The sequence below is a fragment of the Bradyrhizobium sp. LA2.1 genome (assembly GCF_040547725.1).
GTDB classification, from domain to species: Bacteria; Pseudomonadota; Alphaproteobacteria; order Rhizobiales; family Xanthobacteraceae; genus Bradyrhizobium; species Bradyrhizobium barranii.
The window spans coordinates 632,742-678,189 of the sequence record NZ_JBEPQI010000001.1 but is presented as its reverse complement, the minus strand read 5'-3'; the positions used below and the strand labels follow the sequence as shown (position 1 = coordinate 678,189).

Annotated in this window: 44 protein-coding genes (1 of these 44 running past the window's edge); 19 read left to right on the top strand and 25 right to left on the bottom strand. The window is 63.9% G+C overall.

The window, feature by feature from the left end; genetic code table 11:
• Positions 1-91: 91 nt before the first annotated feature.
• From ABIB95_RS02885 to ABIB95_RS02820, 14 genes are all read right to left on the bottom strand, one after another.
• A complete protein-coding gene (locus tag ABIB95_RS02885) occupies positions 92-2,422 on the bottom strand; it encodes a PAS domain-containing sensor histidine kinase (protein WP_354237836.1) in 2,331 nt (776 codons plus the stop codon).
• Between the two features lie 228 nt (positions 2,423-2,650).
• Positions 2,651-4,024, bottom strand: a complete 1,374-nt coding sequence (locus ABIB95_RS02880; RefSeq protein WP_354237835.1) for a cation-efflux pump — start codon at positions 4,022-4,024, stop codon at positions 2,651-2,653.
• A 256-nt stretch (positions 4,025-4,280) separates the two neighbouring features.
• Positions 4,281-5,249 (bottom strand): quinone oxidoreductase family protein, encoded by a 969-nt coding sequence (locus tag ABIB95_RS02875; protein WP_354237834.1) that lies wholly within the window; start codon positions 5,247-5,249, stop codon positions 4,281-4,283.
• A gap of 25 nt (positions 5,250-5,274) precedes the next feature.
• Complete coding sequence (locus tag ABIB95_RS02870) at positions 5,275-6,270, bottom strand: NAD(P)H-dependent flavin oxidoreductase (RefSeq protein WP_354237833.1); 996 nt, start codon at positions 6,268-6,270, stop codon at positions 5,275-5,277.
• Positions 6,271-6,540: 270 nt separating this feature from the next.
• Positions 6,541-7,101: a hypothetical protein gene (locus ABIB95_RS02865; protein WP_166098330.1), complete on the bottom strand. Its 561-nt coding sequence runs from the start codon at positions 7,099-7,101 to the stop codon at positions 6,541-6,543.
• 184 nt (positions 7,102-7,285) lie between these two features.
• A complete protein-coding gene (locus ABIB95_RS02860) occupies positions 7,286-7,936 on the bottom strand; it encodes a hypothetical protein (RefSeq protein WP_354237832.1) in 651 nt (216 codons plus the stop codon).
• A 60-nt stretch (positions 7,937-7,996) separates the two neighbouring features.
• Positions 7,997-8,200, bottom strand: coding sequence for a hypothetical protein (locus ABIB95_RS02855; protein ID WP_063984531.1), 204 nt, complete (start codon positions 8,198-8,200; stop codon positions 7,997-7,999).
• Between the two features lie 222 nt (positions 8,201-8,422).
• Positions 8,423-9,829 carry a coiled-coil domain-containing protein gene (locus ABIB95_RS02850; protein ID WP_354237831.1) on the bottom strand — a complete coding sequence of 469 codons (1,407 nt, stop codon included), beginning with the start codon at positions 9,827-9,829 and terminating at the stop codon, positions 8,423-8,425.
• Positions 9,830-10,444: 615 nt separating this feature from the next.
• Positions 10,445-11,218 carry a fumarylacetoacetate hydrolase family protein gene (locus tag ABIB95_RS02845; protein ID WP_354237830.1) on the bottom strand — a complete coding sequence of 258 codons (774 nt, stop codon included), beginning with the start codon at positions 11,216-11,218 and terminating at the stop codon, positions 10,445-10,447.
• A gap of 11 nt (positions 11,219-11,229) precedes the next feature.
• Positions 11,230-12,249 carry a 2-dehydropantoate 2-reductase gene (locus ABIB95_RS02840; protein WP_063984530.1) on the bottom strand — a complete coding sequence of 340 codons (1,020 nt, stop codon included), beginning with the start codon at positions 12,247-12,249 and terminating at the stop codon, positions 11,230-11,232.
• A gap of 98 nt (positions 12,250-12,347) precedes the next feature.
• The gene (locus tag ABIB95_RS02835; RefSeq protein WP_063984529.1) at positions 12,348-12,776 is read right to left on the bottom strand and encodes a CBS domain-containing protein; all 429 of its coding nucleotides are present in this window, start codon (positions 12,774-12,776) and stop codon (positions 12,348-12,350) included.
• 179 nt (positions 12,777-12,955) lie between these two features.
• The gene (gene oxlT / locus ABIB95_RS02830) at positions 12,956-14,278 is read right to left on the bottom strand and encodes an oxalate/formate MFS antiporter (protein WP_354237829.1); all 1,323 of its coding nucleotides are present in this window, start codon (positions 14,276-14,278) and stop codon (positions 12,956-12,958) included.
• Between the two features lie 263 nt (positions 14,279-14,541).
• Entirely contained in the window at positions 14,542-15,834 is a 1,293-nt protein-coding gene (oxlT, locus tag ABIB95_RS02825; RefSeq protein WP_071915554.1) for an oxalate/formate MFS antiporter, read from the bottom strand.
• Positions 15,835-16,079: 245 nt separating this feature from the next.
• Positions 16,080-16,217, bottom strand: coding sequence for a hypothetical protein (locus ABIB95_RS02820; RefSeq protein WP_166098301.1), 138 nt, complete (start codon positions 16,215-16,217; stop codon positions 16,080-16,082).
• Positions 16,218-16,563: 346 nt separating this feature from the next.
• Here ABIB95_RS02820 and ABIB95_RS02815 point away from each other — a divergent pair, with 346 nt between their 5' ends.
• Positions 16,564-17,895, top strand: coding sequence for an Hsp70 family protein (locus ABIB95_RS02815; RefSeq protein ID WP_354237828.1), 1,332 nt, complete (start codon positions 16,564-16,566; stop codon positions 17,893-17,895).
• Between the two features lie 169 nt (positions 17,896-18,064).
• Here ABIB95_RS02815 and ABIB95_RS02810 read toward each other — a convergent pair whose 3' ends face one another.
• Positions 18,065-18,508: an SRPBCC family protein gene (locus ABIB95_RS02810; RefSeq protein ID WP_071915552.1), complete on the bottom strand. Its 444-nt coding sequence runs from the start codon at positions 18,506-18,508 to the stop codon at positions 18,065-18,067.
• 182 nt (positions 18,509-18,690) lie between these two features.
• Positions 18,691-19,128, bottom strand: coding sequence for a DUF2147 domain-containing protein (locus ABIB95_RS02805; protein WP_071915551.1), 438 nt, complete (start codon positions 19,126-19,128; stop codon positions 18,691-18,693).
• Positions 19,129-19,266: 138 nt separating this feature from the next.
• Between ABIB95_RS02805 and ABIB95_RS02800 the strand changes: the two genes are divergently transcribed.
• Positions 19,267-19,833 carry a DUF2975 domain-containing protein gene (locus ABIB95_RS02800; protein ID WP_354237827.1) on the top strand — a complete coding sequence of 189 codons (567 nt, stop codon included), beginning with the start codon at positions 19,267-19,269 and terminating at the stop codon, positions 19,831-19,833.
• An 11-nt stretch (positions 19,834-19,844) separates the two neighbouring features.
• Complete coding sequence (locus tag ABIB95_RS02795; protein ID WP_063986544.1) at positions 19,845-20,087, top strand: helix-turn-helix domain-containing protein; 243 nt, start codon at positions 19,845-19,847, stop codon at positions 20,085-20,087.
• Positions 20,088-20,239: 152 nt separating this feature from the next.
• Here ABIB95_RS02795 and ABIB95_RS02790 read toward each other — a convergent pair whose 3' ends face one another.
• Complete coding sequence (locus tag ABIB95_RS02790; RefSeq protein WP_354237826.1) at positions 20,240-20,929, bottom strand: hypothetical protein; 690 nt, start codon at positions 20,927-20,929, stop codon at positions 20,240-20,242.
• Between the two features lie 554 nt (positions 20,930-21,483).
• Here ABIB95_RS02790 and ABIB95_RS02785 point away from each other — a divergent pair.
• The 3 genes from ABIB95_RS02785 to ABIB95_RS02775 all read left to right on the top strand — a co-directional run bounded on the left by ABIB95_RS02785 (position 21,484) and on the right by ABIB95_RS02775 (position 22,312).
• Complete coding sequence (locus ABIB95_RS02785) at positions 21,484-21,693, top strand: cold-shock protein (RefSeq protein WP_028151479.1); 210 nt, start codon at positions 21,484-21,486, stop codon at positions 21,691-21,693.
• A gap of 97 nt (positions 21,694-21,790) precedes the next feature.
• Positions 21,791-22,033: a hypothetical protein gene (locus ABIB95_RS02780; RefSeq protein ID WP_063984523.1), complete on the top strand. Its 243-nt coding sequence runs from the start codon at positions 21,791-21,793 to the stop codon at positions 22,031-22,033.
• Positions 22,034-22,087: 54 nt separating this feature from the next.
• Positions 22,088-22,312: a hypothetical protein gene (locus ABIB95_RS02775; protein WP_028151477.1), complete on the top strand. Its 225-nt coding sequence runs from the start codon at positions 22,088-22,090 to the stop codon at positions 22,310-22,312.
• 206 nt (positions 22,313-22,518) lie between these two features.
• On the opposite strand, the gene ABIB95_RS02770 is transcribed toward ABIB95_RS02775, so the two are convergent.
• Positions 22,519-22,701, bottom strand: a complete 183-nt coding sequence (locus ABIB95_RS02770) for a hypothetical protein (RefSeq protein ID WP_063984522.1) — start codon at positions 22,699-22,701, stop codon at positions 22,519-22,521.
• Positions 22,702-23,006: 305 nt separating this feature from the next.
• Between ABIB95_RS02770 and bioB the strand changes: the two genes are divergently transcribed.
• Positions 23,007-23,993 carry a biotin synthase BioB gene (gene bioB / locus ABIB95_RS02765; protein WP_085400626.1) on the top strand — a complete coding sequence of 329 codons (987 nt, stop codon included), beginning with the start codon at positions 23,007-23,009 and terminating at the stop codon, positions 23,991-23,993.
• Between the two features lie 314 nt (positions 23,994-24,307).
• Here bioB and frc read toward each other — a convergent pair whose 3' ends face one another.
• From frc to ABIB95_RS02750, 3 genes are all read right to left on the bottom strand, one after another.
• Positions 24,308-25,585 (bottom strand): formyl-CoA transferase, encoded by a 1,278-nt coding sequence (frc, locus tag ABIB95_RS02760; protein WP_063984521.1) that lies wholly within the window; start codon positions 25,583-25,585, stop codon positions 24,308-24,310.
• Positions 25,586-25,651: 66 nt separating this feature from the next.
• On the bottom strand, positions 25,652-27,385 hold the full coding sequence (gene oxc, locus ABIB95_RS02755) for an oxalyl-CoA decarboxylase (protein ID WP_354237825.1): 1,734 nt from the start codon (positions 27,383-27,385) through the stop codon (positions 25,652-25,654).
• Positions 27,386-27,459: 74 nt separating this feature from the next.
• Positions 27,460-28,155, bottom strand: coding sequence for a GntR family transcriptional regulator (locus ABIB95_RS02750; protein ID WP_166105920.1), 696 nt, complete (start codon positions 28,153-28,155; stop codon positions 27,460-27,462).
• A gap of 347 nt (positions 28,156-28,502) precedes the next feature.
• On the opposite strand from ABIB95_RS02750, the gene ABIB95_RS02745 reads away from it, so the two are divergent.
• From ABIB95_RS02745 to ABIB95_RS02715, 7 genes are all read left to right on the top strand, one after another.
• Positions 28,503-30,632: an acetate--CoA ligase family protein gene (locus ABIB95_RS02745; protein ID WP_071915547.1), complete on the top strand. Its 2,130-nt coding sequence runs from the start codon at positions 28,503-28,505 to the stop codon at positions 30,630-30,632.
• 216 nt (positions 30,633-30,848) lie between these two features.
• Complete coding sequence (locus ABIB95_RS02740; RefSeq protein ID WP_354237824.1) at positions 30,849-31,691, top strand: IclR family transcriptional regulator; 843 nt, start codon at positions 30,849-30,851, stop codon at positions 31,689-31,691.
• Between the two features lie 113 nt (positions 31,692-31,804).
• A complete protein-coding gene (locus ABIB95_RS02735) occupies positions 31,805-32,773 on the top strand; it encodes a Bug family tripartite tricarboxylate transporter substrate binding protein (RefSeq protein WP_208085818.1) in 969 nt (322 codons plus the stop codon).
• Positions 32,770-33,252 (top strand): tripartite tricarboxylate transporter TctB family protein, encoded by a 483-nt coding sequence (locus ABIB95_RS02730; RefSeq protein WP_071915546.1) that lies wholly within the window; start codon positions 32,770-32,772, stop codon positions 33,250-33,252. The genes ABIB95_RS02735 and ABIB95_RS02730 overlap by 4 nt, the downstream gene beginning before the upstream one ends.
• Positions 33,252-34,751 (top strand): tripartite tricarboxylate transporter permease, encoded by a 1,500-nt coding sequence (locus tag ABIB95_RS02725; protein ID WP_028150271.1) that lies wholly within the window; start codon positions 33,252-33,254, stop codon positions 34,749-34,751. Before ABIB95_RS02730 ends, ABIB95_RS02725 begins: the two co-directional genes overlap by 1 nt.
• A 54-nt stretch (positions 34,752-34,805) precedes the next feature.
• On the top strand, positions 34,806-35,606 hold the full coding sequence (locus ABIB95_RS02720) for an NYN domain-containing protein (RefSeq protein ID WP_166351507.1): 801 nt from the start codon (positions 34,806-34,808) through the stop codon (positions 35,604-35,606).
• Between the two features lie 85 nt (positions 35,607-35,691).
• Positions 35,692-37,494, top strand: coding sequence for an adenine deaminase C-terminal domain-containing protein (locus ABIB95_RS02715; RefSeq protein ID WP_354237823.1), 1,803 nt, complete (start codon positions 35,692-35,694; stop codon positions 37,492-37,494).
• A 57-nt stretch (positions 37,495-37,551) separates the two neighbouring features.
• On the opposite strand, the gene ABIB95_RS02710 is transcribed toward ABIB95_RS02715, so the two are convergent.
• Positions 37,552-38,655, bottom strand: coding sequence for a tetratricopeptide repeat protein (locus ABIB95_RS02710; protein ID WP_354237822.1), 1,104 nt, complete (start codon positions 38,653-38,655; stop codon positions 37,552-37,554).
• 364 nt (positions 38,656-39,019) lie between these two features.
• Here ABIB95_RS02710 and gcl point away from each other — a divergent pair, with 364 nt between their 5' ends.
• The 4 genes from gcl to ABIB95_RS02690 all read left to right on the top strand — a co-directional run bounded on the left by gcl (position 39,020) and on the right by ABIB95_RS02690 (position 42,993).
• Positions 39,020-40,810 carry a glyoxylate carboligase gene (gene gcl / locus ABIB95_RS02705; protein ID WP_354237821.1) on the top strand — a complete coding sequence of 597 codons (1,791 nt, stop codon included), beginning with the start codon at positions 39,020-39,022 and terminating at the stop codon, positions 40,808-40,810.
• Between the two features lie 11 nt (positions 40,811-40,821).
• Entirely contained in the window at positions 40,822-41,607 is a 786-nt protein-coding gene (gene hyi, locus ABIB95_RS02700) for a hydroxypyruvate isomerase (protein WP_354237820.1), read from the top strand.
• A gap of 12 nt (positions 41,608-41,619) precedes the next feature.
• On the top strand, positions 41,620-42,507 hold the full coding sequence (locus ABIB95_RS02695; protein ID WP_354237819.1) for a 2-hydroxy-3-oxopropionate reductase: 888 nt from the start codon (positions 41,620-41,622) through the stop codon (positions 42,505-42,507).
• 114 nt (positions 42,508-42,621) lie between these two features.
• Positions 42,622-42,993: a DUF1236 domain-containing protein gene (locus ABIB95_RS02690; RefSeq protein ID WP_354237818.1), complete on the top strand. Its 372-nt coding sequence runs from the start codon at positions 42,622-42,624 to the stop codon at positions 42,991-42,993.
• Positions 42,994-43,053: 60 nt separating this feature from the next.
• Here the strand turns inward: ABIB95_RS02690 and ABIB95_RS02685 are convergent, their stop codons facing one another.
• From ABIB95_RS02685 to ABIB95_RS02675, 3 genes are all read right to left on the bottom strand, one after another.
• Positions 43,054-43,416 carry a VanZ family protein gene (locus ABIB95_RS02685; RefSeq protein WP_354237817.1) on the bottom strand — a complete coding sequence of 121 codons (363 nt, stop codon included), beginning with the start codon at positions 43,414-43,416 and terminating at the stop codon, positions 43,054-43,056.
• Positions 43,417-43,493: 77 nt separating this feature from the next.
• Positions 43,494-44,090, bottom strand: coding sequence for a thiamine pyrophosphate-dependent enzyme (locus ABIB95_RS02680; protein ID WP_354237816.1), 597 nt, complete (start codon positions 44,088-44,090; stop codon positions 43,494-43,496).
• Between the two features lie 8 nt (positions 44,091-44,098).
• Positions 44,099-44,665 (bottom strand): decarboxylase, encoded by a 567-nt coding sequence (locus tag ABIB95_RS02675; RefSeq protein ID WP_354117008.1) that lies wholly within the window; start codon positions 44,663-44,665, stop codon positions 44,099-44,101.
• Between the two features lie 244 nt (positions 44,666-44,909).
• Here ABIB95_RS02675 and ABIB95_RS02670 point away from each other — a divergent pair, with 244 nt between their 5' ends.
• Positions 44,910-45,448, top strand: partial view of a hydroxyacid dehydrogenase gene (locus ABIB95_RS02670; RefSeq protein ID WP_354237814.1) — the 5' portion only. 511 nt of this gene lie beyond the right edge of the window; only the first 539 of its 1,050 coding nucleotides appear in the window; it begins with the start codon at positions 44,910-44,912; its stop codon lies beyond the right edge, outside the window.

Sequence of the window (45,448 nt, the reverse complement as noted above, 5' to 3'; positions counted from 1 at the left end):
GCGCCTCTCGAATCATCTCAAAGTCGTTCTCGCAAAACAACTTTCGCTGATTCGGCGCCTCGATGCGCTCGATCCGTGTGAGATATCCGGGCTAGGCCGCAGCCGACATCCCGGACGCCGCCTTGATCGCATCGCGCGGCAGGGTCACGCGGACGACGGTGCCCACCTCGATCTTCGAGCGCAGCCGCATCGAGCCGCCGTGGAGCTGCGCCAGCGAGCGCGCGATCGCAAGTCCAAGTCCGGAGCCGTGATAGGTCTTGGTGAGCTGGCTCTCGACCTGCTCGAACGGGCGGCCGAGCCGTGCCAGCGAATGCGGCGCGATCCCGATGCCGGTGTCGGCGATCAACAGCACGATCTTGTCGTCGAGCTGCCGACTGCGCACCACGATGCGTCCGCCGTCGGGCGTGAACTTCACCGCATTGGAGAGCAGGTTGACGATGATCTGCTTGGTCGCGCGGCGGTCGGCAACGACCGAGATCGATTTCTCGATCCCGGCGTCGAGCGTCAGATGCTTGTCTTGTGCGCGGCCGGAGACGACACGGAGGGACTCCGCGAGCGTCTGTCCGAGGTCGAGCTCTTCCATGTCGAGCTTCATGCGGCCGGCTTCGATCTTGGACATGTCGAGGATGTCGTTGATGACTTCGAGCAGGTAATGGCCGCTGGTCAGGATGTCCTGGCAGTATTCCTGGTACTTCTCCGAGCCGAGCTCGCCGAACATGCCCGAGCCCATGATCTCGGAGAAGCCGATGATGGCGTTCAGCGGCGTGCGCAGCTCGTGGCTCATATTGGCGAGGAATTTCGATTTGGTCTGGTTGGCTTCCTCGGCGCGGGTCTTCTCGCGCTGGTACTTCTCGGCGAGGTCGGCGAGCTCGTTGGTCTGGCGCTCGAGGGCGGCCTGGGAGCGCTTCAGGTCGATGACGGTGGCGCGCAGGCGCAGATCGTTGTCGACCAGCTTCTGCTCGTGCTCCTTGATGCGGGTGATGTCGGTGCCGACCGAGACGTAGCCGCCGTCCTTGGTGCGGCGCTCGCTGATGTGCAGCCAGCTGCCGTCGTCGAGCTGCGCCTCGAAGGTGCGTGCGCCCGGACCCTGGCTGGCCGTCTCGTTGTGGCGGGTGCGTACCTCCGGCATGCGGCCGACCTCGAGCACGGTCTCGTAGGAGGTGCCGGGGATGACGGCGCTGTCGGGCAGCTTGTGCAGGCGCTGGAAGTGCGAGTTGCAGAGCACGAGGCGGTCGCTCGCGTCCCACAGCACGAAGGCCTCCGGAATGGTCTCGATGGCGTCGCGCAGGCGGAGGTCGGCTTCGACGGTGCGTTCAGCGAGGCTCTTCTGCTCGGTGATGTCGACGGCGATCCCGATCAGGTGCACGCTGGAATCGGTCGCCCCGTGCGTCTTCTCGCAGCGGACGCGGAGCCAGATCCAGTGACCGTCGACGTGCTGCATGCGGAAGGTCTGGTCGATATGGTCGATCTTCCCGGAGATGAGCTGGTCGGCGATCTCGAACAGGTCGATGTCGTCGGACTTCACCAGCGCGTTGACCTCGCCGAAGGTGAGGAGCTCGTTACGACCGTCGAGGCCGAGCATCGAAAACATCGACTGCGACCAGAAGATACGGCCGCGCGACAGATCCCAGTCCCACAGGCCGCAGCGGCCGCGGTTGAGCGCGGTGTCGATGCGGCCGCGCACGGCGTCGTTGATGAGGTCGCCCTCGCGGGCGCGGGTGGACTGCCAGTGGAAGGCGAAGCCGAGGATCAGGACGACGAAGCCGGTGGTCGCCGACAGCGTCACCGAGAGCGCGGCGTCCGAGCCCCAGATCGGCTCGTTGCGCTCCTGGATCACGGTGACGAGGCCCGGCAGCGACTTGATCTGCCGCGAGGTCGCCATCGCGGCGTTGCCGCTCGGCAGCGTCATGTCGGAGACGTTGCTGTCGCGCGGCGGCGCCGCGACCAGTTGCGCCGTGGTGATCGCATCGAGCAGGCGGTCGTTGCCTGAGGGGTCGCGGTCGATCGGAATGCGGGCGAGGATGCGGCGATCGACGCCGGCCGAGGTGACGACGACGTGGCGGCCGGAGGCCGTGCCCCAGGACGGGATGAGATCGGGCAGCAGCGTCGGCAGGTTCTCGATGTTCTTGAGCCGCTCCTGCCGCGACGAGGTCAGGCGATCGATCCGCTCAGCGAGCAGGTCGGCCAGCGCCGAGATGTCGTGGCGGAGCACCTGCCGCTTCTGGCGCGTCTGATCGACGACCTGCACGAACGCGCCGAGACAGATCGTGACCAGGAACGCGATGATCAGCGTCGGCACGGCGCGGCGCAGCGCCGGCTCCGCGATCAGGAGCCGATGGTAGGCAGGTTTCGCGATCGATTGCGCCAATCCCTTGATCGAATCGGATTGGACGCGCACGTTCGCGGCGTCTGCACGCGACATGCCTTCTGCCCCCTGGAAAACCTGCTTGCAACTTGAGTTCGGAAGCAGCCCCACATCGCTTCCGAATCAAGCCTGATTTGAATCCAGTTTTCGCAGGCTGTCGAGAGTCAACGAATCGTTAACGCGAATTTATTCTTATCCAACGCGCAGTTCGCGCGTTTTGCGTCCGCAAACTTACGTGCGTGGCGAGTCCGAAACGAGAACGTGTGACTCCCCGCACATTTCGCGTCACGCCCGCGGCGGCTCGGCGTGGCTGATCACGCGCTTCACGCTCGGGAACGCGCGGCGCAGCGCGCGCTCGATCGCGTCGACATGCTCGTGCACCTTGATCACGCTCATCGAGGGCGTGGCACGGCAGTGGAAGTTGACGATCTCGCCGGCGTCGGTGTTGCGGACACGCACATTGTGGATGTCGTAGATCTCGCCGCCGGCGGCATATTCCGTCAGGGCGGAGGCGATGGCCCGCACCCGTTCCGGCACGGCATCGACCCCGAACGGCAGTTCCGGTTCCAATGGTTCGATATGGACGTCCACCTCGACGTCGGCGCCGAACTCCTCCTGGATGCTGCGCTCCAGCGTGTTGGCGATGTCATGGGCGGCGTCGAGCTGCATCCCGGCGTCGACCTCGAGGTCGATGCCGACGATCAGCTTGGCGCCTAGGTCGTGCACCGTGACGTGGTGGATGGCGAGGCCGGAATTGTGTGCGATGACCATGATCCGGTCGCGCACGGTCTCGTTGTCGCGCGCGACGGGGACGGCGGTGAAGGTAAGGTCGGCGTCGCCGAATGCCTTGTCGACCGCCGCCTGCGCCTTGCGCTTGATCTCCTCGACGCGGTCGATCGGATAGGTTCGCGGCACCTTCGCGATGGTGTCGATGAACGTGGTCGCCCCCACCATGCGCAGCCGCAGCCGCTCGACGTCGATCACGCCGGGCACGCCAAGGATCGCGGCCGTGGCCTTCTCCTGCGCGCCCTCGGGGGCGCGATCGACCAGCGTCTGCACGGTCGAGCCGGCCATGCGCAGGCCGAGCAGGGCGATCATCACGGCGACGGCGGCGGCCGCCGCGGCGTCGCCCCACCAGAAGCCGAGGGCGGCCAGGATCAGGCCGATGATCACGGCGAACGAGCCGAGTACGTCGGAGGCGAAATGCAGCGCGTCCGCCGCGAGCGCCTGGCTGCGCGTTTCCCGTGCAGCGCGGTGCAGGGCGCGGGCACGCCACAAGTTCACGACGATGTCGATCACAAGCACCACGAACGGTACGGCCGAGATGGTCGGCGGCGGGGTTCCCTCGCGCAGGCGGCTGTAGGATTCGACCAGGATGCCTCCGGCCAGCACGTAGAGCAGGGCGGTGACACCGAGCGCGGAGATGCTCTCCAGCTTGCCGTGGCCGTAATGGTGCTCTTCGTCGGCCGGCTTGTCGGACACCCGCACCACCGCCCAGGTGATGATGGTCGCGACCAGGTCGATCGAGGAATGCAGGGCCTCGGAAATCAGCGCCAGCGAGCCGATCGCGATCCCGACCGCGAACTTGGCCGCCGCCATGCCGCCGCTGGCGAAGATCGAGATTGCGGCGACCGAGGTCTTGTTGTGCTGTGCGCTCATGGCCGGGGATTTAGCAGCCTAGGGCTGAACATCAAGCGACGATCCACAGCTGTAGTCGCGAGTGAGTTGCAGGAGCGAAACTATTGCGAATGCTTCCGAATTGAATGCTCGCTTATGCCACCGGCTCAGTCTCGTAGGGTGGGCAAAGGCGCGTAGCGCCGTGCCCACCAACAAGTGTCTCCTGATCAACCGCTGTGGTGGGCACGCTTCGCTTTGCCCACCCTACGAGACCGCGCGCTCGTCGCCCGGCCAGGGATCACAGCGTCACGACGATCTTCCCCAGATGCTTGTTCGCCTCCATGTGCTCGAACGCCTTGTCGATGTCGGCGAAGGCATAGACCTTGTCGATCGGCAGCTGCAGCTTGCGTGACTCGACCGCGCCCCAGATGTCCTTGCGGACCTCGTCGAAGATCTCGCGGACCTCCTCGATGGTGCGGGTGCGGAAGGTGACGCCGACATAGTCGATCCGGCGTGCGGCATGCAGGTCGAAATTGAAGTCGGCATGGGTGCCGCCGAGCCGGCCGACATTGACGATGCGGCCCTTGACCTTGGTGGCGGCGAGGTTCTGGCTCGCGACCTTGCCCGAGACCTGGTCGACGATGAGGTCGACGCCTTCGCCGTTCGTCGCCTTCAGCACCTCGTCCACCCATTTGGGGTCGGAGGAGTCGACGGCGAGGTCGGCGCCATACTCCCTAAGCCGGCCGCGGCGATAGGGATCGGTCGATGAGCCGATCACGAGCTTGGCGCCCTTGAGCCGCGCGATCTGCATCGCCATCAGGCCGACGCCGGAGCTCGCCCCCTGGATCAGCACGGCTTGCCCAGGCTGTACGCCGCCGACGGTGACGACCGCGTTGTGCATGGTCGCGAGCGCGACGGGCAGGGTGGCGGCTTCCTCGAAGTTCATGTTCGAGGGCGCGCGGAACAGCCGGCCGTGATCGGCCAGGGTGTATTCGGCAAACGCCGCGCCGCCCGAGCCCATGATGCGGTCGCCGACCTTCACGTCCTTGGCATCCGGTCCGAGCTCGGCGACCTCGCCGGCCCATTCCATGCCGAGCACGGTGCCGGCACCGCCGGCGGCGCCATGGGCGTGGCCCTTGCGCATGCCGGTGTCGGCGCGGTTCAGCCCGCAGGCGCGGACGCGGACCAGCACCTCCGTGCCCTTAGGCGTTGGTTGAGCGACGTCGGAAATCTGAGCGCCGTCAGGGCCGTAGACATAAGCCTTCATGAATTACTCTCGCTTCTTGCAGTGATTATTCAGCGGCTTGTGCGCTCGGATGAGCGATCATGCCTTCGAGCCGGCTGCGAATGATGGCTTCGGCCTCGCGCACGATGCGCGAGACGAGCTCGGCGCAGCTCGGGATGTCCTGGATCAGGCCCTGCACCTGGCCCGCCGACCAGATGCCTTCGTCCGAATTGCCGGTCGCATAGACCATCTTACCACGGGCGCCCGCAACCAGCTCGCGGATGTCCTCGAACTTCGCGCCTTCCTTCTCCATGGCGACGACCTTGGTCGAGATGTCGTTTTTGGCAACGCGCGAGGTGTTGCGCATGGTGCGGAAGATCAGCTCGGTCTCGCGCTCGTCATTGGCGACGATCTTCTCCTTGATGAGCTGGTGGATCGGGCTTTCCTTGGTGGCCATGAAGCGGGTGCCCATGTTGATGCCCTCGGCGCCGAGCGCCAGGGCGGCGACGAGGCCGCGGGCATCGGCAAAGCCGCCCGAGGCGATCATCGGGATCTTGATCTTGTTGGCGGCGGCCGGGATCAGGATCAGGCCGGGGGTGTCGTCCTCGCCGGGGTGGCCGGCGCATTCGAACCCGTCGATCGAGATGGCGTCGACGCCCATGCGCTCGGCCGAGAGCGCGTGGCGGACGCTGGTGCATTTGTGCACGACCTTGACGCCGTGCCTCCTGAACTCGTCGACATGCTCCTGCGGCTTGTTGCCGGCGGTCTCGACCACGGTGATGCCGGCCTCGATGATGGCGGCGCGGTATTCGGCGTAGGGCGGCGGCTTGATCGCGGGCAGGATGGTGAGGTTGACGCCAAAGGGCTTGTCGGTGAGGTCGCGGCAGCGCGCGATCTCCTTGGTCAGGTCTTCCGGGGTCGGCTGGGTCAGCGCCGTGATGAAGCCGAGCGCGCCCGCGTTCGCGACCGCGGCGACCAGCTCGGCGCGTCCGACCCATTGCATGCCGCCCTGGACGATCGGGTGCTCGACGCCGACGAGCTTTGTGAACCGTGTCTGCAGCATGATCTGTTTCCCCCGCCTCGCGTGGCACTCTGTTATCGGTTGATGGCGGCAGGATGCCGCCGGGGTCGGGAAATGTCTATTGCGCCGCCGTGCGGTGGGGGCGGGGCGATCATGCGAGGCGTGAGGGGATTCCGTGGGGGGATAATTTTGGTGCGGGGCGCTTGGCGTATTCTCCCGCCGTCGTCCTGGCCAAAAGGGGCGACGGCGGAGAGGTAGCAAGGGTGCTGCTCTAAGGGGGCCGGGAAGGCCGAGCGCCAACTGGGTCCCGCGTCAACCTTGGCCACGAAGCCGCAGGAGTCGCGATGGAATATACTCGACGTCGATGCTGATGCCGTCTCCGCTCAGAGGGTTCGCGGTGTAGACGACGGAGACAGACAGTTCGAATTGGCTGACAATCGTCAAGATAGCGATGGTGAGCGCGGTGTCTCCGCTCGGGGCCGCGCCCAGCAGCATCTCTGCGATACGGCAGCAATCATCCATCGTCGCCCCCAACGGAGGAAGCTTGATGACCTCTACCTGACGTGCAGCGAACGTGGTCGGGTCGGCGACGTCGGGTTCACGCGCAACAACAGCGCCCGAGTTGATCAAGGGCACGACGAACTTCAGAACCGGTGCCGTCACCAGGTTGAGATTTTGAATGTTGACCTCGGTCGCATACACGCCCGGCCGCGCGCCGGCGACACAACAGCAGCTTGCCTCGGATTGCTTGCCGCATACGATCTTCGCGCTGTATGCGAAGAGGCCCTCGGCTGCGGCCGGTATCGCGCCGAGCTTTTCGAGAAATGGATGCTTCAACCGGTCAGCACTTGAGCCCGTCTGATTGTTAGCCATCTCGACCTCCGTGAAGGTTTGTGGAACGGATGAGCGGCACCTGGGCGCGTTGCTTATAGTCCTCGGTCTTGCCTCGGTTGAGTTTTGATTACGCTACGCCAGACGCTTTCCCGCAGCGCCTGCTCACCACCTACAATAGCACTGTCGAGGAATGCTCGCCAATCATGTCAAAGGCGAATAACGGCTACTCCGCCGACAGCCGCACCATCTGGCGGCCGCCGTTCATTTCCTTGAGGCTGTTGACGAATTTTTCCGGGCGCTGCCAGCGGTAGGGGACCTGCAGGCCCATGAACTCGGCGATGTCGCCGATGAAGCCGGTGCAGTTGGTGGTCTCAGCGTTCCAGACCGGCGAGCTCGCCTGCAATTTCTTGATATAGGCGAAGACGCGCTTGGCGTCGGCTTCGCTCAGATAGACGCGGTAGTTCGCGGTCAGATAGTCCGGATCGAGATCGCCGTAGCTCGCGCCGGTTTCGGCTGGCACCCAGGTGAGGTGACCGAGCACATAGGCCCAAGTGTCGCCGGCGGGCGTGAGGCCCGCGACTTCGACGGCGCGCTCGCTGGTCTTGCCGTACCAGACGAACGCATGGCCCCAGCTCGCCGCCGTCCGCGCGCGGAAGTCGACGTAGTAGGGACCTTTCTCTGCGCGTGCGACGGAGCGCCGCGTCGATTGCGGCGCCGGTCGTGATGCGGCGTCGGCCGTAGCAAGCGCATTGGCGTCGGCAACGCGCTTGTTCGCTTCGTGGGCCGAGGCCGAGGGGGTGGTGCAGGCGAGCATCGCCGCGAGAGCGAATCCCGCGAGGATGCAGGATCCCGATCGATCAGATGTGTTCGTCACGTTGTGCCCCTCGACTACCGGCCGCTTACGCAGATGTCTTGCGCGTATTTCCGTTACGCGTCAGTAGCGCGCAGCGACCGGGCCGGGCGCCTTGCCGATCGGGGCCTTTCCAATCGGGCTCTTGCCAATCGGCATCTTGCCGATCGGCGCCTGCTCCGCAGGATAGACGGGAACGGGCTGGCGACGCGGCAGATCCGCAGCGTTCGCAGCCGTCACCAGAGCAAGCGTCGCACCCAGAGCAATTACAATTTTCTTCACAGTCATACCCCTAGAAGGTTTGGTCCAAACACGGCACGGCCGTGCCCCCAGACACGCCTCATAGAAGGCGGCCGAATGCGTCCAAGTTGCGGCACCCGCGGGACATGTTGGCGGCATTGATCGGGTGTACAGGGATGTGATGTGTCTGGATGTTTCGGAGTGCGCGGCCTGGTCGGTAGGATGGGTTTCGCTGCGCTCTACCCATCCTACGCAGCTGCTACGCGTCTCTCACCCGATCCTGTTCAAGCTGTTCCGGATCGTCGAGAAGATGCCGCCGATGTCCTTGCGCAGGGCATCAAGCGCGTTGAAATTGTCGAAGATGCGGGCGAGGCGGTCTTCGACCTCGCGCTTGCTCCTGGCGAGGGCATCGACGCGCGAGGCGAGGGTGACGTCGCCGTTCGCCTCGATCTCGCCGACGGTGTTCGCAAGAAGATCGCGGGTGGCGCCGACCTCGGCGATCATGGCCTCGATGCCGAACACCGGCGCCTTCAGCGGAACGAGGTCGGCCTGCGACTTCGACAGCTCCATCTTGAAGGCGTTCAGCGTCGCCAGCGTCTCCTGCAACACGCCGAGGCGCTGGCGCGACTGGAGGACGAAATCATTCAGCGCGTTCTGACGGTCGACGAGGGTCTTGCCGTCGGGGTCGGTTTCGACGTCGGCGAGCGAGCGTTCGAGCTGGGCCTGGCGCTGGCCGAGCTCCTCGAAATCGAGCCGGATCGCTTTCAGGATGTTGAAGCTGTCGTCGATGCGGGCGAGGCGCTGCGCGATCTCGATCTTGTTCTTCGAGAGCGTCTCGACGCGAGTGTCGAGCGGCGCCTCGCCGCCGGTCTCGAGCTCGTCGATGCTCTTGGCCAGGCGGTCATGGCTGAGGCCGAGCTCGCCGATCAGGGCATTGATGCCGGCGTCCGACGAGCGCAGCGGGATCAGCTCGGCATGGGATTTCGCCAGATCTTCCTTGTACTGGCTGAGGGTCACGAAAGTGTCCTGGACCGCGTTCACCCGTGACAGCAGCGCCGATACGTCGCGCGCAACATCTTTCAGGCGGTCGGCGAGGTTGTTCTTGCGGTCGTCGGTCTCGAGGTCGAGCAGGGAGCGTTCGAGCTGGTTCTGGCGGTCGCGGATCTCGGTGAAAACAGGCTCGACCGCGCGCCGCTGATCGGCGACCTTGCCCACCATCTCTCGCACCCCCTGCTGGCGTCGGCGGATCTCGGCGAGCTGGTCGTGCATGTCGGTGGATTCGTTGCGGCCCTGCTGGAGCAGGGCGCGCTGCTCAGTCTCGCCCAGCTTGTCATGGAGGGCGGAGACGGCCTCGCGGGGATCGCTTTCGATCAGGTGCTGGACGGTGGCGTCGAGGTGGTTTTGCAGGGCGTGGGCGACGACGACATCCTCGCGGGTCTTCTTGAGGCGGTCGCGCAGGGTATTGAGGCGGCGATCCTGACGCGAGAGCCGCCAGGCGGGGGCGCCGATCAGCGCCAGCCCGAGCGTCACGATCGCGCCGGTTGCGATACGCTGCGGCATAGGCAGGTCCGCAAACAGGGCAGACAAGTGCGCGACGTCATAACCAAACGCCTGTTGGGCGAGGATAGCGATGGCGGCTAGCAGGACAAACCAGGCAACCACGAAAAACAGCCACATCGTGACTTCCCCACCCGGGACACATTCTCGCCATAGTTGCTATTGGAGAGCGGAACCGAGATCAAGGGGCGGGCGGGGTTGCCAGATGTTTCCGGTCGCGCGATCCACTGCTGGTTGCGTCAGTCGATTGGCGGAGAGCAGGGTGCCAGGTTTTCCCGGGGAGCGGGGCAAGGCCTGTAAGCCCGGATGGAGCAAAGCGCAATCCGGGGTCTGCGCGCGCAGAAACGCCCGTCCCGGATTAGGCTTCGCTCCATCCGGGCTACGGCACTGCGTGGGCCCCTTTCGGGGAGGCTAGCAGCAGGCGTCGGCGCGAGCCGGCGAGCCTCGGGCTATCATTTCCCGAGGAAGTTCGTGCGCATCTTGTCGGCGAACCAGACCACGAAGATCGCAGCGAACGAAAGAGCGAAGTACAGAGCCGCCCAGAGAAGTGCATTACTGGCGTTCGACATGACATCCTCCCTTGCATCAGAAATCGATCTGTTGCCGGGAAGGATAGCGGCAGCCGCGACCGCCGATTTGCGCAGGATCAATTTTTGCCGGGCTGCGGCGCAAATGGCCGGCGAGCCTTCATTCCGGGCCCACGATGGATTTGCGGCCTAGGAATGACGCTGCGAGTTACAGCCGAAACTCGTTCGTGAGCTCGCCGATGCCGTCGATCGCGACGGTCACGGAATTCACCGGCTCCTTCATCACCCCGACGCCGACCGAGGTGCCGACGGCGATGAGGTCGCCGGGAAGCAGGGTCATGTCGTGGGAGATTTTGCTGACCAGCTCCTGCGCGGTGAAGATCATGTCCGAGATCGGATAGTTCTGCCGCTCCGCCCCGTTGAGGATGGTGCGCACGGTGAGCTTGGCCGGATCGAGGCCGGTTGCGATGACGGGGCCGAACGGGCCGTAATCATCGATGCCCTTGGCGCGGGCCCATTGCGGGAAGGTGGGATCGCTGGTCAGGATGTCGTTGGCGGTGATGTCGTTGACGCAGGTGTAGCCGAAGATGAAGCTGTCCGCTTCCGCCGGCGAGACCCGGGCACAGGTCCTGCCGATGACGATGCCGAGCTCGCCCTCATAGGTGGTCTTGCCGTCGTAATAAGAGGGGCGGCGGATCACGGCGCCCGGCGTCGTGATCGTGGTGGTCGCCTTCAGCAGATAGAGCGGCTCCGGCGGCTCGGGCTGGTTCAGCTTGGCGGCGAGCGCGTGGAAATTATTCCAGAGCGCGACGATCTTGCTGGGCGCGCAGGGCGCGAGCAGCTCGACCTCCGACAGCGCCAGCATCTTGCCGGTGGCTGCATGGCGGCCGAACATCTCGCCCTCATGCACGCTGATGCCTGATTGCGTCAGGGTGCCGAAGCCGGTCGCACCGCTATGGCGGTAGCGCAGCCACTGTTTCATCTCGCCCGCCATCACGCCACCGCCAGTGCACGGGGATCGGCAGGCGCGGAGACGCCGTCATAGAGGCCGGCGATGCGAGCACGCTGGGTCACCATCGCCAGCACCGAGTCGAGCGCGGGCGTGGCGATGCCGGTGAGGCGGCCCATCTCCTGCACCACGGTGACGAGCGGGTCGATCTCCATCGGACGGCCGCGCTCGAGATCCTGCAGCATCGAGGTCTTGTGCGCGCCGACCTTGCGGGCGCCCTCGATGCGGCGCTCGACGTCGACGCGGAATTTGACGCCAAACGTCTCGGCGATGCCTTGCGTTTCCACCATGATCGCGCGCGACAGCGCACGCGTGGAGGGATCGGTGCAGATCACGTCGAGCGTTGCATGGGTCAGTGCGCTGATCGGGTTGAAGCAGACATTGCCCCAGAGTTTCAGCCAGATCTCGTCGCGGATGCGGTCGAGCACCGGCGCTTTCAGCCCGGCGGCGACGAAGAGATCGGCGAGGCGCTGCACGTCCGAGGTGATTTCGCCGGAAGGCTCGCCGAGCGGGAAATTGTTGCCGTAGACGTGGCGGATCACGCCGGGCGCTTCGATCTCGGTGGCGGGATAGACTATGCAGCCGATGGCGCGCTCGGCGCCGATCTCGCGCCACTGCCGTCCGCCGGGGTCGATGCTCTCCAGCGTCGAATTCTCGTATTGGCCGCCGTGCTTGTAGAAATACCAATAGGGGATGCCGTTGACGGCGGTGACGATGCGGGTGTGCGGCCCGAGCAGCGGCTGCATCTTCTCGATCACGCCGGTGATCGAATGCGCCTTCAGCGTGATGATGATGTAGTCCTGCACGCCGAGTTCGGCGGGATCGTCGGTGCAGCGCGGATGCACGGTGTGCTTCTCCTCGCCCGCGAGCAGGGTCAGCCCGCGCTCGCGCATCGCGGCAAGGTGGGCGCCGCGCGCGACCAGGCTGACGTCGGCGCCAGCGCGTGCGAGCTGAACCCCGAGATATCCGCCGATCGCGCCGGCGCCGTAGATGCAGATCTTCATGAAATCCTCGCGGGTGTCCGGAATTTTGGGACGAAAGATCCGGTCCGGCTCGGAGAGGTCCGAGCCGGGGCCGGTAGTCGCAGGGGAAGTGTGACGCTTTAAGCTGCTGCTTGCGGCGAGCCGTTGATCGCTTCGTCAACGGCAGCTGCGATGTCGCGCATGCTGATGACGGAGACGAGGCTGTAATCGTCGATGACCGGCAGGTGACGGATGTGATTGCGGTTCATCAGATGCCGGACGTGCTCGATCGTGTCTGAGGAGCTGCAGGATACGAGCTGCTGCACCGACACGAGCTGCGAGACTTTGACGTTGATGGCGTTGGCACCATGCTCGGCGACGGCGCGCACCACGTCACGCTCGGTGAACATGCCGACCGCGGTGTTGCCTTCTGAACGGACCACGTCCTTGACCACCAGCGCGCTGATGTTGTTGGCGCGCATCAGCTTGGCGGCGATACCCACCGTTTCGTTCATTCGCACCGTGACAACGCGCGGTGTCTTTTTGCGCAGAATGTCTCCGACCAGCATTGCAACCTCCCTAGGTGAATGACAGGGGAAGTGTGGTATACATAATGCCAATCGTCAAGCATTCGATTTGGCTGATCCGAAAATTCTTGCGGCAGTAATACTGACGTTTGTCATCGTGCCAAAACGGAAAAGGGGCGCATCGCTGCGCCCCTTTCGACCGATTGAAAGGCGTGTGGTCGCTACGCTGTCTCGGTCTTGGCGTTGCCGGTCGCGGCGTTGGCGCTCTCGGCTTCCTTGCCGAGGATGAAGGAGCGGCGCAGCGGCTTGATCACGAACAGCGCCGTGAGCGCCGCCGTCGCGTTCAGCGCCACTGCGACCACGAACACGGCCTTCCAGCCGTACGTTGCCGAGATCACGCTCGCGAGCGGGACGAGCAGGGATGCCGTGCCTTTCGCGGTGTAGAGCATGCCGTTGTTGGTGGTTGCGTATTTCGAACCGAACGTGTCGCCGCAGGTGGCGGGGAACAGCGAGTAGATCTCGCCGAACACGCCGAAGTACACCGCGGTCGCGAGCACGAACACGATCGGTATGTTTCCATAGGCCGACAGCGTCAGCAGCATTACCGCCGCGGTGCCGAACGCGATGAACATGGTGTGCTCGCGGCCGATCGTGTCGGAGACCCAGCCGAAGAAGGGACGTCCGAAACCGTCGAAGATGCGGTCGAGCGAGATCGCGAACGTCAATGCCGCCATCTGGAAGCCCGCGAGCGTCACCGGCGTGTCGGCGATCTTGAAGTCGTGCGCGATGGGGCCGATCTGTGCCGCGGTCATCAGGCCGCCGGAGGCGACCATGACGAAAACGAGATACATCACCCAGAAAATAGGGGTGCGCAGCACCTGCGGTGGGGTGAAGTCGATCTTCGTCTGCGGCAGATTGAGCTGCTTCTTCTTCGGCGGGATCGAGATCCGCGGCGGCTGGATGAAGAAGGCGAGCACGAACACGATCAGGCCCTGGCCGATGCCGAAGGTGAGGAACGCGTGCTGGTAGCCGCTCGTTACGATCATGGTCGCGATCGGCACAATGGTGAGCGCGGCGCCCGCGCCGAAGCCGGCAGCGGTCGCACCGGCGGCGAGACCGCGGCGATCGGGGAACCATTTCAGCGCGTTGCCGACGCAGGTGCCGTACACCGCGCCGGCGCCCATGCCGCCGACGACCGCGGCGGCGTAAAGCAGGGCGAGCGAGTCAGCGTAGGAGTTGAGCACCCAGGACAGAGCGATCATGACGCCGCCGAACATGATGACGATGCGCGGACCGTATTTGTCGACGAACCAGGCCTCGATCGGCACCAGCCAGGTCTCGGTGACGACGAAGATGGTGAAAGCGAGCTGGATCGCCGCGCGGCCCCAATGATACTTGGCGTCAATCGGATCGACGAACAACGTCCAGCCGTATTGCAGATTGGCGATCATCGCCATGCAGACGATGCCCATGGCGAGTTGGAACCAACGGAAACCGGTGCGAAGAGGCGCAGCTGTGACGGCGCCGTCCGTGCTGGAAATCATCAATAACCTCCCAACGCGCCTGATTGAATGCGACCTGGGATTGCAAGATGACCCAGTGTCGCAAATATTGTGGCTTATCGTCGCAAGCGCGGCGGGGACATTGGTATACCATATTCCAGAAGGCAAGCCCAATCTTGTGACGCAGCGCAAGAAAAGTGCGCGGTTCCCTTCACGTCAGCGGTAGCAAAGGCGGGTTCTGCAAAAACGAAAACGCCCGGCCGTGAGGCCGGGCGTCGTGCTTGGTTTAGATGTGGTGGCGCGCGTCAGGCGGCGGCGGTCGATTTCGCGACCACGACCTTGCGCCAGGGCTTGAGCACCATGATCGCCAGCAGCGAAGCCAGGATGTTGGCGCCGGCCGCGATGATGAACACGCTGTCCCACGTGCCCGACGATTGCTGCATGTAGTTGGCGATCGGGACAAGCAGCGCGGCGGTGCCCTTTGCGGTGTAGAGCAGGCCCGCATTGGTGGTCGCGAACTTGGCGCCGAACGTGTCGGTGCAGGTCGAGGGGAACAGCGAGTAGATCTCGCCCCAGGCGAAGAACACGAAGCCCGACAGCAACACGAACCAGAGCGGGTCGTGTCCCCAGAGGTAGAGCATCCAGATGCCGAACCCTTCCATGCCGAAGGCGATGAACATCGTGTTCTCGCGGCCGATCATGTCGGAGATCCAGCCGAAGAACGGACGCGTCAGACCGTTGAGCACGCGGTCAATCGTGGCTGCGAACGTCACCGCGGTCATCGTCACCGCCATCAGCGTCACCGGAACGCTGTCGACCTTCCAGTCGACTGCGATCGGCTTCAGGTTCGCCGTCACCATCAGGCCGCCGGCGCCGACGATCACGAACATGAAGTACATCAGCCAGAAGATCGGCTGGCGCAGCACTTCGGTTGGCTGATAGTTGCGGCGGGTCTGTTGCAACGCAGCGTTCTGCACAACGGGAGGCACCTGTCCGGCCTTCGGCGCGTAGAGGAAGAAGGCGAGGATGCAGATGATGATGCCCTGGCCGAGCCCGAAATACAGGAAGGTGGTCTGGAATCCGCTGTCCTTGATCATGGCCTGAATCGGCGCAACCGTGAGCGCGGAGCCCGCGCCGAAACCGGCCGCCGTGATGCCGGCAGCAAGACCGCGCTTGTCGGGAAACCATTTCAGCGCATTGCCGACGCAGGTGCCGTAGACGCCGCCGGCGCCGATGCCCGCGATGATCATGCCGAGATAGAAGCCGTTGAGCGTGGTGGCTTGCGCGTTGATCGCCCAACCGATGGCGCAGAGCACGCCGCCGACGAGCACGACGATGCGCGGGCCGTATTTGTCGACGAACCATCCTTCGACCGGCACCAGCCATGTCTCGAACAGCACGAAGAGCGTAAAGGCCCATTGGATCGAGGCGCGATCCCAGCCGAACTTTTTCTGGATGTCGGGGACGAAGAACGTCCAGCCGTATTGATAATTGGCGATCATCACCATCGCCGCTACACCGACCGCCAATTGCGTCCAGCGATACGTGTCGCTAACCCGCGCGGCGGTTGGAACCGTTGCCTGCACCATGTCCGTCATAAAGCCTCCCGTGGCGCCTCTAATTTTTCTGCGAGCGCTGGAGGGGCATTCTTGTATTCATTATGCCAAGGTTCAAGCGCTGGTCCGATCACCGTGCGCAAATGCCGCAGGACCTTCATCGGTTGCGGCTGTGACTCGGGACAACGCAAATAGAAATGGCCCCGTCCTGCGGGGCCATTCATCAAAAGTAGTATGTGGACGGTTCTGAAACCGGCGCGTCGCGCTTGCCGCGCGGGAGGCGCTGCTTACAGGCCGAAGCGGGGCAGGTCGCCGTTGTGATTCGAAATCTCGGCGCTCGCCATCAGGAAGCGATCGACCGCGGCCAGGAAGCGGGTGAACAGCGAGGCGGAGGGGGCGAGCGCGACGGAAGCGGTCTTGGACATCTGAATTCCCTTTCTCGAGACGGTCAGTGATGCTGTCTCATTTCGAAGGGCAATCTACGTATACCAGATGCCAGTGTCCATGCATGCCATTGCATAGCAGCATGCATGCTCCCGCATTGCAGCATAATGATCCGTTAAAGGGACCGAACCGAGCTCAAAATTGCCAGCCGGGCTGCTGGAATTGCGAGATCGGCCCCAAAAGGCCCCCATTACGGAGGCAAAAGAGCGCGGACAGAGCGGCGCGGGTTCCAAATCCAACCGCACCGCAACATTCAAGGTCTTGGCAGGCCCAGCCAAAGCCGTTAGTGGTCTGCCCCCTTTTCCAATCAACTGGTCAGAGTGGTTCATGTCGAGCGCCTCGCCCGCCGTCTCGATCGGCATCGATTTTGGGACCAGCAACACGGTCGTCGCGATCGCGGCGGACGATCGCCGGGTCGAGGCCATCCGCTTCGATCACGGCGGCCAGCGCCACAGCGTCTACGTCTCGGCGCTGTGCTTCTGGGAGGATCGGCCGGGCGCCGGCGCCCAGGCCGAAGGCGGTCCATGGGCCATCGAGACGTTCCTCGAAGGCCGCCACGTCTACCGCTTCCTGCAGTCGTTCAAGACGTTTGCGGCGAGCTCCAGCTTCAACACCACGCAAGTGTTTCGGCAGCGCTTCAAGTTCGAGGACGTTCTGGCGGCGTTCCTGCGCACGCTGGCGCGCCATGGCGGCGAAAAGTTCGGCTTCGAGACGTCCAACATCACGGTCGGCCGCCCGGTGCGGTTCGCCGGCGGCAATCCCGACGAAGCGCTGGCGATGCAGCGCTATCGGGCCGCGTTCGAACGCCTCGGCGCCGGCCACGCGCGCTATGTCTACGAGCCCGTGGGCGCGGCGTTCTCCTTCGCCCGACGGCTGGAGCGTGATGCCACCGTGCTGGTTGCGGATTTCGGCGGCGGCACCAGCGATTTCTCGGTGATGCGCTTTTCGCGCGCGGGAGGAGCCTTGCGCGCCGAGCCGCTTGGACACGCCGGCATCGGCATTGCCGGCGACACCTTCGATTACCGCATCGTCGACCACGTCGTCTCGCCGCGGCTGGGAAAAGGCTCTAGCTTCCGCTCGTTCGACAAGGTGCTGCCGGTCCCCACCGGCCACTACACCAACCTCGCGCGCTGGCATCAGCTCGCGATGATGAAGAGCAATGGCGATCTGCGCGAGCTTCGGGAGCTTGCGCGCAGCGCGCTGAAGCCGAAGCTCCTTGAAGATTTCATCACCATCGTCGATCTCGACCTCGGCTTTTCGCTCTACCGCGCGGTATCCGACGCCAAGGTCGCGCTGTCGGCGCGGGACGAGGTGGACTTCCGCTTCAAGGGGGGCGGCGTCGACATCGGTGCGACCATCACACGGAAGAATTTTGAATCCTGGATTGCCGACGACATCGCCCGGCTGGGTGCCACCGTCGACAAGGTGCTAAGCGAAGCGGGCATCACCGCGCGCGAGGTGGAGAAGGTGTTCTTGACCGGCGGGACTTCCTTCGTTCCGGCCGTCAGAAAGCTGTTCGCCGAGCGGTTCGGTAACGAACGGCTGATGTCGGGCGACCAGTTCGAGTCGATCGCCTACGGCCTTGCGCTGATCGGACACAGCCCCGACCCCGATCGATGGGCCGCAAGCGGTGGGATTACGCCGAAGGCGGGCGCGTAGCCCAGCAACAGCCGCCATTGCTTGGCTGCTCGCAATGACGACGGAGAGCTGTCATCAGTGCCGTAGGGTGGGCAATGGCGCGGAGCGCCGTGCCCACCATCTTTCCGAGGTTGAGAGAGCATCGGTGGGCACGCTGCGCTTTGCCCACCCTACGATACTGATTTCGCCGCTACTGATTGATCTCCGGCTCCACGAGCCTTGCGAGGCTTCGCAGCGATTCCTGCCAGCCGAGATAGCAGGCCTCCGGCGGGATGACGTCAGGGATGCCGGCCTGGGTGATGTCGACCTCGGTGCCGACCGAGACCTTCTTCAGCGTCACGGTCACCTGGATTTCGCCGGGTAGATTGGGGTCGTCGAACTTGTCGGTGTAGCGGAGACGTTCGCCGGGGACGAGCTCGAGATATTCGCCGCCGAAGGCGTGGCTGTTGCCCGTCGTGAAATTCCGGAACGACATCTTGAACGTGCCCCCGACCTTGGGCTCGAGGTGATGGACGGTGCAGGTAAAGCCGTTCGGCGGAAGCCATTTCGCCAGCGCATCCGCCTCGAGGAAGGCGCGATAGACTTTCTCCGGACTGGTCGAGAGAACGCGGTGCAGACGTACAGTGCTGGGCATGTTCTTTCATCCTCTTGCATCGATGGGCCCGACCTTGGCGTCTACGGCCCATTCATGTCTCAAGGACGACCGGGATGCCGCCGATCCGACATGGCGTTGCAGATAAACGGGGGCCGCCGAAACCGGCGGCCTTTGATGTTGCCTTTGAAGTTGTTGGAAGTTGTTTTGGATCGGGTTGCCGCTCACCGCGTCCAGTCTTCACCCGCGCACAACGTTCCCATGCAGCCCCGGACGTTGAGACTGCCGGATGGCAGCAAGGTGACGGTGCTCGCATAGGTCTTTCCGTCGTCGGCGTTGTAGATCCTGCCCGACCATTGATTGGCGCCGGCCGCCTGCATGTCGATGAACAGGGAGATGCCGACGATCTTCCGGGCGCGCAATGCAGGATCGGCGTTATGGTCGTCGAGCTGCGCCTTGCCCGTCTTCTTATCGATCGGCTCCTTCAGCCAGACGACCCGACCGCATAGCGCATTGCCGCAACGGCTCACCTTGATCCTCGCGTCGCCCGACTGTGTCAGCCAGACGCCGGCGGGACCGCTGGCCGTTGCGGCTTCGGCGTTTCCAAGCGGGGAGATGGACAACAGCGCTGCGAGCAGGTGCCGGACGAGGGTGGAACGCATGGGGGCTCCATATTGGATCAATTGTCATGAAATATTTCATGATAAACGATCAATATGTCGCGCTTAAGGTTGAGTCAATCGCGCGGAACATGCATATTGGGGGTGGGTGGTTGCCTGGAAATTGCGGAGTGCTTGTAGATGGGTGTGGTGGAGATATCGGTACGTGAGGCCCGGCAGAGCTGGTTCCGGCGTCTCGATCTTGCGTTCTGGGCGATCAGGGCGGCACTGCCGGTGGTGGTGTGGCTCGCCTATCTCCGGAGCACGACCGCCTCCGCCTCGATCGCGGCGAGCCTCGGGCCCGACCAGGTGAAATGCGCAGGCCTTGTCGCCAATCCGCTCGAGATGTCGCGCCCGGGACAGCTGTTGTTCTGGACGCTATTTGCGCTTCAGCTCTCGTTCTTCGCCGTGTTGATCGGCATCCTGCACCGTATGGTGCACCGATTCGCACGCGGCCGGATCTTCGCGTCCGAGACGCTTCAGGGCGTGTGGTGGATGGGGATCATTCTGGTGATCTGGCCGTTCATCGACCTGATCACCAGCAACGCGGTGGCTTATGCCTTGCACGAGATCGGCGACGTCAAGTTCTTCCTGCCGTCCTACAACGTCGACATCGGCACGATCGCGGGCGGGATGTTCCTGATGGCGCTGAAATTCGTCATCGAGCACGCCATCCTGCTGCAGTCCGAAAACGAGCTGACGATCTGAGGTGAATGCTTGTGCCGATCGTCGTGAACCTCGATGTCATGCTTGCGAAGCGGAAGCGCCGCCTCGGGGACCTCGCCGACGCAATCGGCATTTCCATCCAGAACCTGTCGGTCCTGAAAACGGGCAAGGCGAGGGCGATGCGCTTCTCGACCCTGGCCGCGATCTGCCGCGAGCTCGATTGTCAGCCCGGAGACATCCTCGAATATGTCGCAGGCGAGGAGGGCCGCGATGAGGATGCAGGCGAGGGGAGCTGAGCTCACACCTGGCGAGCCTTGTCCGCCTTCGTGCTGCACGCGAGAACCTGAAACACATCCCCCATGTGCAACGGTTGGCCGTTTGCGCGCTCAATTGAATCGAGCTCGCCTGGTGCGAGATCTACCTCGCGGCCGGCCGGACGACCGATCCGTCAGATCGTTGCCACATCCTGCGGCGTCATCGTGAAGGCGAGCCGGTAGCGGCCGATCGTCGGATTGTCCTGCGCGCCCAGAGCGCCAAGCGCCGCCGGCGAAAGTCGGTCGGCGGTCACCTGCTCGATCGCGTCGGCATCGTAACCCGACAGCAGCATGATCCAGTCGGCGGCGCCGTCCTTGCCGCGGATCTGCTGCTCGGTGGTGGGCGAGCTGGTCCGGGGCGTGTCGGTCAGGAGGAGGTGCGCGCCCGTCAGTCCCCGCATCTGCGCCAATGTGCCGAGCGTCTCCGAGAGATGTGCTTGCAACTCCGCCTCGCGCCCGGCCTCCGGCGAAAGCCGGATGGTGGCGAGCGAGGTCGCGACGCCGCCGCCAAAGCTGGCGGCGACGCGGCACTGGCTGCGGACCATGCCGAGATGGTGCGGCATCATCTTGGTCGACCACGGCGTCGGCGCGTTGAGCCGGTCGAGATATCCCATCGACGTGAGCACCTCGTACCGCTCCAGCTCGTACAGCACGAAGAAGCCGTCGGTGTCCGTCGTGCTGGTCCAGCGCGATCCGCGCCGGAAGCCGGGAATGCTCATCCGCTCGGGAAAATGCTCGTGGGAATGCCAGTCGCCGAACTCCGCGCGCTGCTCGGGGCGGACGCTCCACCACATCGCGACGGCGGCCTTGCCAAGCAGTGACATGCTGACCTCCCTGTTTTCCAGCACTTTGCCTTGACGCCAACGCCGGGAGCAAGTCGTTCACGCTTCCAATCCGACCCCGCACTGTCAGGCGCGATCTAGTATCCCTGCGCGGCGGTGCCGGCACGTGTGGAGCTTGGCAGTCTTTCGGTGCACACAGTCGATTGGCTGGAGGGAGAGTGGTGCGGGTCTTCCGCGAGCAACTTGCCGGTGGCGTACGGTGAGCGCTCGATAGCGCGGCATCGCATCGACGCTCTCGGGCCAGCACAGTTAGCCGACACCAAATCGCGGCTGCGAACGCGCAATTCACCTTGCCTCAGGCGCCTTTCGGGCCTGAATCCGCAAAGTCCGAATTGTTCCGCCGAAGCCCATGAGGCATTAAATCCCGCCAAGCCTTGCAACTGGCGCCGATGAGGTATACGTTGGTGCTGTTCGTTCAGCCGCTGTGCCTTGTTGAATGCGCCCGCGGGCTCCTTTTCCAGAGACATCGACGAATTGAATCTGGTTCTGCGTGAGTGTCACGCGGAATGTGCGCGTATGCGCTTTGGAGAAGAATAATGACGACAGGTACCGTGAAGTGGTTCAACGGCCAAAAGGGCTTTGGATTCATTCAGCCCGACGACGGCGGCAACGATGTGTTCGTTCACATCAGCGCAGTCGAGCGGGCTGGTCTCTCAGGTCTCGCCGAGGGCCAGAAGGTCAACTTCGAGGCCAAGACCGACAAGATGCGAGGCAAGGTCAGCGCAGAGAATCTCTCGCTGGCCTAAGATCCTGCGCCGTTTCACGGATGTACTGAAACGGCCACGCTGCCCGCTCGATCCCAGGGATTGAGCGGGTTTTGTCCGTTGCGGGAGTGGGTGAAGCATGAGCGGCAAGAAGTCGGCTGAACCGTCACCCCAAAGCATTGCGCGTACCAACCGTCAGCGTTTGGCTGCCGAGGAGGGAACGCGGGCAATGGCGGACGTCGAGAGACAGGCCGTCGATGTTCGCAAGAACATGGCGCGGCTTCGCGAACTGCGCGAAGCCAAGGAAGCGGCCGACGCAACTCTTCAAGCATCGCTGCCGGCACCAACCCTGACGAAGCGCAAGAGAAAGCTGACGCGATAGTCGAATTCAACTGCGTCGACGAAAATCTGGAGAGGGCCGGTCACATGCCAAAGAGTGCGGATCGTGCCTAGGATCAAGTCGGACAGCGGCGGCACAATCACCTTCTTTCTCGCGCTTGGCGCAGGCCGGCAGATGTGCCGCCTTGCGACCACGTTCCAGACGCAGAAGCAGGCCTTCAGCTATCTTCAGAAATACCGGACGGAATTCGAGCGCATCGCGCGGAGCCGACTGGCCTCCGGGGAGCTCGAAGACGGGATCGTCGTGCTTTCGATGCTCTAAAGCATGATCCGGACCCGAAGGGCCGCGTTAGCGCAAAGTGCGAAGCGGTTTTCCGAAAAGATCATGCTCAAACAATAACCTAAAGCGCGATGACGATTCATTCCGATCTCATCGCGCTTCGGGTCAGGCGTCGATTTCGACGCGACGCGCTCAGCGCCAGCCTTCATCGCGCGGATGCAACATCGTGACCCGGCAGGGAACGCGTCCTATTCAGAGCGGTCCTTCGGCTCGGCCTCGCGGGCCAGTCGCTCCGCTTTCAGCCGCTCGCGATTCTCGTTGAAGGAGTGCTGGTCCTTCGCATAGTCATTGATCGGCTTCTGCGTTTTGACAGGCTTGAACGCCTTGTTGGCTTCACGCTTGGCCCGATCCGAGGATTGATCTCTCAACATTTCGACCTCGTTTTGATCAACAAGCTGTGACAGGACAGGTGCTGGCCGACGCCTCCCACCCGCAAACGCTGTGCGTGGGCTTGCTACCTTTCGGGGCGAGAAGAAGGCCAATTCTGCAGCGTTGCGCAGATGCTTTTGCGATGTGTTTCAGTCCCTCGCCTTGGCGGCTGCGTTGCTCGTACGTCGGGATAGCACGCCGGCTTAGACAACAATGGCACGCCGCCGCTTTTGTTCCAAGGACCCTGCGGACTGGCGCCAGGTTTGCGATAGTGCGATTGTCCCGCCGCAATGTCAGGAGATGTGTAATGCTCGGTGTGAACGACGGGGAGACAATCCCCGCGAAGGAAAGGCCGCAAAGGTCTCAAAGATGGACCGGTGAAGATGCATGGGCGGCTTACCAGCTTCCCTTCAACGATCTGCTCTTCCGTTCACAATCCGTACATCGGGAGCATTTTGACCCAAATCGCGTGCAGTTGAGCCGGCTGCTGAACATCAAGACAGGTGGTTGTCCGGAAGACTGCGGTTACTGCAGCCAGTCGTCGCATCATGCGACCGCTCTTGCAGCCTCCAAGTTGATGGAGGTCGGGAAGATCGTTGCCGAGGCGCGCAAGGCAAAAGACAGCGGCGCGACGCGTTATTGCATGGGGGCGGCCTGGCGCAATCCGAAGCCGCGCGACATGGATGCCATTGTCGAGGTCGTCGGGGCCGTGAAGGAGCTCGGGCTCGAGACCTGCATGACGCTCGGCATGCTCGACCGGGATCAGGCCGACCGGCTGAGTGCTGCCGGGCTTGATTACTACAATCACAATATCGATACCTCGGAGCGCTTCTATCCGAGCGTTACCTCCACCCGCACGTTCGCCGATCGTCTCGATACGCTGGAGCATGTCCGCGAGGCCGGCATGAAAGTGTGCTGCGGCGGAATTCTCGGCATGGGTGAGAGCGAACAGGACCGCGTCGACATGCTGGTCACGCTCGCCAACCTCCCGGAAGCGCCGGAGAGCGTGCCGATCAACATGCTGATCCCGATTCCGGGAACGCCGATGGCGAAGGCGACGCCGATAGGTCCGATCGAGTTCGTGCGCATTGTCGCGCTGGCGCGTATCATGATGCCGGCCTCTTTCGTGCGACTCTCGGCGGGGCGGTCGGCGATGACCGACGAGATGCAGGCGCTGTGCTTCTTTGCCGGTGCAAACTCGATCTTCGTCGGCGACACGCTGCTGACGGCGGGCAATCCGCAGGACGAAGCCGATCGAAAGTTGTTCCGCCGGCTCGGACTGGAGGCGCTCTGACCTTTTTGCAAGCCGCTGAGCCTCTTTCCCGATCATGCCCTGGCCGTTAGGTCGTTTGTCCGACGAACAACCCCTCGGCCGCTCTTCGCCGGGCAGGATATTGGCTTTGTCGGATCATGGCATAATGCCTCTGTTTTGCCCGACGTGTCAAAAGGCATTTCGTGAAATACGAAATCGTTTATGACCAACAGGTTAGCTACTGTGCATGGGGTTGTTTTTCCATTTTTTAGTCACAGCCGCGACCGCACGGTCTTCTGAAGCAATAAGGGCCGCCCCTTCGGGCGGCCCTTTCGTCTCGTTCAACGTGGTGCGGCTTACTCAGCGGCCTGCTTCTGCGGCGGCTCGAGCGCGCCGGACTTGTGGATGTCGGCGACCTGGTGATCGCTGAAGCCGAGTACGCTGCGCAGGATCTCGTCGGTGTGCTCGCCGAGCAGCGGGGAGCGCTCCACCTCGCTCGGGGAGTCCGACAGCTTGATCGGGTTGCCGACCGAGATGTACTTGCCGCGGGTCGGGTGATCGACCTCGACCACGGTGCCGGTGGCGCGCAGCGACTGGTCCTCGGCGATCTCCTTCATCGACAGGATCGGGCCGCAGGGGATGTCGTCCTTGTTGAGGATCTCCATCGCCTCGAATTTCGTCTTCGTCATCGTCCACTGTTCGATGCGGGCGAAGATCTCGTTGAGGCGCGGCAGGCGGACGGCCGGCTTGGCGTAGTTCGGATCGGTCTTCCAGGTGGGCTCGCCGATCACGTCGCAGATCTTCTCCCAGACCGGGGCCTGGGTGATGAAGTAGATGTAGGCGTTGGGATCGGTCTCCCAGCCCTTGCACTTCAGGATGCGGCCGGGCTGACCACCGCCGGAATCGTTGCCGGCGCGCGGCACGGCGTCGCCGAACGGAATGCCTTCGCCGAACTGGCTGTATTCCTTGAGCGGACCATGCGCGAGGCGCTGCTGGTCGCGCAGCTTGACGCGGGCGAGGTTGAGCACGCCGTCCTGCATCGCGGCGGTGACCTTCTGGCCCTTGCCCGAATGCGTGCGCTGATAGAGGGCGGTGACGATGCCGAGCGCCAGGTGCAGGCCGGTGCCGCTGTCGCCGATCTGCGCGCCGGTGACGAGCGGCAGGCCGTCGCGGAAGCCGGTGGTCGAGGCGGCGCCGCCGGTGCACTGCGCGACGTTCTCATAGACCTTGCAGTCTTCGTAGGGGCCAGGGCCAAAGCCCTTGATCGAGGCGACGATCATCTTCGGGTTGATCGCCTGGATCTTCTCCCAGGGGAAGCCCATGCGGTCGAGCACGCCGGGGCCGAAGTTTTCGACCAGCACGTCGCACTTCTTGATCAGCTCGGTGAGGACTTCCTTGCCCTTGGGGTTCTTGGTGTCGAGCGTGATCGAGCGCTTGTTGTGGTTGAGCATGGTGAAATACAGGCTGTCCACGTTCGGGATGTCCTGCAGCTGGCCGCGGGTAATGTCGCCCACGCCCGGACGTTCCACCTTGATCACGTCGGCGCCGAACCATGCCAGCAGCTGCGTGCAGGTTGGCCCGGACTGGACGTGGGTAAAGTCGAGAATGCGAACGCCCTTGAGCGCTTTGGTCATCGTGTTGCTCCGTATACTCTGTCTGCCCCCGCAAACCGCAGGGAATTAAGGGTTGAAGGGGAGGACTTACTTTTTCTTCTGCAGAACGCTCTGCGGATTGAGGTTGCCGATGCGGCCGCTCTCCGAGCCCGCGGCCGGATCGATCACCGCGTTGATGAGCGTCGGCTTGCCCGAGGCCATCGCCTCGTTGACGGCGCGCTTGAGCTCGTCGGGCGAGGTGGCATTCACGCCGACGCCGCCGAAGGCTTCCATCATCTTGTCGTAGCGCGCGCCCTTCACGAACACGGTCGTCGCCGGATCCGCGTTGACGCTGTTGACGTCGGTGCCGCGATAGATGCCGTCATTGTTGAAGATGACGATGCAGATCGGAAGGTTGTAGCGGCAGATGGTCTCGACCTCCATGCCGGAGAAGCCGAAGGCCGAGTCGCCTTCCACCGCGAGCACGGGATGGCCGGTCTCGAGCGCAGCCGCGATCGCCTGGCCCATGCCGATGCCCATCACGCCCCAGGTGCCGACGTCGAGGCGCTTGCGCGGCCTGTACATGTCGATGACGCCGCGGGCGAGGTCGAGCGTGTTGGCGCCCTCGTTGACGAGGATCGCCTCGGGATGGTCCTTGATCACGTTCTTCAGCACGCCGAGCGCGCCGTGATAGTCCATCGGCGACTTGTTGTTCATGAGCTTCGGCGCCATCTTGGCGACGTTCTCGTCACGCTTGGACACGATGGCCTTGGTCCATTCGGCCGGCGGCGCGGTCCAACCCGTGCTGATCGCCTGATTGAAGGCTGAGACGACCGAGCCGATGTCGCCGACCACGGGCGCGACGATCTCGACGTTGGAGTCCATCTCGCGCGGCTCGATGTCGACCTGGATGAACTTCTTCGGGGTCTCGCCCCAGCTCTTGCCCTTGCCGTGCGAGAGCAGCCAGTTCAGCCGGGCGCCGATCAGCAGCACGACGTCGGATTCTTTCAGCACCGTGGAGCGCGCGGCTCCAGCGCATTGCGGATGCGTGTCGGGGAGGAGGCCCTTGGCCATGCTCATCGGCAGGAACGGCACGCCGCTCTTCTCGACGAACGACTTGATCTCTTCATCGGCCTGCGCGTAGGCCGCGCCCTTGCCGAGGATGATGAGCGGACGTTTTGCGCTCTTGAGCACGTCGAGCGCGCGCTTGATCGAAGCGGGCGAGGGGATCTGCGCGGGCGCGGCATCGATCACCTTGACCAACGACTTCTGGCCGGCATCAGCGTTCATCACCTGGCCGAACAGCTTTGCCGGCAGGTCGAGATAGACGCCGCCCGGACGGCCCGAGACCGCAGCGCGGATGGCGCGGGCGAGACCGATGCCGATGTCCTGGGCGTGCAGCACGCGATAGGCCGCCTTGCACAGCGGCTTGGCGATCGCGAGCTGGTCCATCTCTTCGTAGTCGCCCTGCTGGAGGTCGACGATCTCGCGCTCGGAGGAGCCCGAGATCAGGATCATCGGGTAGCAGTTGGTGGTGGCGTGCGCGAGCGCGGTGAGACCGTTGAGGAAGCCGGGCGCGGACACCGTGAGGCAGATGCCCGGCTTCTTGGTGAGGTAACCGGCAATGCCTGCGGCGTAACCGGCGTTCTGCTCGTGGCGGAAGGAGATCATACGAATGCCTTCGGCCTGCGCCATGCGGCCCAAATCCGTGATCGGGATGCCCGGCACATTATAGATGGTGTTGATGCCGTTCAGCTTGAGCGCGTCGATGACGAGATGAAAGCCATCCGTCAATTCCTGCTCGGTGCCCGGTGCTTCGGACTTGGTCGCGGTATTCAGCATGGGCCTTGTCTCCCTGGTCTCATATGCCGTTTTAGGCTTTGTGGGCGAATGGCTCGCCCTTCTGGTGAACGTTGCTAGGTGAACAGTTCTTGACCGTGCGCTTCGACGTAAGCGGCAAGGCCAAGGGTGTGGTCGCGGGCGCGCTTCTCGGCGAGTTCGGTGTCGCGCGCTTCCAGTGCTTCGATCATGCTGAGATGCTCGGGCAGCGAAGTGGCGGTGCGATCCTTGCGTCCGATGGTGAGCTGGCGGTAGCCGCGCACGTGCAGCAGCAGGTCGTTGGTGAGGTCGACCAGCACCGGCGATTCCGACAGCGAGATCAGCGCCTGGTGGAAGGCGATGTTGGCGCGCGAATATTCCTCGACGTGATCCTCGGGCAGGCGGTCCTTGCCGAAATCCTTGAAGTAGTCGCGCAGCGCCGTGATGTCTTTCTTGCGTGCGGTGGTGGTGATCAGGCGGGCCGCCATGCTCTCCAGCGCCGCCCAGGCGCGGATCATGTCGACGATCTCGCTCTTGGTTCTGCGCACCACCATGATGCCGCGGCGCGGAACCGTCTTCACGAAGCCATCCTGCTCGAGCATCGCGATGGCTTCGCGGATCGGGGTGCGGCTGACACCCAGGCGTTCGGACAGCGCGCGCTCGTCGAGCATCACCGGCTCGGGCGTCGAGTAGATGTCCATCTTGAGGATGGCTTCCTTCAAGGCGTCATACGCCTTGTTCTTGAAGCTGCTCTCCGGGGCAATACGAACGATTGCGATATCTGCCTCGGTCATGTTCGGCAACGCCTTGGTTGGTTTCCGCAGTGACACGACGAATCTCCTCCAGTGGGAGTCGTCTTTTACAGGATTATTAACGGGAAAGTTTTTGGCATACCACATGCCAGAATGTCAAGCTGGCTATTTTTTGCGGCGTTCTAAGTCATGCAGCAGCTTGACAAGTTGGCTTCTGGCATACCAAATGCCATCGTCAGCCATTTTTGATCCAAAGCGGCGGAGTAATGTGGGCTTTATGCCACTCCGTTCCGCGACATGGAACAGAGCGCGGCGAATGGCAAGCATCACGGGCAGCCGCTACACGCGCGCGCTTTGAAAGAACGAACTGAGGTCAAGGGAGAAGCCATATGTCCAATTCCAAAGATGCCGTCCGCAAAGTGCTCGACCAGGTCAAGGCGGACAACCGCACCAGCCTGACCGCGCCGGAAGGCAAGCTGGTCTGCGACGCCTACGGCATTCCGGTGCCGAAGGAGGGCGTGGCGAGGTCGGCGGGTGAGGCCGGCAAAATGGCCTCCTCGATGGGCTTCCCGGTGGTGATGAAGATCGTCTCGCCGGACATTCTCCACAAGACCGAAGCTGGCGGCGTCATCGTCGGCCTCAAGACGGCCGAGGATGCCGAGAAGGCCTACGAGACCATTCTCTCCAACGCCAAGAAGTACAAGTCCGATGCCAAGATCGAGGGCGTCCAGGTGCAGCAGATGCTGGCCGGCGGAACCGAAGTCATCGTCGGCTCGATCACCGACGGCTCGTTCGGCAAGCTGGTCGCCTTCGGCCTCGGCGGCGTGCTGGTCGAAGTCTTGAAGGACATCACCTTCCGCCTCGCGCCCGCGACCAAGGAAGACGCGCTCTCGATGCTCGACGGCATCCAGGCGCATGAGATTTTGAAGGGCGTTCGCGGCGGCGAGCCGGTGAACCGTACGGCGCTCGCCGACGTCATCGTCAAGGTTTCGCAGCTCGTCACCGATTTCCCTGAAATCGTCGAGCTCGATCTCAACCCGGTGTTCGCGACGGCCAAGGACGCGATCGCCGCCGACGTGCGTATCGTCGTCGACTTCGCCTATGTGCCCAAGCCGAAGCCGCGCCCGACCGAAGAGATCGTCGCGGCCATGAGCCGCATCATGCAGCCGAAGGCGGTCGCCGTGGTCGGCGCCTCCGCCGAGGACGGCAAGATCGGCAACTCCGTGATGAAGAACCTCATCAACGGCGGCTACAAGGGCGACATCTATCCGATCCACCCCAAGGCCGCCGAGATCCTCGGCTACAAGGCTTACAAGAGCGTCAAGGACGTTCCGGGTGTGATCGACACGGCCGTGTTCGCGATCCCCGCGAAGTTCGTGGCGGCGGCGCTCACCGAATGCGGCGAGAAGAAAATCCCGGGTGCGGTGCTGATTCCGTCGGGCTTCGCTGAAGCCGGCGCGCCGGAGCTTCAGGCCGAGATCGTCGAGGTCGGCAAGAAGTACGACATCCGCCTGATGGGGCCGAACATCTACGGCTTCTACTACACGCCGGCCAATCTCTGCGCGACCTTCTGTACGGCCTATGACGTCAAGGGTCACGCCGCGCTGTCGTCGCAGTCGGGCGGCATCGGCATGGCCATCATCGGCTTCTCGCGCTCGGCGAAGATGGGCGTCTCGGCGATCGTCGGCCTCGGCAACAAGTCCGATATCGACGAGGACGATCTGCTCGCCTTTTTCGAGCAGGATCCGAACACGAACCTGATCGCGCAGCACTGCGAAGACCTCAAGGACGGCCGCGCCTTCGCGGAAGCCGCCAAGCGCGTCTCCAAGAAGAAGCCGGTCATCGTGCTCAAGGCCGGCCGCACCTCGGCCGGCGCAAAGGCGGCCTCGTCGCATACCGGCGCGCTCGCCGGTAACGACAAGATCTACGAGGACGTCCTGGCGCAGTCCGGCGTGATCCGGGCCCGCTCGCTGCGGCAGCTGCTCGAATTCGCCCGCGGCGTGCCGGTGCTGCCGACGCCGAAGGGCGAGAACGTGCTGATCATCACCGGTGCGGGCGGCTCGGGCGTGCTGCTGTCGGACTCCTGCGTCGACAACGGCCTGTCGCTGATGTCGATGCCGCCGGATCTGGATGCGGCCTTCCGCAAGTTCATCCCGCCGTTCGGTGCGGCCGGAAATCCTGTGGATATCACCGGCGGCGAGCCGCCGATCACCTACGTCAACACGGTGAAGCTTGGCCTGTCGGATGAGCGGATCCATTCGCTGATCCTCGGCTACTGGCACACCATCGTCACGCCGCCGATGGTGTTCGCCCGCAACATGGTCGAGGTGAAGAAGGAGATGGAGGCCAAGGGCTTCGTGAAGCCGATCGTCGCCTCGCTCGCCGGCGACGTCGAGGTCGAGGAAGCCGCCGAATATCTCTATCAGAACGGTATCCCGGCCTACGCCTATTCCACCGAGCTGCCGGTCGAGGTGCTCGGCGCCAAGTACAAGTGGGCGCGCGGGGCAGGGCTGCTCTGAGACGACGAAGACGCTTCGGTATGATCCGGAGCGGGTGGTTATTCACCTCTCCCCGCGCGCGGGGAGAGGTCGAATTGCGAAGCAATTCGGGTGAGGGGGACTCTCCACGAGTCTAACTGTCACCGTCCTTGCGGAGACTCCCCCTCACCCTGGCCCTCTCCCCGCAAGCGGGGAGAGGGAAATAAGAATAGGGCGAGGGAGAACGGTCAGGTCGCGATGAGCAAGAACGTGATCCGGCGCAAATCGCTCGAGCCTCGATCGCCATCGGAGGCCGACCACGACGCGCGCGATGGCGGCGTGCAGTCCGTCGACCGCGCGCTGTCGATCCTCGAAACACTGGCCGAAGACGACGAAGGCTATCGCCTCAGCGACCTCGCCGTGCGCACCGGCCTGTCGGCCTCGACCGTGCACCGCCTGCTGGCGACGCTGGAGAGCCGCCGCTTCGTGCAGTTCGACCGCGCCCAGTCCAAATGGCATGTCGGCGTGCGCAGCTTCACGGTCGGCGCGAGCTTTGCCCGGCGGCGTAATTTCTCCACGCAGGCGATTCCTTACTTGCGCAAGCTGCGCGATCTCACCCGCGAGACGGCCAACCTCGCCGTCGTCGACGACGAGTTCATCATCGTGCTGACCCGCATGGAGAGCCGCGAGATCATGCGCTCGCTGACCCAGGTCGGCGGCCGCGTCGCCATGGTGACGTCAGGCGTCGGCAAGGCAGTGCTCGCGACTTATTCGGACGAGGACGTCGGCGCGGTCATCCGCCATCACGGTATGCCCCGGCTGACCGAGAAGTCGATCGTGCGGCCGGGCGACCTGTTCAAGGAGCTCGAGAAGATCCGCAAGCAGGGTTTTGCGCTCGACGATGAAGAAGCCTGTATGGGCCTGCGCTGTATTGCCGCAGTGGTCTATAACGACTGCGCTGAGCCGCTCGCGGCGATTTCCGTCTCGGGCATGACCAGCCGGCTGACCGACGACAGATTGCCGGAAATCGGCCAAATCGTGCGCGAAGTCGCCGGCGAGCTGACCGTCGCGCTCGGTGGAGTGAAGCCGAAGTCTGGCTAACAAGGAACCGGGCCTGTCGCTGGACAGCATCGGCCGTTTTGGCTGATATGCGACCAAACGACACAATGCGGCAACCGATCAACGACGTCCGCACGAGCCCGGAGAATACCCTCATGTTTCAATTTCCCGCGCGCCTTGTCGGCGCAGCCGTCGCGTTGACCCTTGCGGCAGCTACGCCGGCCTTCGCCCAGCCGCTGGAGCTCAAGCTGATGGCGCCGGCGGCCCCGGGCGGGGGCTGGGACCAGACCGCGCGCTCGATGCAGCAGGCGCTGGTTGCCGCGGGCGTCGCGCGCAGCGTGCAGGTCACCAACGTTCCCGGCGCCGGCGGCAGCATCGGCATCGCGCAGTTCGTCAACGGCGCCAAGGGCGATGGCAACCAGCTGATGGTCAACGGCTTCGTCATGGTGGGCGCGCTCGCCATGAACAAATCGCCTGTCACGCTCGAGCAGGTGACGCCGATCGCGCGCCTCACCGAGGAAATCCAGGTGATCGTGGTGCCGGCGAATTCGCCGATCAAGACCGCGCAGGATCTCGCCGCAGCGGTGAAGGCCGACATCGCCAAGGTGACCTTCGCCGGCGGTTCGGCCGGCGGCGTCGACCATGTCATGGCCGCATTATTCGCGGGCGCAGTCGGCGCCGATGCGAAGAAGATCAACTACATCCCGTTCTCCGGCGGTGGCGAATCGCTGGCGGCAATCCTCGGCGGCAAGGTCACCGCGGGCATTTCGGGGCTGAGCGAATATGAAGGGCAGATCAAGTCCGGCAAGCTGCGCGCGATCGGCGTGACCTCGGAGAAGCGCATCGCCGGCAGCGACATCCCGACCTTTAGGGAGCAAGGCATCGACCTCGTGATCGCCAACTGGCGTTCGGTGGTCGCGCCTCCCGGCATCACGCCGGAGCAGCGCAAGACGCTGAGCGATGCGGTCGAGAAGATGGTGAAGTCGGACGCCTGGAAGGAGATCCTCAAGCAGAAGGGCTGGGAGGATGCCTATCTCGGCGGCGACGCCTTCGCCGACTTCCTGAAGAAGGAAACCGTGCGCGTCACCGACGTGCTGAAATCGGTCGGCCTGGTCAAATCATGACCTCAGGCGATCCCGCCCAGCCGCGGCGCGTCGATCGCGCCGGCATCGTCATAGCTGTATTGCTCGCAGGTCTCGCCGCGGTGCTGGTCTGGGACGCGCGCGGGCTGCAATCCACTGCGATGTATGGGATGGGACCGGAGGCGATGCCGGTCGTGATCGCCACCGGCCTTGCGCTGCTCGCGATCGGTAATTTCATCGACGCGCTGCGCGGCAATCTGCCGGTGCGCGAGAGCGCCGATCCCGTGCCTGTGATTCTGATCCTGGTTGGCCTTGCGCTCCTCATTGCCATCATCGGCTTCGGCGGCGGCTTCATCCTGGCGACGTCGGCGCTGTTCGTGACGACGTCGGCAGCTTTCGGGCGCCGTGCCATCCTCGTCGACAGCATCATCGCCCTCGTGATGTCGACCCTCATTTATCTCGCGTTCGACCGGCTGTTGACGCTGAGCCTTCCGACCGGCCCGCTGGAGCGACTGCTGTGATGGACACCTTTGCCGCGCTGGCCCACGGCATGGCGGTCGCCGTCCAGCCGATGAACCTGCTCTATGCGCTGATCGGCGTGTTCCTCGGTACGGCCGTCGGCGTGCTACCCGGCATCGGCCCGGCCCTGACGGTCGCGCTGCTGCTGCCGGTGACCTACAAGCTCGACCCCGGCGGCTCGCTGATCATGTTTGCCGGCATCTATTATGGCGGCATGTATGGCGGATCGACCACCGCGATCCTGATCAACACGCCCGGCGAGAGTGCCTCGATGGCAACCGCGCTCGAAGGCAACAAGATGGCCAAGGCCGGCCGCGGCGGACCGGCGCTTGCGACGTCCGCGATCGGCTCCTTCGTCGCCGGCACCATCGCCACCATCGGACTTGCGTTTCTCGCGCCGTGGCTGGTCGATTTCGCCGTGCGCTTCGGCCCCGAGGACTATTTCGCGCTGATGTGCGTCGCCTTCGTCACTGTGTCGGCGACCTTCGGCGATTCTCCGATCCGCGGCCTGACCAGTCTGTTCATCGGCTTGACGCTCGGTCTGGTCGGCATCGACAAGCTGACGGGGCAGGCGCGGCTTGCCTTCGGCGTCCCTGAATTGCTCGACGGCGTCGAAGTGACGACGCTTGCGGTCGGTCTGTTCGCGGTCGGCGAGGCGCTCTATGTCGCATCGCGGCGCCACCACACCGAGGAAAAGCTCGAGCCGGTGCGCGGCTCGCTGTGGATGACCAAGGAAGACTGGAAGCGCTCGTGGAAGCCGTGGCTGCGCGGCACGATGTTCGGCTTCCCGATCGGCGCGCTGCCCGCGGGCGGCGCGGAGATTCCGACCTTTCTGTCCTATTCCACCGAGAAGCGGCTCACAAAACATCCGGAAGAATTCGGCAAGGGCGCGATCGAAGGCGTTGCGGGCCCGGAGGCCGCCAACAACGCCTCCGCCGCCGGCACGCTGGTGCCGCTGCTGACGCTGGGATTGCCGACCTCGGCGACGGCCGCGATGATGCTGGCGGGCTTCCAGCAGTACGGCCTCAACCCGGGGCCGCTGCTGTTTGCCGAGCGGCCTGACCTCGTGTGGGGCCTGATCGCCAGTCTCTTCATCGCCAATTGCATGTTGCTGGTGCTCAATCTGCCGCTGGTCGGCCTGTGGGTGCGGTTGCTCGCGATCCCGCAGCCCTGGCTCTATGCCGGCATTCTCGTGTTCGCGACCATGGGCACCATCGCCGCAAAGCCGTCGGTGGTCGAATTGTCGATGCTGGCCGGCTTCGGCGTGCTCGGTTTCCTGATGCGCCGGTTCGACTTTCCGATCGCGCCGGTCGTCGTCGGCCTGATCCTCGGACCGATCGCCGAGAGCCAGCTGCGCCGCGCGCTCGCGATCAGCCTCGGCGATCCCATGACGCTGCTCCAGAGCCCGATCTCGGCGACGCTGCTCGGCATTGCGCTGGTTGCGCTGCTGGCCCCGTTCGTGCTGAAGGGGATGGGGCGCTTCAAGGCGAACGAGGACTAGCCGTCCCGGCGCGCGCGTCCTCTAATGCTGCGTCCAGCTCGTTGAGGAAACGCCATGCCGTCGGAACTTCGCTCGCCCCGTCTCGCCGTCCTGATCGATGCCGACAACGCCTCTGCGAAGATCGCGGATGGGCTGTTCGAGGAGATTGCCAAGATCGGCGAGGCCAGCGTCCGCCGCATCTATGGCGACTTCTCCAATGCGCGGTCCAGGGGCTGGGCCGACATTCTGTCGAAGCACGCCATCATCCCGCAGCAGCAATTCGCCTATACGACTGGAAAGAATGCCTCCGACATAACCCTGGTGATCGACGCGATGGACCTGCTTCACAGCGGCCGGTTCGACGGCTTCTGCCTGGTCTCGTCCGACAGCGACTTTACCCGTCTGGCCGCCCGCATCCGTGAGCAGGGCGTCGACGTGTTCGGGTTCGGCGAGCAGAAGACGCCCGAAAGTTTCAGGCAGGCCTGCCGAAGGTTCGTCTACACCGAGAACCTGCTCTCCGTCCCGGCGACCACCCAGGATGCCGCCTCAAGATCGACGTCGCTTCAGCCGCCCGATGCCGCCACGCCCATCATCAAGAAGGTCATCACCCAGATGGAGAGCGAGGACGGCTGGGTCGCGCTCGGTGAAGTCGGCCGGCAGCTCGCCAATCTGGCCTCGGATTTCGATCCGAGAACGTTCGGGTTCCGCAAGCTGAGCGACCTCGTGCGCAAGACGAATTCGTTCGAGATCGATGAGCCAAAGGGCCGGTCGATGCGAATTCGGGTCAAGCCCGCTGCTGCAGCATCGCCGAGAAGGCGGAACCCGCGCAGGCCCGCAAGGGCGGGGACGACGGGCAGTTCGGCGCCTAAGGCGTAAGCAGGGTCTGCCGTTATATTTGCGCTTGCCCGCTATAGCGCAGGGCGTAACCATCGCTGGGCCGTAACGCCACGCGAGGGTCCCGATGACCAGACTTACCCGCTTCGCCGTCGCACCGCTGCATTCGATGACCCGGCGTCTGGCCGATGTCGCCTCCACGCGCGTCGCACCGGATCTCGTGGTCACGGGGGCCCGGGTGCTTTCGACCTATTCGGAACGTATCCATCCCGGTCGGGAGGTCTGGATCACCGGTGGCCGCGTCGCAGCGGTGAAACCGGCCGGGGCGGCGAAGAAGGTCTGGGGCGGGGTGCCGCTTTACGACGCCGCCGGCGGCATCATCGCGCCGGGACTGGTCGATCCGCACATCCACATCGAATCCTCCATGGTGACGGCCTGCGCCTATGCCGAGGCTGCGCTCCTCAACGGCACCACCACGATCTTCTGCGACAGCCACGAGATCGGCAACGTCATGGATGTCGCCGGTGTCGAGGCGATGCTGGAGGACGCGCGCGAGGCGCCGCTCTCGATCTTTTTGACGGTGCCGAGCACGGTGCCGGCCACGTCGGCGGAACTGGAGACCGCGGGCGGCGACCTCACGCCAGACAAGATCGCCGGCCTGTTCGACCGCTGGCCCGAAGCGGTCGCGCTCGGCGAGAAGATGGATTTCGTGCCTGTCACGATGGGCGACGAGCGCAGTCATGCCATTCTTGCCGCTGCCTTGAAGCGGGGGCGGCCGGTGTCCGGACACGTTTACGGCCGTGAATTCGTCGCGGCATATGCGGCGTCCGGTGTCACCGACACCCATGAGGCGATCGATCGCGATATCGCCGACGATCTGCTCGACGCCGGCGTCTGGGTGTTCCTGCGCGGCGGTCCGCCGACCACGCCCTGGCATTCGCTGCCGCAGGCGATCCGCACCATCACCGAACTCGGGGCGTCGCACAAGCGTACGGCCGTGTGTACGGACGACCGTGATGCCGACGATCTTCTGCTGTTCGGTCTCGACTGGGTGGTGCGCGAGGCCGTAAAGGCCGGCATGTCGCCCGAACAGGCCTGGTCGATGGGCTCGCTGCATGGCGCCACACGCTTCGGCATGGAGGGCGATATCGGCGGGCTCGGCGGCGGCCGCCGCGCCGATCTCGTGCTGATGGACGATCAGCTCAAGCCGCAATGCACCTGGTATGGCGGCGAGCTGGTGGTTGAGCACGGCAAGATCACAGAGCGGCTCGATCAGGCGCTGTCGCAACGCTATCAATATCCGAAGGCGGCCTATGCGACGGTGAAGCTCCCAGAGAAGGTCAAGCTGACGCCGGAGCTGCCGACGAAGGCGTGTACCGTCAATGCCATCAAGACCGCGCTGCCGGGCATTACACTGATCCATGAGAAGGTCGCGATCGAGCCGGCCAAGGATTGGCCGTCGCTGTTTGAGCGCTACGGCCTGTGCTTCGTCACGGTGGTCGAGCGCCACGGCAAGTCGGCCGGCAATGTCGCTTACGGCCTGCTGAAGGATTTCGGCCTGAAGCGCGGCGCGGTCGCCTCCAGCGTCGGGCACGACAGCCACAACATCATCGTCGCCGGCACCAACGAGAGCGACATGCAGGCGGCGATATCGGCCATCAAGGCGGAACAGGGCGGCGTTTGCGTCGTCGCCGACGGCAAGGTGAGGGCGCTGGTCCCGCTGCCGATCGCCGGCCTTCTCTCCGACAAACGGGTTACCGAGGTCGCCGAAGCGGTCAAGGTGCTGAAGAAGGAATGGGCCGAAGCCGGCTGCACCATCCCCTACATGGGCTTCAATTTGATTCCGCTATCGGTCATTCCGGAAATTCGTATCACCGACAAGGGCCTCGTGCTGGTGCCGCAGATGGAGCTCGCGCCGCTGTTCGAGTGAGGCGGTCGCCTACTCTAGGCGTAGCGAACGCTGAGACGAAGATTCGTCCAGCAACGATCATCTAATGCCATAGAGCGCGGCCTCATCGACGACATTCGGCCGGACAGCCACGGCTGCCGACATATCGGCCTCACTGCCGGCGATGTCTCCTTTGTGACGTCTTGCGATCGCACGCCCGTATAGTGATATCGCCTTCTTGTCATCGATGCGGAGCGCGGCGCTGTAGTCCTCGATGGAGCTGTCGAGCGCGCCCTTTCTCAGATGAACATAGCCGCGCGAATCGAGGAAGGAAGCCTCGTCGGGCCGTATCCTCAGAGCTTCGTTGCAGTCGGTCAGTGCACCGTCGAAGACACCGGACAGGGCCCTGAAAAAACAACGACAGTTCAATGCGAAAGCGTTGCGGGGCTCGAGTTTCAACGCCTGTTCGAGATCGTTCATAGCGCGGTTGTAATCGCGCTTGCCCTCGTATGAACGGGCTCGACGCAAGAAGGCGGTCGCATTGCCCGGATTAGGGTCGAGCTGAATCGCGCGGTCGTAATCGTTATCGGCTCGATCGTGGTCACCCTTGAGATCGAAAATTTGTCCTCTGACGCTGTACGTGTTTGGACATCGGTTATCGAGTTTGGCCGACTGATCGAGGTCTTGGATGGCCCGATCGTATTCTCGCCGGTCGGCATAGGCCATGCCGCGAGCGAGGTAGGCACGAGCGTTACCGGGAAACAGCTTGAGTGACTGGTTCAAATCCTCAATCGCGCGGTCCCGGTCGAACATCTTGAGGTAGACCTCCGCACGGCCGAGAAAAGCTAGCGACGAAGTAGGGTCGATCGCGATCGAATGGTTGAAGTCCTCGAGCGCCTTGTCAACCTGACGAATTCTCAGAAGAGCGTGCCCTCGACTAGAGTACAGTCGAGCGCTATCCGGATCAATTTCGATGGCCTGGTTCAGGCGCTCGATGGCCTTCTCATAGGCGCCGGCGTGCATGAACGGAGTTGCAGCCCTGTAGAAGGCCATGACTTCCCGGCTTCTGGGCGGTGGATCTTGGGGCTTGCCGGAGGCCGCGGGCGGGGCATTGCTGCTGCAAGCCGAGACAATCCCCTGGAGATTTTGATCCTGCGCACAGGCGCCGCCATCAATTCCGATCAGAATGATCAGATATGCCACCAGAGCTCCAGACGTTCGCCGGAGGAGAGACGTGCTAGCGGAACACCAGCGCCACAGCCGCCACGAGATTCGCTCCCGACAGGAGCGGATTGCACAACTTCCAGACCAATACATTCGCAATTTCTTCAGCCCATTTCCCATACAACCCTAGCATGCATGGTTGCCGGGCGAGCCGGATTGTTCGGCTGTACAAAGATATTTTGAAGGCTCTCACATTTCCATTGCGCGCGGGCGCCAAGTGCATGAGTTTTCGTGATTTTTGACGGTCTCTTCCACTCCGTGGAAAATAAAATCGATCTCGTTGAGATCGCATCTTGCACGCCTGATGATCACGCTCGCTGACGCAACTCAAGCGAGGTCCGATATGGCGAAGATGCGAGCCGTTGATGCTGCCGTGCGAATTCTGGAGAAAGAGGGCATCTCGACTGCCTTCGGCGTTCCCGGGGCCGCGATCAATCCGCTTTACTCGGCGCTGAAGAAGCGCGGATCGATCCGCCACATTCTCGCGCGCCATGTCGAGGGCGCCTCGCATATGGCCGAGGGCTATACGCGGGCGAAGGCCGGCAATATCGGCGTCTGCATCGGCACGTCGGGGCCGGCCGGCACCGACATGATCACCGGGCTCTATTCGGCGATCGCCGATTCCATTCCGATCCTCTGCATCACCGGGCAGGCGCCGCGCGCACGGCTCTACAAGGAAGATTTTCAGGCCGTCGACATCGAGTCGATCGCAAAGCCCGTGACCAAATGGGCTGTGACCGTGCGCGAGCCGGCGCTGGTGCCGCGTGTGTTCAGCCAGGCCTTTCACATCATGCGCTCCGGCCGGCCGGGTCCGGTGCTGATCGACATGCCGCTCGACGTGCAGCTCGCCGAGATCGAGTTCGACGACGAGACCTATGAGCCGCTGTCAGTCTACAAGCCCACCGCGACGCGCAAGCAGGTCGAGAAGGCGCTGGAGATGCTCAATGCCGCCGAGCGGCCGCTGATCGTCGCCGGTGGCGGTATCATCAACGCCGACGCCTCGGACCTGCTGGTGGAATTCGCCGAGATCGCCAACGTGCCGGTCGTGCCGACGCTGATGGCGTGGGGTGCGATCCCCGACGACCACGTGCTGATGGCCGGCATGGTCGGCCTTCAGACCAGCCACCGCTATGGCAATGCGACGATGCTGGAATCCGACTTCGTGCTCGGCATCGGCAACCGCTGGGCCAATCGTCACACCGGCTCGGTCGAGACCTACACCAAGGGTCGTACCTTCGTGCATGTCGACATCGAGCCGACCCAGATCGGGCGCGTGTTCAATCCAGATCTCGGCATCGTCTCGGACGCCAAGGCCGCGCTCGAGCTCTTCGTCACCGTCGCCAGGGAGTGGCGCCGGTCAGGCAGGCTCCGCGAGCGCCAGGCGTGGCCCGCGGCCTGCCGCGATCGCAAGAAGACGATGCTGCGCAAGAGCCATTTCGACAACGTCCCGATCAAGCCGCAGCGCGTCTATGAGGAGATGAACAAGGCCTTCGGCCGCGACACCACCTATGTCACCGTGATCGGCTTGTCGCAGATCGCCGGCGCGCAGTTCTTGGGCGTCTACAAGCCGCGCAACTGGATCAATGCCGGGCAAGCCGGCCCGCTCGGCTGGACGCTGCCTGCCGCGCTCGGGGTGCGTGCGGCATGCCCGGATCGCGAGATCGTCGCGCTGTCCGGCGATTACGACTTCCAGTTCCTGATCGAGGAGCTCGCGGTCGGCGCGCAGTTCAATCTGCCCTACATCCATGTCGTCGTGAACAATTCCTATCTCGGTCTGATCCGCCAGGCCCAGCGCGGCTTCGACATGGATTACCACGTCCAGCTCTCCTTCGAGAACGTCAACGCACCGGAGCTCGGTGGATACGGCGTCGACCATGTCGCGGTCGCCGAAGGCCTGGGCTGCAAGGCGATCCGCGTCACCGATCCCAAGGATACGCAGGCGGCGTTTGCGACCGCGCGTGAACTGATGGCGAAGCACCGCGTGCCCGTCGTGGTCGAGTTCATTCTCGAACGCGTCACCAACATCGCGATGGGCACGGAGATCGACAACATCGTCGAGTTCGAGGAGGTGCTGGATCTGCCGCTCGACGAGGTCGAGACCAAGCGGCCCGGCGTGCTGCAGCCGGCGGAATAGGAGAGAGCATCATGCCGAAATTTGCCGCCAACCTCACCATGCTCTTCAACGAGATGCCGTTTCCCGACCGCTTTGCCGCGGCGAAAGCGGCGGGCTTCTCCGGGGTCGAGTATCTCTTCCCCTACGATTTCGACAAGGCGTTGTTGCGCGAGCAGCTCGAAGCTCACGGGCTGACGCAGGTGCTGCACAATCTTCCAGCGGGCAACTGGGCGGCGGGCGAGCGCGGCATCGCGATCCTGCCCGATCGCGTCAGTGAATTTCGCGACGGCGTGTTCCGGGCCATCGACTACGCCAAGGCGCTCGATTGCGAGCAGCTCAACTGCCTCGTCGGCATCGCGCCTGCCGATGCCGACCCGCGCGAGCTCAACGAAACGCTGGTTGGCAACCTTCGCTTTGCCGCCTCGACGCTGGCGCGCGAGAACATCAAGCTCCTGGTCGAGCCGATCAACACGCTCGACATTCCCGGCTTCCACCTCAACGGCACCGAGCAGGCGGTTCAGCTGATCTCCGAGGTGCGGTCGAACAATCTGTTCATCCAGTACGACATCTACCACATGCAGATCATGGAGGGCGATCTCGCCCGGACCATGCAGGAATATCTCCCCCAAATCGCCCATATCCAGCTCGCCGACAATCCCGGTCGCCACGAGCCCGGCACCGGCGAGATCAACTATCCCTTCCTGTTCCGCCACCTCGACGCGATCGGCTATCGCGGCTGGATCGGCTGCGAATACAAGCCGCGCACCACGACGCTGGAAGGCCTGTCCTGGCACGCCGCGCAGACATTTGAGACCTGAGGAAACGTAGACATGATCGACATCGGCTTCATCGGACTTGGCACCATGGGACGGCCGATGGCCGGCCATCTTCTGGCCGCAGGCCATCGCGTGCTGCTCCACGACGTTACGCCCGTGTCGCCCGAGCTGATCGCGGCGGGCGGCATCGCCTGCAAGTCAGCCAAGGAGGTCGCGGAGGAGGCGGATGCCGTCATCATCATGGTGCCTGATACCCCGCATGTGGAGGCGGTGCTGTTCGGTAAGGACGGCGTCGCGAGCGGCATCTCCAAGGGCAAGATCGTCGTCGACATGAGCTCGATCTCGCCGCTGGCGACCAAGGAGTTTGCGAAGAAGATCGAGGCGCTGGGGGCGGACTATCTCGACGCGCCGGTGTCGGGCGGCGAGGTCGGGGCAAAGGCCGCGACCCTCACCATCATGGTCGGCGGCCCGGAGCGGGCCTTTGGCACCATGAAGCCGATCTTCGACAAGATGGGCAAGAACGTCACGCATGTCGGCGCCAATGGCGATGGCCAGACGACGAAGGTCGCCAACCAGATCATCGTCGCACTGACGATTGAGGCGGTGAGCGAAGCGCTGCTGTTCGCATCCAAGGCGGGGGCCAATCCCGCTCTCGTGCGCAAGGCGCTGATGGGCGGTTTTGCCTCGTCGCGGATTCTCGAAGTACATGGCGAGCGCATGGTGAAGCGCAATTTCGAGCCGGGTTTCCGCATCGAGCTGCATCAGAAGGACCTTAACCTCGCGCTGGAAGGTGCGCGCGCGCTCGGCCTGTCGCTGCCGAGCACGGCATTGGCGCAGCAATTGTTCTCGTCCTGCACCGCCCATGGCGGCAAAGCCTGGGATCACTCGGCGATGGTGCGGGCGCTGGAACTGATGGCAGGCCACGAGATCGCCGCGGCCTGAACTGTTACGCGGTAACACTCTCAAGATTTGGCGCGTCTTTCGCCGCAGGGGAACCGGAACAATGCTCCGGCCCCGCGGTTGAAGGCGCATCAACAAACACTGGAGAGTGTGGACATGAAGACTCGTCTTGCGATTTCGCTGGCTGCCGTGTCGCTGCTGGCGTCGAGTGCAGCCTTTGCCCAGTCGACGACCGAACAGGGCGCTAGGGACGGCGCACGTGCGGGTGGCGACATCGGCGGACCGATCGGCGCGATGGTCGGCGGCACCGTCGGTGCGGGCCTCGAAATTCCGAATGCCGTGCTCGGCGGAATCCCGCGCGACGATTCCGTCGTGATCCACGAGCGCGTCGTCGTCGGCGAGCCGCTGCCCTCGACCGTGGTGCTGCGCCCCGTGCCGAACTACACCGAGTATCGCTACGCGGTCGTGAACGATCGCCGCGTCATCGTCGAACCGCGCACGCGCCGCGTCGTCAAGATCATCGACTGATCGGTCAGAGCGTGAAGGCTTTGAAGAGCCGGGCCCTGCGGAGCGTCACTCCGCGGGGCCTTAGTTCGTGAGGGCCGAATTGGCGCGGAAGCGCGCCATGATCCAATCGGTGACGGCGGCGAGCGCAAAGCCGATGCAGGCGGTGCCGGCATCGACAAGAAAATCGTCCAGCCGTGCATGCCGTCCCGGTGCCCAGAACTGCATCAGCTCGAGCACGCCGATCAGGACCACCGCGACGGCGGCGACGGCCCAGCGGCGATTCCGGTAGGCGAGGCTGAAGGCCAGTCCCACCAGGATGAAGGCGAGGGCGTGCTCGCCGTCCTGGCCGAGATCGGAATGGGGCCGCAGGCCGGGCGGGCCGAGGGTTGCGAAAGTGACGGCGGCCGCGAGCAGCCAAGCAAAAAAGCGAACAAAAATAGGCATCCGGTGCCGATAGCACGGATTTGCAACGGCCTGTTGCGGGGCAGGGATCAGATCGCCGTGTAGTTAATGACGAAACGTTAAAGTGGCTCGCGCACGCCGAGGCCGTGCATGAAGCGTTCCCGGATCTGAACGGGATCCCTGCGGGTGGTACCCACGCCCGGCTTGTCGTCGATGCGGACCGCGATCAGGCTCGGCTCGGAGGCGGACAGGGCCTCGTCGACCAGCCGCTCGAAATCCTCCTCGTCCGCGGCCCAGACGCTGTTGGCAAGTCCCGAGCCTGTGGCTATGGCGACGATGTCGGCGACGCCAGCGGCCGGTGTCGGCTGCGCACCGGTGATCTGGTAGATGCCGTTGTCCATCACGATCATGATGAGGTTCTTCGGCTTCAACGCCGCAATCGTCGCGAGCGCGCCGAGCTGCATCAGCAGCGAGCCGTCGCCTTCGAGCGCGAAGACGGGGCGATCGGGCTGGGCCAGCGCGACGCCCAATGCAATCGGGAAAGCCAGCCCCATGCTGCCGAGCATGTAGAAGTTCTGCGGGCGATGGCCGGCGGCCCAGAGATCGAAATTGGTGTTGCCGATGCCGCCGATCACCGCTTCCTCGTGCTTGAGCTTGGCGATCAGGCGCGAGGTAACGTCGAAGCGGTTCATGACCTTGGTATTGCGCGTGTTCATCGCCGACCTCACTTGTCGAACGTCTTGCCGCCGGTGAGCAGCGGGTTGAGGATCAGCGCCACCGGCGCCTGCGTGGTGACGGCCTGCTTGATCGAGCGGTCGGCGATGAATTCGAGTTCATCGAGCCGGGTGATGGTGTGGTGCTCCAGCGCGAGTGAATCCAGCACCGGGCGCATGGTCCGGCAGACCAGCGATTGCCCGTAATTGAACTCGCCAAGCGTGCCGCGCTCGGAGACGAACATGATCAGCGGGATCTGGTAGGGCACCGCGAGCGAGGCCAGCACGTTGGCGAGCGTGGCGAAGCCGGAGGTCTGCATCAGCACCGCGCCGCGACGTCCGCCCATCCAGGCGCCGGAGACGATGCCGACGGCCTCTTCCTCGCGAGCGGTGGCAAAGGTGGTGAAGAAGGGGTCGGCGTGCAGGTTCTTGATCAGCGGCGTCAGCACGCGGTCGGGCACGTAAGGGATCAGGCTGATCTCGTTCCGCTTCAGGGTCTGCAGGACGATGCCGTGCCAGCTCCTGTCGCTGGCGCCTTGTGCCGCCTGGGGCGAGGTCTGCTGTTCCGCAAGCGCCATTGCGTTCTCCCTTGAGCCGCGCATGCTTCTTGCTTCTGGTCGTCGCGGCGGTCTGCCGAACTTGACGCAGGCAGCGGGATTGTCAACATGTCCGGGCCAGCACCGTGATCTGCGCCAGACGGCCTGTCGTGGCCGGCACCGCCATGTCATAAGCGGCGATAATGCAAAAACGGGAGGAACGCATGGACGGGGCGCGGGGTGCGCTGGCCTTGCGGGTCTCCTTGAGAGAGCCGGAAGGGTCCTGATGTCCGTCAATAGCAAGCGCGTCTTCTACGTCAAATACCTGGCCAATCCGATCTATATCGACATCCTGAAGGCGCGGTCCGACGTCCGGCTCGATCGCATCGAGAACGAGAGCCCCGAAGATTTCTATGCTCCGATCCTGAACGCGGCGCATGTTTACCAGATCGGCGCCGCCCGCGACGAACTTGCTCCGCATTTCCATGTCGATGCGGCCTTCCTGAAGCGCACGCCGAACCTGTTGCTGGTCTCCAGCAATGGTGCCGGCTTCGATCCCGTCGATGTCGAGGCCTGCACCGATGCGGGCGTGCTGGTCGTCAACCAGTCCGGCGGCAATGCCCATTCCGTCGCCGAGCATGCGCTGGCGATGATGCTGACGCTGTCCAAGCGCATCATCCAGTCCGACCGCAAGCTCCGCAGGGAGGCCAACGTCAACCGCAACGAACTCGTCGGCAACGAGGTCGAGCACAAGACCGTGGGCATCATCGGCCTCGGCAATGTCGGCCGCCGCATTGCCGCGCTGTGCAAGGGCCTGCTCGGCAT

Bases quoted from the DNA above. Each gene is read 5' to 3' on its own strand.
- ABIB95_RS02885 (WP_354237836.1), bottom strand. From the start codon at position 2,422: ATGTCGCGTGCAGACGCCGCGAACGTGCGCGTCCAATCCGATTCGATC.
- ABIB95_RS02730 (WP_071915546.1), top strand. From the start codon at position 32,770: ATGACCTCAGGCGATCCCGCCCAGCCGCGGCGCGTCGATCGCGCCGGC.
- ABIB95_RS02790 (WP_354237826.1), bottom strand. From the start codon at position 20,929: ATGTCACTGCTTGGCAAGGCCGCCGTCGCGATGTGGTGGAGCGTCCGC.
- ABIB95_RS02725 (WP_028150271.1), top strand. From the start codon at position 33,252: ATGGACACCTTTGCCGCGCTGGCCCACGGCATGGCGGTCGCCGTCCAG.
- oxc (WP_354237825.1), bottom strand. From the start codon at position 27,385: ATGCTGAATACCGCGACCAAGTCCGAAGCACCGGGCACCGAGCAGGAA.
- ABIB95_RS02865 (WP_166098330.1), bottom strand. From the start codon at position 7,101: ATGGCTAACAATCAGACGGGCTCAAGTGCTGACCGGTTGAAGCATCCA.
- ABIB95_RS02800 (WP_354237827.1), top strand. From the start codon at position 19,267: ATGGGTGTGGTGGAGATATCGGTACGTGAGGCCCGGCAGAGCTGGTTC.
- ABIB95_RS02685 (WP_354237817.1), bottom strand. From the start codon at position 43,416: ATGCCTATTTTTGTTCGCTTTTTTGCTTGGCTGCTCGCGGCCGCCGTC.
- ABIB95_RS02845 (WP_354237830.1), bottom strand. From the start codon at position 11,218: ATGAAACAGTGGCTGCGCTACCGCCATAGCGGTGCGACCGGCTTCGGC.
- bioB (WP_085400626.1), top strand. From the start codon at position 23,007: ATGCTCGGTGTGAACGACGGGGAGACAATCCCCGCGAAGGAAAGGCCG.
- hyi (WP_354237820.1), top strand. From the start codon at position 40,822: ATGCCGAAATTTGCCGCCAACCTCACCATGCTCTTCAACGAGATGCCG.
- ABIB95_RS02805 (WP_071915551.1), bottom strand. From the start codon at position 19,128: ATGCGTTCCACCCTCGTCCGGCACCTGCTCGCAGCGCTGTTGTCCATC.
- ABIB95_RS02745 (WP_071915547.1), top strand. From the start codon at position 28,503: ATGTCCAATTCCAAAGATGCCGTCCGCAAAGTGCTCGACCAGGTCAAG.
- ABIB95_RS02855 (WP_063984531.1), bottom strand. From the start codon at position 8,200: ATGACTGTGAAGAAAATTGTAATTGCTCTGGGTGCGACGCTTGCTCTG.
- ABIB95_RS02740 (WP_354237824.1), top strand. From the start codon at position 30,849: ATGAGCAAGAACGTGATCCGGCGCAAATCGCTCGAGCCTCGATCGCCA.
- oxlT (WP_071915554.1), bottom strand. From the start codon at position 15,834: ATGACGGACATGGTGCAGGCAACGGTTCCAACCGCCGCGCGGGTTAGC.
- ABIB95_RS02840 (WP_063984530.1), bottom strand. From the start codon at position 12,249: ATGAAGATCTGCATCTACGGCGCCGGCGCGATCGGCGGATATCTCGGG.
- frc (WP_063984521.1), bottom strand. From the start codon at position 25,585: ATGACCAAAGCGCTCAAGGGCGTTCGCATTCTCGACTTTACCCACGTC.
- ABIB95_RS02850 (WP_354237831.1), bottom strand. From the start codon at position 9,829: ATGTGGCTGTTTTTCGTGGTTGCCTGGTTTGTCCTGCTAGCCGCCATC.
- ABIB95_RS02810 (WP_071915552.1), bottom strand. From the start codon at position 18,508: ATGCCCAGCACTGTACGTCTGCACCGCGTTCTCTCGACCAGTCCGGAG.
- ABIB95_RS02690 (WP_354237818.1), top strand. From the start codon at position 42,622: ATGAAGACTCGTCTTGCGATTTCGCTGGCTGCCGTGTCGCTGCTGGCG.
- ABIB95_RS02720 (WP_166351507.1), top strand. From the start codon at position 34,806: ATGCCGTCGGAACTTCGCTCGCCCCGTCTCGCCGTCCTGATCGATGCC.
- ABIB95_RS02695 (WP_354237819.1), top strand. From the start codon at position 41,620: ATGATCGACATCGGCTTCATCGGACTTGGCACCATGGGACGGCCGATG.
- ABIB95_RS02880 (WP_354237835.1), bottom strand. From the start codon at position 4,024: ATGAGCGCACAGCACAACAAGACCTCGGTCGCCGCAATCTCGATCTTC.
- ABIB95_RS02875 (WP_354237834.1), bottom strand. From the start codon at position 5,249: ATGAAGGCTTATGTCTACGGCCCTGACGGCGCTCAGATTTCCGACGTC.
- ABIB95_RS02735 (WP_208085818.1), top strand. From the start codon at position 31,805: ATGTTTCAATTTCCCGCGCGCCTTGTCGGCGCAGCCGTCGCGTTGACC.
- gcl (WP_354237821.1), top strand. From the start codon at position 39,020: ATGGCGAAGATGCGAGCCGTTGATGCTGCCGTGCGAATTCTGGAGAAA.
- ABIB95_RS02770 (WP_063984522.1), bottom strand. From the start codon at position 22,701: ATGTTGAGAGATCAATCCTCGGATCGGGCCAAGCGTGAAGCCAACAAG.
- ABIB95_RS02835 (WP_063984529.1), bottom strand. From the start codon at position 12,776: ATGCTGGTCGGAGACATTCTGCGCAAAAAGACACCGCGCGTTGTCACG.
- ABIB95_RS02785 (WP_028151479.1), top strand. From the start codon at position 21,484: ATGACGACAGGTACCGTGAAGTGGTTCAACGGCCAAAAGGGCTTTGGA.
- oxlT (WP_354237829.1), bottom strand. From the start codon at position 14,278: ATGATTTCCAGCACGGACGGCGCCGTCACAGCTGCGCCTCTTCGCACC.
- ABIB95_RS02820 (WP_166098301.1), bottom strand. From the start codon at position 16,217: ATGTCCAAGACCGCTTCCGTCGCGCTCGCCCCCTCCGCCTCGCTGTTC.
- ABIB95_RS02870 (WP_354237833.1), bottom strand. From the start codon at position 6,270: ATGCTGCAGACACGGTTCACAAAGCTCGTCGGCGTCGAGCACCCGATC.
- ABIB95_RS02750 (WP_166105920.1), bottom strand. From the start codon at position 28,155: ATGACCGAGGCAGATATCGCAATCGTTCGTATTGCCCCGGAGAGCAGC.
- ABIB95_RS02815 (WP_354237828.1), top strand. From the start codon at position 16,564: ATGTCGAGCGCCTCGCCCGCCGTCTCGATCGGCATCGATTTTGGGACC.
- ABIB95_RS02780 (WP_063984523.1), top strand. From the start codon at position 21,791: ATGAGCGGCAAGAAGTCGGCTGAACCGTCACCCCAAAGCATTGCGCGT.
- ABIB95_RS02715 (WP_354237823.1), top strand. From the start codon at position 35,692: ATGACCAGACTTACCCGCTTCGCCGTCGCACCGCTGCATTCGATGACC.
- ABIB95_RS02680 (WP_354237816.1), bottom strand. From the start codon at position 44,090: ATGAACACGCGCAATACCAAGGTCATGAACCGCTTCGACGTTACCTCG.
- ABIB95_RS02675 (WP_354117008.1), bottom strand. From the start codon at position 44,665: ATGGCGCTTGCGGAACAGCAGACCTCGCCCCAGGCGGCACAAGGCGCC.